This window comes from Planococcus sp. 107-1 (assembly GCF_021513255.1).
Classification (GTDB): domain Bacteria; phylum Bacillota; class Bacilli; order Bacillales_A; family Planococcaceae; genus Planococcus.
Genome location: NZ_CP090977.1, coordinates 1,438,890 through 1,496,560 on the forward strand (window position 1 = coordinate 1,438,890; position 57,671 = coordinate 1,496,560).

The window sequence follows — 57,671 nt, forward strand, 5'->3', positions numbered from 1 at the left end:
TTAAAATAAAGAACAGGATCAGCTTTCATCCGCTCTAAATTAGCATCGGCTAGGTTAATAACAACTAGTTTTTCACTGTTTGTCACGGCAAATTTATTCGTAGTCCCGAATAGAGCCATAAATCCCATTAAGACGATTGAAATTAATACTACTGCTGCTAAAACTTCTACTAATGTTAAACCCTTTTCATTCTTCATAAAACACCTCATTAATCATTAAGCCATCAAAAAATGGAACTAAATACCCAATTCCGTTATTTTTTTTTGCTTCTACAGATATATATAACATTTTTTCATCCGGTAATCTATAACACCTTACTTTATTTTGCAATAAAAATATTTTCGTCTAGGAGGCAAGAACTACTTTCATCTATAACAATTATCTTGTATGATAACAAGTGATAAGTGGTAAACTCAACCTAATCCCTTTACTTCATTTTACATTTTATCGGGTGAATAGCGAGTTTTATTAATATAATCATTGATATATCGATTTTAAAATAATTTCAATTTTTTTCAACTTATACAGGAGGTTCGTTATGGTTCGTATTTTAATTTTAGTTATCTTTGCTGCAATAGTTTTCGCACTTGCTTATACACTTTTTAAAACAATTCCTATGAAAAAGAAAATGACAATTATAGGAGGAGCGGTGACAGCGGCAGCGATCGGATTGATCATGCAAAATTACATGCCGTTTTATATGTCGCTGCTTGCGATAGTGGCAATTTCTTTGATGGCGGCATTGATTTATATGAAGCAGTTAGAGAAAGCGCAAATGGAGAAGGTCAAACAATCTGAAGAACGCCGGGCAGCTCGCCAGAAATTCCTCTCTCGTCAAAGTAAAGTGAATTTGGTTAAGGATGATAATCAAGATCTTGCCAAAGCGTCTGGGATGGACAGCATGAATCAGAAGCGGAGGGAGTCGTAAGATGGACAATAAAGTTTTTGGGACTACATTTTTAGCGATTATCCTTTCAGCCTTTTTATTCTTTGGCGTTGCAAATGCAGGGGCTTTGGCTGTAGATAAATGGTTTTTCCCGGTCGAAAAATTTGGCGATAATACGTATATCGGTGCAACGGATGTTTCAAATATGGAAGTGACTGAAGCCAAACAACTATTTGCAGGCCGAGTGGAATCATGGAAACAGTCTGCGCAGCTCATTGTCACGTACCAAGATGCAACTGCTAATTATCCATTAGACAATGCACAAATCCTTTTGGATGAAACGGTTCAGCAAGCTCAAAATGGTTCGCAGAATAATTTCGTTTTCCAATTATCGGATGCAACGACTCAGACCTTTTTGGCGGAACAGTTTCCAGCAGCGGTATTTTCCACTGAACAAATTCAAAGTGTTACGGCTAAATTAGAAGAAAGCCTTCATAACGGACAAGCAGAAACGCGTGTAACCATTAGTGATGACAATTTAAGTGTCGAACGCGAAGTCGTTTCTTCCGTGTCGTTCAATCATAATCTACAAAGCAAAGGCGCACAGACAGCATTGGCTGCATTGAACGGTTTCCAAATTGCGCCGAATGCCCAGTTCTCGCTTATTGGTTTTTTAGATGAACAAGACCTCCAGCAAGTTTCAGACCAAGAACTTACAGAAATTGCATCCGCTATCTATGGCGTGATCCTGCAGTCCAATTTTATTATCGATGAACGGAGTATCGGCACAAAGATTCCTTCTTCCATACCTTTAGGCCAGGAAGCGGCAATCAATCGTGCTTTAAATGTCGATTTCGTATTTACCAATCCGAATGACAGCAGTTTTATCTTGAATATTGGAACAAACGGAACAGCTATTGAAGCTTCAATGACAGGATTGCCATTTGTCTACACGTATTCAGTTCAGATTGGTGAGCAGGAAGAAGTAAAACCTCGATTGATTAAACAATATAGTGCGTTCGTATCGAATGGTTCTACAGTAAAAGAAACAGGAGCGGATGGTGTCCGCTTAAACGTTGGCCGTTTGATCCTAGCTCAAGGAGAAGAGCTTGAAATTGAACCGATCTCAACTGATTTCTACCCACCGACACACAGGATTGAAGTTTATCCTTTAACTTCTACAGAAGTGGTTCCGGAAGGCGGAGAAATTATAGATTCAGTTACTGGCGAAGTAACTAATCCAGGAGGTACTGAATCGACTACAGGCGATACAGCAGATCCTTCTACAGGAACTGATGGTACGGGTTCATCTTCAGGAGATTCAGGATCTAACGGAAACGGGTCTTCGACAGATGGCAGCCAGCCAAATGGTGGAACTACGAATGGTCCTGAAAACACTAATAGTGGAACAGGGAATGCCGGTAATAACAATAACGCTGGCGGTTCAGGAAAAGATAATTCAACTGGATCAGGAAATAAAGGATCTGATCCAACTTACGATAAAGGTGGAAACATCATTAATCCTTAACAGTTTTTGAGGGGGACTAAACTTGGCGGCAGTACGTAGAAGGTTAGGCGATATTTTAATCGAGCAAGGTTTGCTCACAGATGAAGATTTAAAAGAAACATTAAAAGCGAAACAGGGTGACCAAAAATTAGGGGATGCTCTTTTGCAGCGCGGTCTCGTGACTGAGCAGCAATTGATCGAAACGCTCGAAGTTCAGCTCGGCATTCCGCACGTCACCTTGTTCCGCTATCCGTTTGATCCGAATCTATTCAATGTGGTGCCAAAAGAATTCGCAAAACGCAATCTATTGGTGCCTTTAAAAACCGAAGGCGATAAATTATTTGTCGCGATGACAGATCCGATGGATTTCATTACAATCGACGATCTTCGCTTGACGACTGGCTTCCAAATAGAGCCGGCCATTGCTTCGAAAGATGATATCTTGAAGACAATTGCGAAATACTATGATGAAGAGTCGTACGATGAAATGCTTGGAGAAATGCCTCAAGTTACCCAGCAGCAACAAGAAGAACTAAGCGATCTGGATGCGCCGATTGTCCGCTTAGTAAACCAAATTCTTTCCAGTGCAGTAGCACAAAAAGCCAGTGATATCCATTTCGATCCGCAGGAAAGCCGGATTTTGGTCCGCTACCGCATTGACGGGGCGCTTCGTACGGTCCGGACATTGCCGAAACAGATGCAGGGAATGATTACTGCCCGAATTAAGATCTTGGCCAATCTAGATATTACAGAAAGCCGCATTCCGCAGGATGGACGGATCAAGTCGACTGTCGACTTCCGTCCGATCGATCTACGTGTTTCATCTCTGCCCACAGTTTATGGCGAAAAAGTGGTTATGCGGATTTTGGATTTAAGCAACAACTTAACGGACATTTCGAAACTTGGATTTAACCAGACAAATATGGAACGTTTTATGCAAGCAATCGAAAAACCGAATGGCATCATATTAATCTCTGGTCCGACGGGTTCAGGTAAATCTTCTACATTATATGCAGCGTTGAATAAACTGAATGCTGAAGAAGTAAACATCATCACCGTTGAAGATCCAGTCGAGTATCAACTGGAAGGCATCAACCAAATCCAGGTGAATACGAATGTCGGATTGACATTTGCCGCAGGACTCCGTTCAATCCTTCGACAAGATCCCGATATCGTCATGGTGGGGGAAATCCGAGATAAAGAAACAGCGGATATCTCGATTCGGGCTTCTTTGACAGGTCACTTAGTTTTAAGCACAATCCATACGAATGATTCCATCGCGTCCATTTCCCGTTTAATGGATATGGGAGTTGAGCCATTTCTTGTTACAGCTTCACTAAATGCGGTTGTAGCGCAGCGTTTGATTCGCCGCGTTTGCCGTGACTGCCGAGAAATCCAGCCGGCAACAGTGCGCGAAAAAGAAATTTTTGAAAAACGCGGATTGGATATCGATATTATCGCAAGAGGCCGTGGCTGTTCCCAGTGCAATATGACCGGCTACAGGGGACGTATGGCAATTCACGAAGTACTTGTCGTGGACGAGGCTATCAAGGATGTCATCAACAGAGGCGGTACCGCAGCTGAAATTCGCGAAATTGCCAATAAGAACAAAACGATTTTTCTCATCGATGATGGCCTAATGAAAGTAAAGGAGGGCATGACAACGACAGAGGAAGTAATGCGCGTTGCCATGATTGACTAATTATGCCAAATGATTATATCAACAAAGTATTAACGGCTGCCCAGGAAAAAAATGTATCCGATATTCACATTACAGTTGGAATTCCACCGGTATTTCGAATGCACGGAACACTTCAGCGATTCGGGGACGAAAGCATCACGCCGGAACTTTCAAAAGAAATTGGGAAAGCATTAATCCCAGAGACATTATGGGACGTTTTTCTAGAAAAAGGCGAAATGGACTACTCCTACTCGTTGCCTGGAGTTGCCAGATTCCGAGTCAACTCATTCCAGCAGCGAGGTTCGATTTCGCATGCGTTCCGAATGATTCCGACTAGTATTCCAACAATTGAAGATTTGAACATGCCGCCGACGCTGAAGAACTTGGCTGAGATTAATCAAGGATTAATCTTGGTGACTGGTCCTACAGGCTCTGGTAAATCAACTACGCTTGCTGCGATGATCCGCCACATTAATGAAAAAATGAATAAACATATCATCACCCTTGAAGATCCGATTGAATACTTGCATCAGCACGGAACATCGATTATTGATCAACGGGAAGTCGGTTTTGACACAGATAGCTTCGCAAATGGTTTGCGGGCAGCGTTGCGTCAAGATCCAGACGTGATTTTAGTCGGAGAAATGCGAGACCTTGAAACCATTTCAACCGCTATTACAGCTGCAGAAACTGGCCACTTGGTTATGGCGACGCTCCATACTTCAAGCGCTGCTTCTACTATCGAGCGGATTATCGACGTCTTCCCTCCGGAACAGCAATCCCAAGTGCGTACACAGCTTGGCGGTGTGTTAAAAGCTGTAGTGGCCCAACGTTTGCTGCCGACTGCCGACAATAAAGGACGCGTTGCCGCAACGGAAATCATGATCAATAACACCGCGATCGCCAATTTAATACGTACCGAAAAAGTCCATCAGATTCCGAATGTTATATTAACGAATCGTTCTGCAGGCATGCATATGATGCTGACGACAATTCAAAGCTTGCTTTCCCAAGGGAAAATTTCCAGGCAGACAGCGCAGCCTTTCCTGGAAGGAGAGGAATAGAATATGGCACGTTTTAAATATGAAGGCCGAGATCGCAAAAAGATCCGTACCGGCGTTATTGTTGCAACAAGCAGACGGGATGCGGTTGAACGCTTGCGCGATGAAGGCATCAAAGTCATTGATATCCGGGAAGTCCAAGCGACCGCTCTCCAAAAAGATATCGTTATCGGAAATCCAGTTAAACGAGATCAGTTTATTATGTTTCTTCGTCAATTTTCTACGCTTATGAGAGCCGGCGTTACGATTGTAGACGCCGTAAGAATTCTTTCGAAGCAAGTGGATTCCAAACCACTTCGGAAAACATTGGTGGAAGTTGATGAAGAGCTGCGAAAAGGGAATACCCTCTCAGACTCTTTAGCAAAATATCCTAAGATTTTTGAGCCATTGACGATTAACTTGGTCCGAGCAGGAGAGATGTCAGGGAACATCGATGAATCTCTTGACCGGTTAGCCACACATTACGATAAAGCCTATCAAACTAGGCAAAAGGTAATTTCTGCGATGACTTATCCAGCAGTAGTAGGATTTCTGGCGGTCGGTGTTGTAATTTTCCTCCTGTCTTCGATCGTTCCAATGTTCGTAGATATGTTTGCGAGTTTTGGCGGTGAGTTACCTTGGATAACTCAGTTTGTTATGGTAAGCAGTGATTTTGTTATTGGCAATTGGTATATTCTTGTCCTCGCTGTAGTATTGGTAATCTTAGCTTATTGGCTGATGAGAAGGAGCGAAGCGGGGAATATGCTTTTAGACAAGGCGGTTCTACGTGTACCGATTTTCGGCAACATTATGAAAAAATCTGCATTAGCCAGATTGACGCGAACGTTAAGTTCATTGTTCTCAAGTTCAGTGCCTATACTTCAAGCTATGACTATGACTGAGAAAGTTGTAGGAAATGCAGTCATGTCGAAAGTGCTCCTTGCAGCTAGAGATTCACTTGAACGTGGAGGATCATTGACGGAACCTATGAAAAATCATTGGGCATTTCCACCGTTGATTCCTCATATGATTTCAATCGGTGAACAAACGGGTTCACTTGATCATATGCTAGAAAAAGTAGCTGAGTTTTATGAAAAAGAAGTAGAGCAGGAAACAGATCGCTTAAAAGCATTAATTGAACCCTTAATGATTGTATTTCTAGCATTGCTTGTAGGGACTATAGTCCTTGCCATAATGATGCCGATGTTTGGTATGTTTGAAAACATAGATAATATGTAGGGACAAAAGTTCTTTTTGAATGTAAATTTTTTATAATTTTTTATGATTTTACTATTGTTTATTTTAGTTCTATTGATATAATAAGATTGTGCTTGAGAAAGTGCTAAATTAACCAAATATGGGGGCATACGCCGATGAAAAAATTCATCCAAAACAAATTAAAAGATCAAAAAGGTTTAACATTAATTGAGCTTTTAGCAGTAATTGTAATTATCGCTATTATTGCTGCAATTGCAGTACCGGCAATTGGAAATATTATTGAAAATAGTCGTTACAGTGCAGTCAAATCAGATGCCACAAATGCAATCGCTGCGGCAAATATTTATTTTACTGAGAATCCTGAAGGTCAAAAGAAGACAGGCATGACTGGAGTTCACGTTGAAGTGAAAGAGTTGAAAGATAAAGGGTATTTGGATTCACAAGGTAAACTAAAAGATGCTGATTTCTTAACAAAAACAGGTACTGGAATAAATATTAAGACTACAGCTATTGATTACTCTGGTGGCAAAACTGTTACCTTTAATTCAGCTACTAATCAACAAATCACAGGTGATGCTCAAAAGGGTAGTGAGGCAGGACCAATAACAGTGCCGAAAGCTAGTGCTAATTAATAAATTAATTAATTTTATAAATACCTAGGAGCTGAAAAAATGGCCTTATCGTTTTTATCGAGAAAAGCGCGTGTCGCAACCATTACTATAGAAGAAGACGCAATCCGGCATGTGGATATCAAGTCGGCTTCGCCGCTGGAGTTGAGCTGTGCGGAAGAGATGGATCTTCCGCAAGGCATCATCGAAGACGGCAAAATTGTGGATAGCGATGCGCTCGAATCGATTCTCGATAAGGCTGTTGATCAGTGGGGTCTCTCTAAGAAGTCAGTCCGATTCCTCGCCCCTGACGAATTCGTTATTATCCGCAAAGTGAATTACCCCGAAGATATTGAAGCCGATGAATTGAAAGGCCACTTTTTCATTGAAATCGGCTCTACGCTTTACCTTCCGTTCGAAGATCCTGTATTCGATGTCGTACCTTACGAATCGGATTCGGAAGAACCGGAAGCGATCCTCATTGCCTCAAAAGAATCGGTGATTTCCGATTATGAACGTGTATTTGACCGGGCAAAACTTGATCCGGTCGTTGCGGATATTACGCCGCTTGCGCTATACCGCCTCGGCTTTTTGCAGCATGATTTCCAGAAAGACGAGCACATCATGTTGATTGATATCCAGTCGACAAAAATGACCGTCTCGATTTTTCATGTGCATTATCCGTTATTCATGCGTCCCGTGGAATTTGACGCATTCGGCGGTTTAGTTTTAGACACCGAAACAATCACGTCTACGATTGAAACCGAATCTGAAAAGTTAGCTAATTTTTATCGCTACAACATGAACGGCGGAGAAGCCGGCATTACGCATATCGTCTGCAACGGGGAGTTTGAAGACTGGTTTACGTTCCAGTCTCGCCTCGAAGAGCGGTTTGCGGTACCGGTTACTCCACTTGTTATTGATCCCATCCCGTCCGATCAAGTGAAAAGTGTACCTGTACGCTTCAATCGTGCTATCGGTCTTGCGTTGAAAGAGGTGTAAGTATGCTGGTTGATATTAATTTATTGCCGCAAAAGGAACGGGACCGTCCCGCTTTCCTGATTGCGGCACTTTCGATTTTATTGGCAGCTGTCATTATTTGGGCGGTTCTCTTTTTCATGGCTCGCGCCAATACAGCTGAACAAAATGATTATTTGGCACAGTCCGAACAAATTGCAGCGGAACAAGCGATTTTGCGTGCTGAAATCGAGCAGACTTCCGGGTTGAACGAAGAACAGCAATTGCAGGCGACAGTCGATTGGGCTGTGAATTACCAATACGATACCGTTCCTTTATTGAATGAAATGGTGTCAATCTTGCCTGAACGCGGTTTTTAATAGCTTCTCTTACATAGCGCCTAACCAGGCGACTTTGACTTTGCAATTTGATACGACGCGGGAAGCCGCGTATTATTTGACGCAGTTAAAAGCATCTGACTTGATCGCTTCTGCGACCTTGGATTCTGTAGCAAATCAAGCAGTGGATACAGCGGTTGTCGAAGGGGAAGAAATCCCGGAAGACGCGATGCTTGAAAATCCGCGTTATTTGGCAACTTATTCGATTGTTTTTGTAGATGAACGCATTCCGGCAGAAGGAACTGCAGAAGGCGAAGTGGTGGACGGAGAAGTCGTTGCGCCGCCAGCTGAAGAAGTTCCGGCAGAAACAGCACCCGTAGTAGAAGCTCCTGTAGAAGAGGCGCCAGTAGAAGAAGCACCGGCAACTGACGCAGATGCTGTTCCGGCTGAAACGGAGGGGGATTTGCGATGAGCAGTTTGACTCGGAGACAAAAAGAAATGGGGCTCGTGATCCTGGCTGTTTTATTCCTTTTAGGTTTAGCTGCTTATTCGTATTTTGGCATCTACACTCCTGCCGCGATGCAAAACTTCAGGCAGAGCAGTTATTGTCCTCTGAACGGGAAGTGCTGATGGCGCTTGAGACGCAAGTAAAATCAAAGCCGGTTGGCGAAAAAATCAGCATTTCAGACCTGCAGCAGAAAGTTTCAGTGGAACCGCTGACGGATCTGATCCTTTTGCAAGTGGAACAAGCGGAATTGATTTCCGATACGCTTGCATTATCGATCGCATTTACAGAAGGGCCGCTTGAATTATTGCAGCCGGTTGAAGGCGTCGAGAATATCCAGGAAGTGCTGACGACAGTTGAGATCGAAGCAGCTGATTACGGCAGCATCCTTCGGTTTATCCGTGAAATCGAATCGATGGACCGGATCATGATTATCGATGCAATCGATTTCGGGGCAAATCCGGAAGTGACGCTAGTATCGGAAGAAGATGAAACTTTAACAGCGTCACTCACTTTCTCCGCATTCTACCGCCCGGATTTAATCGCTTTGCAAGATACAATGCCTAAAGTTGCGGTACCGGCACCTGCTGGGAAAAGCAATCCTTTGCCGCAAAACGACGGAACGGACCTAGAATTAGAGACGACAACGCCTGAAGCTGTGGAAGTACCAGCAGCGGATTCGACTCCTCCGGCAGATCCGGATGAGGAAAACGTGGACATTTCGAAAATTGATACACAAGACAGCTTCCAAGTTGCCGGCCTTTCTGAACAAATTCATCAGATCCAAGCCGGCGACACGCTTTCTGCGATTTCACTCGAATATTTCGGTGATGCTGATAAAGTAGCTGAATTGCAAGAAGCGAACGGACTGGATAGTACACTGATTTTTACGGGAGATAGTTTAATTATTCCTGAACTTACATAATAAATGATTATTGGCCTAGCGCTGGGCTGATGTTTTCTAATTAAGACCGTTGTTTCCGAAAAAAGTGGATTCAACTTATTTGCCATGCAAAAAGATGGATGAAAAGGGGCCGCTATGACAATCACCTATACAGTGTTTTCGTTTATTTTCGGACTGGTTTTTGGTTCTTTCTTTAATGTGGTCGGCCTTCGGGTGCCGAAAAAGGAATCGATCGCTTATCCGCCTTCCCATTGCACGAACTGCAACCGCCAATTGACGGTGCTTGATCTCATACCGGTATTTTCTTATCTCTTCCTGCGCGGCAAATGCCGATCATGTGGCGAGAAAATCCACTGGGTTTATCCGCTGATGGAATTCATCACAGCGGTATTATTTGCGTTCTCATTTTGGGTCTTCGGGTTTACGCCAGAACTCCTCATTGCGCTTCTTTTTGTGTCGCTTCTCGTGATTATCACGGTTTCGGATATCGCGTATATGCTGATTCCGGATAAAGTATTACTGCCGTTCGCGCTTCTCTTGCTTCTGCTCCGTTTCTTCATCCCGCTTGACCCGTGGTGGGATTCGATTTTAGGTGCCGTCGTCGGCTTCCTTCTATTGTTCTTGATTGCGGTCGTATCAAAAGGCGGCATGGGCGGCGGCGATATCAAATTGTTTTTTGTCATCGGCCTCGTGCTTGGGACGACGGGTACTTTGCTGACGCTGTTCTTGGCTTCTTTGATCGGTGCGATTGCGGGAATTTTCCAACTGCGGATAAAAAAAGCTGGCAGAAAAACACCGGTTCCATTTGGTCCATCGATTGCGCTAGGCGCGTTGATTGTCTATTTCTGGGGTGAGCCGCTGCTTGATTGGTATTTCGGATTTTTAGGATGAAGCATAGGCTTCGTCCTTTTTTCTTTGGGCCAAAATAAATATTTGAAAGCTGTTGGATAAGCGAATAATCAAAAATAGAGAGGCAAATCCTATTTTTGATTCGGCCAATTGCTTTAAAAATCATTTTTCGCATTCCGGAGAAATTTTTCAAACCGGAAAATTTTCGGTATGATGCTAAAAAGGGAGGAATACGAAATGAAATTCAAAGCAAATCAGCCGGTCGTCTTGGCATCGGCATCTCCGCGGCGAAAAGAATTACTGGAAGGGCTCGGCATTGACTTTAAAATTATCCCGAGTAAGAAAGCGGAACCTGCGCCTGATAATTTCAATACGGCTGTGGAATATGTAGTCGAATGTGCACTTCAAAAAGCGAAGGAAGTTGCCAAACAGGCGCCGGAGTCCGTTGTCATCGGTTCGGATACCGTGGTTGTGCTTGGCGGAGAGATCTTGCTGAAGCCGAAAGATAAAGAGCAGGCACGGAATTTTTTGGAGCGTTTGTCCGGCAACACACATGAAGTGGTTACGGCGCTAGCGATTATAAAAGGACAAAACGAGCAAACATTTTATGAAGAAACTGAAGTGACTTTCTATGAGCTTGACTCAGCGTGGATAGAAGCATATATCAACACGAGCGATCCATATGATAAGGCAGGTGCATACGGGATCCAAACAGAGTCCGGCTTATTCGTTAAAGAAATTAAAGGGGATTACCAAACAGTTGTCGGCTTGCCGGTTGCGAGCCTTGCCCGGAAACTGGAACAATCCGGCTATATTTCATTGGAAGGGAGCCATGTCCATGCTGACTTCTGAACAGCCGTTGATGATCCGGGACGTCCATGCACAGGACCGGCCGCGTGAGCGGCTGGTCAACCAAGGCGCTACGAGTTTATCAAACCAGGAACTCATTGCCATTTTACTCCGCACCGGGACGAAACAGGAATCGGTCCTGCATCTATCCAACCAAGTGCTTCACCACTTCGAGCATCTCCATCATTTAAAAGATGCGACGATCGAAGAAATGACTTCCATTAAAGGCATCGGCCAAGCGAAGGCTGTCCAGCTGCTCGCTGCAATCGAACTTGGCCGCCGTTTATCCTCTAAACAGACTGACACGAAATATACGATCCGTTCCCCAAAAGATGCCGCCTCTTATTTGATGGCGGATATGACGTCCCTCAAACAAGAACATTTCGTGGTTCTTTTTCTCAACATCAAAAATCAAGTCATGCATAAGCAAACCATTTTCGTCGGCAGTTTAAATGCGAGCATCGTCCATCCGCGTGAAATTTTCCGGGAAGCGGTGCGAAGATCGGCTGCATCCATCGTCTGTGCGCATAATCACCCTTCCGGCAACCCGTTAACCATAGTATAATAAATAATAGTAGTTAAAGTAGTTTAGGAGGAGATGTTAAAGGGAGACTTTACTTTAAATAAAAATTAACAAGGTTTATAATTTGTAGTACTTAAAGTGTTTAAAGAGGGGGGAGCGTGTGAGGGTTCAAAGGATAGAAGTGGAGAATAAGCCGTATCCATTGTATTTATTACTAGATAAAGAATACCAGCTAATTGAACCAGTAATGAAATTTATTAAATACTTAGATAACACTGGTAAGTCTCCAAATACCATTAAAGCATACTGCTATCATTTAAAGTTGCTGTATGAGTTCATGGAACAGAGAGGCGTTATTCTTAATGATATTAACTTTGAGTTGTTAGCAGACTTCGTAGGTTGGTTGAGATATCCAACAGCAACAAATGTAATTGATCTTCAGTCAAAAGAAGCCATAAGAGAAGAAACGACAGTGAATACAATTTTAAATGCCGTTATGAGTTTTCTTGATTATTTAAGTAGATTAGGAGAATTTAAATCAATTGATGTATTTAAACAAGCAAAGGGAAGAAATTTCAAAGGATTTTTACATCACGTTAATAAGGGTAGATACCAAAAGAATGTCTTAAAGTTAAGGGTTAAAAAGAAACAGATAAGAACATTGACATCAGAGGAAGTTAAGCAAATTATTGATGCTTGTCATACGAAAAGAGATAAATTAATTTTAATGCTTATGTATGAGGGTGGTTTAAGAATCGGTGAAGTGTTATCGCTTAGGCTTGAAGATATTGCCACTTGGGACAATCAAATCCATTTAACACCTAGAGATGTTAATGTAAATGAAGCTTATATTAAATTAAGGAAGGAAAGAACAATACATGTGAGTAAAGAACTGATGTCACTTTATACAGATTACTTGGTATATGAGTATAGTGAGGAATTGGAGCATGATTATGTTTTTATTTCCTTAAAAGAAGGCTATTTTGGGAAACCACTAAAGTACCAAAGTGTTCTTGATCTAGTTAGAAGAATAGTTAAAAGGACTGGAATAGAATTTACATCGCATATGCTTCGCCACACTCACGCAACGCAGCTAATTAGGGAAGGATGGGATGTTGCGTTCATTCAAAAGAGATTAGGTCACGCACATGTTCAGACAACGTTAAATACCTATGTTCATCTTTCAGATCAGGATATGAAAAATGAGTTTAATAAATACCTTGAGAGAAAGGAGCATAAGAAATGAATGCTTCTAGTAAAAGGAAAATTATCAGTCAGAGTGAGATCAGCAAAAAAATAGCTGTAATGAATGAAGAAATGCAAGGGTTTTGGGCTAATAATAGTTGGGATATAAGAAAATGTCCACATCCTTCTGCCATAGAATTAAGTAAGAATCCTGCTTTAAGAAATCGTTGGGTTCGTTTTGAACGTGTTAAAAATCTGTGGTTAAGAACAGAATTGAAATATTTTTATTTTTACCATTTAAACAATGGAATATGGAATGCAAAAACTGTCTGGATTAGAAAAGGAACAGTAATTAATAAAATGTTAGATTTTTTAGATTTAAAGTATCCCAGCATTACTTCAATTACTGAAGTTCCTATTGAAAAAGCAATGACGGAGTATAGAACATATTTGACAAAACAGGGTGTTAGAATTACTACTACTAATTATAAGATTACTGCTAATCAAGAAAAAACACCTGTAAAAGCTAATTCTTACTATGTTACTAATCTAAAACAATTTATGGAGTTTTATGAGGACTTTTATTTTGATGGAGAGGAGTGGGATAAAGACGTTTGGGATAGACGAAACCTACCTTTGCCAGATGATAAGGTTAACCCAACACAATATGAATATACAATTAACTTTAAAGGGTTTCGGAATACATATTTTAAACAGCTTGTAAAAAGATATTGTAAGTTAAGATTGAACATGGATAGCTTTTCCTATGTAAGTGATATTGCCCAAAAACTTAAAGAGTTCTTTAATTTTCTGGACATGAAGTTTAAACACGTTCAGAGAGTACACCAATTAACGAGAGTGGAAATTGAAGCATATTTAAGTGAACTAAACATGATGGGGATAAAACCTAGTACAATAACTGGGAGGATCTCTATATTGGAAGGACTATTTAGTACCCTTCATAGGCTAGAATGGGATGATGTTCCTTCCAAAATATTAATTTATCCCGAGGACTATCCGAAAATACCAAGAGCAAAACCTCGCTTTATAGACGAATTCGTTCTAGAGCAATTGAACAGTCATCTTGATAAATTACCCGAATATATAGCTACGATGACTATGATTGTTCAAGAATGTGGAATGAGGATAAGTGAATTGTGCACCTTGAAAAAAGGCTGTCTATTAGAGGACAAAGATGGAGATTACTTTTTAAAGTATTATCAATGGAAAATGAAAAAGGAGCATATAGTTCCAATATCTAAAGAGGTAGCTTTACTTATTAAAGTTCGGGAAGATAAAGTTTCAGAGGAATTTCCAGATAGTGAATACCTCTTTCCAAGAAAAGATGGATCGCCATTAAAACAAGAAACATTTAGAGGCGAGTTAAATAAATTAGCTTATGAGCAAAATATAGTGGATAAATCAGGTGAGATTTATAGATTCCATGCCCATGCCTTTCGCCATACAGTAGGAACAAGAATGATTAACAACGGGGTGCCCCAGCATATTGTACAGAAATTTTTGGGGCATGAAAGCCCAGAAATGACAAGTAGATACGCTCATATCTTTGATGAAACTCTAAAAAATGAATTTACTAAATTTCAGGAAAAACTGGTTACCAATAATGGAGATGTGCTCGATCTAGATGATGATAGTGAAGTCGATGATGTAGAGCTTCAATGGTTCAAGAAAAATATAAATGCACAAGTGCTTCCAAATGGTTATTGTAGATTGCCAGTAATAGCAGGTGGTTGTCCACATGCGAATGCATGCTTAGATTGCACTCACTTCTGTACCAGTAAGCAATTCTTACCACAGCACGAAGAACAGTTAGAGCGTACAGAAGAGTTGTTAGCCATAGCTAAGGATAAACAATGGCAAAGGCAAGTAGAAACTAATAGCCGTGTTAAAGAGCGTTTAGAACAAATCATTGGAAGTTTGACGGGGTAATTATCAATGGATAAACAAGTTAGAAATACAACAGAAATTGTACGTTTGGCGAAGCAGAAATCACAAAAGACAAGAGAAAAAGTAGACAAAGCGATTTCTAAATTTTCGATTGAAGGTAAAGCTATTAATTTTAATTCAATAGCAAAGGAAGCTAATGTTTCTAAATCATGGCTTTATAAGGAACACGATATTAGGCAAAGAATCGAATCCCTTCGTGAGCGTCAAATAGCATCAAATGTAGTCTCAAAACCCAAGGAAAGTTCTCGTTCGGATGAAATCCTTATTAAAACCTTAAAAAGAAGAGTTATGGAATTAGAAAAAGAAAATAAAAAATTACAGAACCAAATTCAAAAATTATATGGAGATCTGTATAATAAAGAGTAGTTTTAATTATTAATCTGTAGACAGATTGTGAAAGTATGCACTTAAACGAGGCAGTATAGTTTAAGTGTATTTTTTCACAACAACTTGTACTTTGATTTTTGAAGTGTTAAAATTAATATACTATTAATTGAAAGGAGAGATGGGTGGACAATGAAGAACTAATCTAATTTTTAACAATTGAAATAGTATATTTCATTTTAAAAACTTAGGATTAGTCTGCCCATTTTGCCATATACTAAATAAATGTAAGACTGAATAGCTAAAAAGGCTAAATAGTTTTATTTGAGTATCGTAAAAAGTTACATGACTAATCCTTCCAACATTATTTGGGAGGGTTTTTTTATTCTCCCTGAATCAAAATAAAGAAAGAAGGAATCGAATTGTTAAAACAAAAGGAACTAATGACAAGGGTTAAGGAACTTGTCCAGTCAGATGAACGAATATCTGCTTGTATGATGTATGGCTCTTTTACAAAAGGAGAGGGGGATCAATACTCTGATATAGAATATTATGTTTTTCTAAAAGATGATACAATTTCCACCTTTGATTCAGCAAAATGGCTAAATGAAGTCGCTTCCTACACTTTACTCTATCAAAATGAGTACGGTACGGAAGTAGTAATTTTTGAAAATCTAATACGTGGTGAATTTCATTTCCTTTCCGAAAGCGAAATGAATATTATTCCTTCATTCAAAGAATCAGGCTACATTCCTGACACAAAAGCAATGTTTATTTATGATGAAACAAGACAACTAGAATTGTATTTATCAGAGTTAGAAGGTCCGGGGCCAAATAGACTTACAAAAGAAAACGTAAATTTTTTATTGAATAATTTTTCCAACCTATGGTTAATGGGGATTAATGTTCTTAAAAGAGGGGAAAATGCACGTTCACTGGAACTTTTATCTCAATTACAAAAAAATATACTACAACTCATTCGAATTGCGGAAGAAAATGCCGATAATTGGTTTAATATGACAAAGAATCTTGAAAAAGAAATTAGTCCTGAAAACTATGAAAAGTTTAAAAAGACTACTGCCCGATTAAATAAATTAGAACTATATGAAGCCTATAAGAACTCTTTGCTTCTCGTTATGGAACTTCGAAATCTCGTTGAAAAACAGTATCAGTTAACCGTTAGCGATGATTTCTTAGGCAAACTGTTTAATTATATGAACGAATAAATAAAAAGCCTGTATCTCAAGTGATAACTAAGATACAGGCTTTAATTGTTATTTACTTTAAATACATGTTCTCAAAGTGAAAGTATTGATTATAATGGAGTTTTAATAATTTACTCTTGATAACACTGTGCAACCTTCACCGGAAGATATCGCCGTCACAAAGCGCCTGATGGAGGCTGGCAGCATTGTCGGAATCGAACTATTGGATCATATCATCATCGGTGACCATCAATTCATTTCTTTGAATGAAAAGGGCTATATGTAACACTGTTGTTTTCTTTACTTTTCAGCTATAATGAAAGGTATTGTGTAAACACTATGGCTTTTTGGCATATAAAGAAGGGAAGATTTGACTTGTTTGGAATCGGATCAAAAGATGTAGGAATAGACTTAGGTACTGCTAATACGTTAGTTTTTGTAAAAAATAAAGGGATTGTTCTTCGTGAACCTTCAGTTGTCGCGAAAAACACAAGCACAGGTGAGATCGTCGCTGTCGGAAACGATGCGCGCAATATGATCGGACGGACTCCTGGGTCCATCGTAGCGATCCGTCCGATGAGAGACGGCGTTATCGCTGACTATGATACAACCACCGCAATGATTCAATATTACTTGAAAGAAGCAATGAAAGTGGCAGGCGGGACTTGGAAAAAGTCGAACGTCATGATTTGTGTGCCTTATGGCATCACTTCAGTCGAACGCCGTGCGATTATCGATGCATCCCCCTTAGCCGGAGCTCGGGAAGCTTTCACAATCGAAGAGCCTTTTGCAGCTGCAATCGGTGCAAATCTTCCGGTATGGGAACCTACGGGCAGTATGGTCGTCGATATTGGTGGCGGTACTACTGAAGTTGCAGTCATTTCACTTGGCGGCATTGTAACTAGCGAATCGGTTCGGGTTGCCGGCGATTCAATGGACCAGGCAATTACGCAATACATCCGTAAAACGTATAACTTAACAATCGGTGAACGGACAGCAGAAGCGGTTAAAATGGAAATTGGTTCAGCTCGTGCAGCAACAGAAGCTGAGAAGAATTTGAAAATGGAGATCCGCGGACGCGATCTTTTGACAGGCCTTCCAAAAACAATTGAAATTTCAGCGGATGAAATTGCGGAAGCATTGAAAGAGTCAATTGCCGCAATCATCGACGGCGTGAAGAAAACGCTTGAAACGACACCGCCTGAATTATCAGCGGATGTCATGGAACGCGGAATCGTCTTGACCGGAGGCGGAGCGCTTCTAAAAAACCTGGACAAAGTTATTTCAGATGTTACAATGATGCCTGTTATAATTGCAGATGATCCATTGGATTGTGTCGCAATTGGAACTGGTAAAGCTTTAGATAATATGGATCAGATCCGACGCCAGCAATCGCATAAATAAGGAGGATTGCACTAATGCCACAGTTTTTTTCGAATAAACGGCTTATCTTGCTGCTGTTGGGCGTTATCCTGCTTGTCGCATTGATTTCTTTTTCTTTGCGCGATCGGGATAATGTGTCATTGCCGGAGCAGATCATCAAAGATGCCGTTGGTGCTGGGCAATCGGTCTTTTCAGGGCCCGCACATTTTGTCACAGGAGTTTTCGATAACGTGGATTCGCTTTTGAATACATATGAAGAAAACAAATACCTGAAATCACGTCTGGAAGAATTTGCAACGGTCCAGGCGGAAGTCACGGATCTTCGTTCTGAAAACGCGGAACTGAAAGAACTGGTCGGCAAAGAAGAGGATTTACGGGATTATAATCCAATCCAGGCAACCGTCATTGCACGGAACCCGGATCAATGGGAAGAGAAAATCGTCATCAATAAAGGCGAGACGAGCGGCGTGAAACCGAATATGGCCGTCATGACAGCGCGAGGTTTGATCGGCAAGGTGACGTTAGTGACCAAATTGTCTTCAACGGTTGAATTGATTTCCACTCAAAACCCGAACTACCGCGTATCCGCGATGGTGCTCGGGGGCGATAAAGCGGTATTCGGCTTGATTGAAGGCTATGACGCCGATCGCCGGGAATTGCTTTTGAAGCGGATTGATGCAGAAATCGAACTCAAAGAAGGGCAAAAAGTCGTTTCCAGTGGGCTTGGCGGGATTTTCCCGAAAGGCATCGTAATTGGGGAAATTACGGAAGTGGCCATCGATGAATTCGGTTTGACAAAACTTGCTTACATCAAACCGGCGGCAGACTTCACATTGCTGAACCATGTCGTCATAGCTGATCGGCTGACGCCGGAAGTGGACGGGGAAGATAATGGGGAGACAGGAGACGGTGAATCATGATCCGTTATCTGATCCCGCTTATCGGCCTGGTCCTGTTTTTCCTTGAACCTGTTTTCGGACTTTTCTCACCGCTGCAGATGAATGGCGATTATTATTACATCGTCCGCGCTTTTTGATCATGTTTCTGATATTTGTGTCCGTTTATTACGATACAAAACGGGCAATGTACTACGGATTATTTTTCGGACTCTTGTATGATGTCTTTTTCATTGATATTATTGGTTTATATTCTTTTTTGTATCCGGCCGTTTGTGTAATTGCCGGCTACACCGTAAAATCGATCCACCGGAATTTATTCATCACGACTGTTTTGACTTTGGTCTTGACGGCGCTTTTCGAATTTGTCCTGTTTCAATTCTTTTCGTTGATCGGACTTGCTTCGATGCCGGTTAAAGCCTTTTTGGAGACCCGCTTGCTTCCGACGATGATTGCGAATTCGCTGTTTTTATTCATCTTGGGCTGGGCTTTCAGATCGGTGATCGTGGCCCGTTTTATCGAACGCCAGAACAGTCCGGGATTATCCGGCTACAACGGCCAATAAGGCTTATTTTAATGAAAGCGCAGGTGACACATTTTTGAGGAATCTTGTCTATATCAAAGGGACGAAACAAGGGCTCGTTCTGCAGCTCGACGACCAGTGTTCTTACACCGATCTGCTGACGGAGCTGCAGGCAAAGGTGTCGGATCCTGCGCTTGATGGCAGTGCGGAAGTGCAGATTCATCTGGGGAACCGGTATTGCACGGAAGCGCAGACAAAAGAAGTCATTGCGATCACGCAAAGCAATTCGCATCTTCGGGTGTCGAGCGTGAGAAGCGATGTCATCACTGTCGAAGAAAGCAACCGCCGGATCATGGAACGCCAATCCGAAACTTATGTCGGCATTGTGCGTTCAGGCCAGGTGGTCAAAGCGGAAGGCGATCTAGTCGTGGTCGGGGATGTCAATCCGAACGCGAAAGTGGTCGCTGGAGGCAATATATATGTGCTCGGCCGTCTAAAAGGAATGGCTCATGCCGGAGCAAACGGCAACCGTGAAGCGGTCATTGCGGCTTCATGGCTGGAAGCGACGCATCTGAAAATCGATGACGCGCTGGAAACGATGACCGATGAATTGACGGTGCTTTCCGAGCAGCCGGAAATGGAATGTGCTTATTTACATACGAATGGCCATATCATCATCGACCGCTTGCAGGAATTGCGATTTATACGGCCGCAAATTTCAACGTTTAAAGGAGGAAGCTAATGTGGGAGAAGCAATAGTCATAACGTCAGGTAAGGGAGGCGTCGGTAAAACGACGACGACCGCCAATCTCGGCACTGCATTGGCTCTTCAAGGCAAAAAAGTATGCTTAATCGATACCGATATCGGTTTGCGGAATTTAGACGTTATTTTGGGACTCGAAAACCGGATCATCTACGATTTGGTCGACGTTCTCGATGGCCGCTGCAAAGTCCACCAGGCGCTTGTCAAAGACAAGCGTTTTGATGACATGCTGTATTTATTGCCAGCTGCTCAAACAACGGATAAGAACGCAATCAATCCGGAGCAAATGAAAGAATTGGTAACGAAACTGAAAGAAGACTATGATTTTGTCATTATCGATTGCCCGGCCGGCATCGAGCAAGGCTATAAAAATGCCGTAGCGGGTGCCGATAAAGCAATCGTCGTAACGACCCCTGAAATTTCAGCGGTGCGCGATGCTGACCGGATCATCGGTCTCCTTGAGCTCGAAGAAAACATCGAGCCGCCGAAATTGATCATCAACCGCATCCGCCAGCATTTGATGAAAGCTGGCGAAGCGTTGGATGTCAATGAAATTACGACGCATCTGTCGATCGATTTACTCGGAATCGTCGCTGATGACGAAACGGTTATCTCGAGCTCAAACCGCGGCGAACCTGTCGTAATGGATCCGAACAACCGCGCAGCAATGGGTTACCGCAACATCGCTCGCCGTATTTTAGGCGAATCTGTGCCACTCATGACGATGGACCAGAAGAGCGGCGGCGTGTTCTCAAAAATCAAAGCCATTTTTTCTAAATAATTTACGATGACGATGCCCCCGCATCCGAATTGTTTCTGCTTGTTAACGAGGAGAGACAGTTTGGAAACGGGGGTTTTTATTTGGATTGGGAGGTGTAAAGTGAACGAACGGTTGTTGGCTCAAATGATTTTGGCGGAAAGAGTTTCGAAAAACCATCCTGCCTGGATTTCTATTTTCAGCGAATTAAAAAATTCGCTGGCTGGAGCAGGAGGAGAAAGTCGGACCAACTCCCTTTTGAAAAGGGAGTTGGTTCTTCCGGGGCAGACAATTATTCTGACGGATTTGTCGATTCCGCATAAAGACGGTTATGCTCAAGTAGATCTTCTCGTAGTGAATCGGAAATTTGTCTGCGTTCTTGAAGTTAAAAACATGAAAGGCGATTTTTACTTTGACTCGGAAAATTTCCAATTCCATCGGACAGTGGACGGGCGTACTGAAGGGATGAAAAGCCCAGAGTCTCAACTGCATCGTGCAGTGAAAGCGACTGAAAGGTTTTTGGGAATTCCTGTCACTGGCGTCATTGTACTGGCGAGCCGTTCAGGAAGAGTGGTAGAGGGGCCGAAGAACTATCCGGCCGTGTCTCTGGATTACTTGCCGTTTTACTTGGAAAGTTTGGCTGGTGGAAGAATGCTGCTTGATGAGAATAAGGTGTCGGCGAAAGTAAGGGCTCTGCCTAAGAAAAGTTTCCAGCAGAATTTATTGGAGCGCTATGGCCTTAATGTCGACTCATTGCGTCTGGGTGTGACCTGTGCGAAATGCAGAAATTCTGCTTTGATAAGAAAAAATCGAAAATGGCATTGTGATGGCTGCGGCGGCTATTTCCGTGATGCACATGAAGTTACGCTACAGGAATATGCGGTTTTATTCGGAGCGGAGCTGCCGACGAATTTTGCTTATCGGCTGCTCGGTGTCGAAGACAAGCATTTGCTTTACCGGTTGTTGGAAAATTCTGCGCTGCTGGGAAATGAACGCGGCAAACGATGGATTGTTCCGAGGCGGGAGTTATTGGAGACGTATTTTGGGTCGATATGGAGCTGAACGCACCTCGCTGCGATTGTTTCGCACCTCAGGACGGTTTTTCCGAACCTCAAACGAAGATTTTCACACCTCGCAGCAGAAAGTTCGCACCCCAACGCGCACTATTTAATAAAACAATTGACGTGCCATGCGCTGCCGTGTTATTATTCTAATGTTATGTTTGTAGCGCACCTGTGCTACAACCGCTCGAATCAGGTTATATAAGAATCAGCAGCAATGCCGATCACCTGAATAGGCGAGTCTTAGTCTAAGAGGAGGTGCAAGGATATGTACGCAATTATTGAAACTGGTGGTAAACAAATCAAAGTTGAAGCGGGCCAAGAAATCTACGTTGAGAAATTGAACGGTGAAGCTGGTGACGTGATCACATTTGATAAAGTTCTATTTGTAGGTGGAGACGATTCTAAAGTGGGTGTTCCTTTTGTTGAAGGAGCTACTGTATCGGCAACTGTTGTTAAAAACGGCCGCGCTAAAAAGATTACTGTTTTCAAATACAAAGCGAAAAAGAACTACCGTAAAAAACAAGGTCATCGTCAGCCATACACGAAATTGACTGTCGACGCGATCAACCTGTAAGACATGATTAACGTAAAAATTAAAGAAGCGTCAGGCCGCATTTCTTCTTTCGAAATGTCAGGTCATGCGGACTTTGCAGGACACGGGCAAGATTTGGTATGTGCCGGAGCATCAGCTGTTTCTTTTGGAGCGGTGAACGCCATCATGGAACTTACCGGAATCGAACCGGCTATTACGCAATCTGAAAGCGGCTATTTAAAAGTCGGTTTCCCGGATGGCCTCGACGAGAAAACAGATGGACAGGTTCAATTGCTTGTTCGCAGCATGATTGTTTCATTAAAAACGATTGAACAAGACTATGAAGAATATATTAAAATAACCTTCACAGCTTAGGAGGTGGGACAGAATGTTAAGATTAGATCTTCAGTTTTTCGCATCTAAAAAAGGTGTAGGTTCAACGAGAAACGGACGTGACTCAGAATCTAAACGCCTTGGCGCTAAACGTGCAGACGGCCAAGAAGTAACTGGTGGTTCAATTTTATACCGTCAACGCGGTACTAAAATTTATCCAGGTGAAAACGTTGGACGCGGTGGAGACGATACTCTTTTTGCTAAAATCGACGGAGTCGTACGTTTCGAACGTTACGGACGCGATAAGAAAAAAGTGAGCGTGTACCCAGTAGCACAAGAAGCTTAATACAAAACGAAAAGGGCTGCGCATGCAGCCCTTTTTATTTTGAAAAACTATGGCGGCGTTTTGTAAATTGGTTTCGCCGCTTCTTTTTCCGGGAAATCCATCGAAAAAATTGGTATACTGAAAAAAGAAGACGAACGGGACGTGACTTATGAAAACACCAATGACAGTGGCACAATCGCTTCGGCATGCGCGCCATGATTTCTTGAATGAATTGCAGTTGATCAAAATGAATTTGGATCTTGGGCGCCTTGATGAGGTCCAGGCGATTATTCGCTCGCATGGCGAAGCGGCTGTGCAGATGAGCCGGCTCTCGGGATTGAAAATGGAAAAGACGGAAGAGTGGCTCTTGCTAGCGCAGTGGCGCTTTCCGGAAATCCGTTTTCATCTGAACTGCCTGGCGGCAAAGGCACCAGTCCATTTGGATGAAACCTATTCGAAAACGATTGAAGCGCTTATCCGAGCGGCGCTGGAACAGACGGATCCTTACGAGGAGTACGAATGCTTCATCACGTTTTCGAACGAAGATTCTTTTTTTATTGCAGAGATTCGGTTGACTGGTGAATGGACAGAAATAGCGGTTCCGGAAACGGAGCTTGAGATAGTGAAAGCGTGCGGACCGGATGGCTTGAAAATCGCCATACGCGCACAGATGGAGGGATAATATGTTTGTCGATCACGTAAAAGTTTATGTTAGAGGTGGGGACGGCGGAGATGGAATGGTCGCATTCCGCCGCGAAAAATATGTACCGAACGGGGGACCTGCAGGCGGCGACGGCGGTAAAGGCGCGGATGTTGTCTTTATCGTTGAAGAAGGCCTGCGCACATTGATGGATTTCCGCTACAAACGGATTTTCAAGGCAGACCGCGGTACACACGGCATGAGTGCCAATAAACACGGTGCGAAAGCTTCGGATTTGATCATCAAAGTTCCGCCTGGCACGGTTGTAAAAGATGCCGATACAGGCGAAACAATCGCCGATTTAGTGGAACATGGGCAGACAGCTGTAATTGCTCGCGGTGGACGCGGCGGACGCGGAAATTCCCGTTTTGCGACGCCGCAGAACCCGGCTCCGGAATTATCGGAAAAAGGCGAACCTGGATTTGAGCGCAATGTTGTATTGGAATTGAAAGTATTGGCGGATGCCGGTTTAGTCGGATTCCCGAGTGTCGGGAAATCTACTTTATTGTCAGTCGTTTCGGCTGCAAAACCGAAAATCGCTGAATACCACTTTACAACGATCGTACCGAATCTTGGAATGGTGGAAACAGATGACCACCGCAGTTTCGTTATGGCCGATTTGCCAGGATTGATTGAAGGCGCGCATGAAGGTGTTGGCCTTGGGCATCAATTCCTACGCCATATCGAACGTACGCGTTATCATCCACGTAATCGATATGTCCGGGATGGAAGGCCGTGATCCGTATGAAGATTACGTGACCATCAATGAAGAGTTGAAGCAGTACAATATGCGTCTGACAGAACGCCCGCAAGTCATTGTGGCGAACAAGATGGATATGCCGGATTCGGAAGAGAATTTGAAGAAATTCCGCGAGAAAATGCCGGAAGATGCACAAATCTTCCCGATTTCAGCACTATCGCGCCAAGGCTTGTCGAATCTTTTATTCGCCGTGACGGATCTTGTAGAAGTCACTCCGGAATTCCCGTTGATCGACGAAGCGGCAGACGAGTCTGAAAGCTCTGTATTGTACAAGCACGAATCGCAAGGCGATGGCTTTGAAATTACGCGCGATCCGGATGGTTCGTTTGTTCTTTCAGGCTATGCAATTGAGCGTTTGTTCAAGATGACCGACTTCTCGCGTGAAGATTCAATCCGCCGATTTGCCCGCCAAATGCGCGGCATGGGGATCGATGATGCACTGCGCGAACGCGGCGCTGAAAACGGCGACACGGTTCGCTTGATGGAATTTGAATTTGAATTTATGGATTGATCGAAGGATCAGTCCGGATAGAGCTCAGCTGGCCATTTGTGCCGGCTGGGTTTAGTTTCTCTTTAGATGGAGGGTTAATGGATGAAGGATATATCAGAACAACGGTATTATTTGGTGCGCGAAGACGTTTTGACGGAAGCGATGCAAAAAACGCTTGAAGTGAAAAGACTGCTGCAGCGCGAACACATGTCCATATTAGACGCAGTCAATAAAACAGGCCTTTCGCGTTCCGCGTTCTATAAATACCGGGACGCTGTATTCCCGTTCCACTCAATTGTCAAAGAGCGGATTTTGACAGTGTTCTTGCAGCTTGAGGACCGGTCGGGAACGCTTGCGACATTATTGCAGTCGGTTGCGGAAGCCCGGTGCAATATTTTGACCATTCATCAAACCATTCCGATCCAAGGCCGTGCCAATGTCACGCTTTCCTTGGATGTAACGGCGATGGAGTTGGAGTTGGAAACTTTCCTGCAGCAGCTGAAAAAACTTGATTTTGTCGAGTCGGCTGATGTGGTTTCAAGTGGATTATCTTAATAGAGGAGTGGTTGGATGGCTGAAAAAAGTTTGAAAAACCGAATTTCTTTTTTAGGGCCGGAAGCGTCTTTTACGCATTTGGCAGCTTCACGTGTCTTTCCGAGCAGCACATTGGTTCCATTCACTTCCATTCCTGAATGCATAGAAGCAGTGGCAGAAGGCAGCGTCGAGTATGCTGTCGTGCCGCTGGAAAATGCATTGGAAGGATCTGTTCCGCTGACAGTGGATTATTTATTCCACGAAGCGCAATTATACGTGGTGGCAGAAGTGCTTTCTCCGATCAGCCAGCATTTATTGGTGCATCCGGAAAATGCAGGGGCAGAATCATTGGAAGCAATCTATTCACACCCACACGCATTGGCGCAATGCCATAAATTTCTTTACTATACATATAAAAACACACCGCTTGAGCAATACAGCTCAACAGCAGCAGCTGCGAAAATGGTCAGTGAGATACCGGAACGGAATATTGCGGCGATTGGCAATGAATTTTCAGCCGAGAAATACGGCTTGACGATTCTGCAGCGCGATATCCATGATTTCCATTTCAACCATACCCGGTTTTTCGTGTTGTCGAAAACCAATCACCGCCTGGAAGATTCGAGCCACGAAGGCCAAGTGAAAACGACCTTGATGATTTCGCCGCCAAAAGACGACCGTTCCGGCGTGCTTCACCAGGTACTTTCTGTCTTTGCATGGCGCCAGCTTAACTTGAGCAAAATCGAGTCGCGTCCGCTAAAAACCGGCCTCGGCAATTATTTCTTCATCACGGACGTCTTAGAAGACGAACAGGCACCGATGATGCGAGGGGCGTTCGAGGAACTCACGGCACTTGGCTGCGAAGTGAAAAGTCTGGGGTCGTATTATACGTATAAGAGCGAGTGATAAAATCCGCGGCGATGGCGCCGTGGGATTTTTTCTGCCTAGCAGCGGTTTCTGCAAATAAAGTAAGGGATTGCGCAAATAAACTCGCTTATCCCGCAAACAACAATGCAGATTCCGCAAATAAACTAAGTTATTCCGCAAACAACAACACCATTTCCGCAAATAAAAGAAAAAATCCCGAAACCGGCGAACGGTTTCAGGATTTCCAGCATGAATTTATTCATTTTCCTCCAGTAAAAAGCCGTTTTCGCGCATCGCCGCAATCGCTTGTTCAAGCATCGCAACATTCGGTGCAGTAATCGTATGAAGGTGGGTGCCGCCGGTCAGCTCCAACAAATAACTTGCGCCGGTCTCACGGACGCGCTGCATGAAGGCGTCGACTTCTTGATGGTTCGAAACATGGATGCCGGCAGTGAGTTCACCGTAGACCGGATGTTCGACGGATACGTCTTTAACCGTTACGCCGGTCGAAACGAGAACTTTCAATTCGCGTTCCGTGTCATCCGGCTGGTGGTGGCAGGCGATGGTCCGGCTGATTTCTTGGTTCGCCTGATTGTTCATATAGAGGTAGCCTTGACTCGTCGCGATGATCGGTTCATTCTTTGCTTTTAACAGCGTCATGTCTCCGACAATCACTTGCCGCGAAACATTCGCAAAAGCTGCGAGTTCGCCGCCGGTCAACGGTTCTTCGGCTATTTTTAATTTTTCCAGCAGGATTTGGCGCCGCTGTTCGCCGTAAAGTTTTTTCATGGGAATCCTCCAGCTTTTTTAAATGATTTCTTCTATTTTACCACGGACGTTTTCGGAACGGGTTTGTTTCGTAAAAAGGGAACAAATATGCTATAATCAATAGGTTAAATTGAAGGGGCGAATAGAATGTACGATTACATAAAAGGGACGGTTACGCGAGTGACGCCCGAATATTTGGTAGTGGAACAGCAAGGCATCGGCTGGCAGATTTTTGCGCCGAATCCGTATTCGTTCGGATCGGATGAGCTGCAGGTTTTCCTGCATCACCATGTCCGTGAAGATGCGCAATTATTATTCGGCTTCCCGACCTTGGAGCAGCGCGAATTATTCCGTAAACTGATTTCTGTCTCCGGCATCGGTCCTAAAGGTGCTCTTGCGATCCTAGCAAGCGGTCAGCCGCAGCACGTCATTGAAGCGATCGAACGGGAAGATGAATCGTATTTGGTGAAATTCCCGGGCGTCGGAAAGAAAACGGCCCGCCAGATGATCCTCGATTTAAAAGGGAAGCTCGCGGAATTCTTCGGCGAGCCGCTTGAATCGGATAACTTCCAAGGCTTATTGTCAAATGACGATATGGAACTTGAAGAAGCGATGCTTGCACTCGGTGCTCTCGGCTATTCTGAGCGCGAAATTGCGAAAGTGAAGCCGAAACTGAAAGACTTGGATCTGGATACGGAAGGCTATATGAAGAAAGCTTTGCAATTATTATTGAAACAAAACTGATGAAAAGGAGGCGAACGGCATGGAAGAACGCGTAATTGGCGGTGAAATTTCCGAATTTGACGAACGCTTTGAACAGTCGCTGCGGCCGCAGTTTTTATCCCAGTATATCGGCCAGCAAAAAGTAAAGCACAGCCTGGAGATATTTATCGAAGCGGCGAAAATGCGCGAAGAAAGTCTGGACCATGTGTTGTTGTACGGGCCTCCCGGACTCGGTAAAACAACGCTTGCTGCGGTTATCGCCAATGAAATGGCGGTCAACGTCAAAATGACGAGCGGCCGCGATTGAACGTCCCGGGGATTTGGCGGCGATTGTGTCGTCTTTAGAACCGGGCGACGTCTTATTCATTGATGAGATCCACCGCTTGAACCGGTCGATCGAAGAAGTGCTGTATCCGGCAATGGAGGATTTCTGCCTCGATATCGTCGTCGGAAAAGGGCCGACTGCACGGTCTGTGCGCCTTGATTTGCCGCCGTTCACTTTGATCGGTGCGACAACTCGGGCAGGTGCTTTATCTGCGCCGCTTCGAGATCGTTTCGGGGTGCATGCGCGCCTTGACTATTACGATACCGAATCACTCACGGATATTGTGATCCGGAGTTCGCAGCTATTCGAAGCGGAGATCGATCCGCATGCGGCTGTTGAAATTGCCCGGCGCTCCCGCGGACGCCGCGTATTGCAAACCGTTTATTAAAACGCGTCCGTGATTTTGCGCAAGTGCGCGGCAACGGGACGATTACAGAAGAAATGGCATCGCAAGCACTTGAGATGCTGCAGGTCGATCCGCTTGGCCTCGACCATATTGACCATAAATTAATGATGGGCATGATCACACGCTTCCGGGGAGGCCCGGTTGGACTGGATACGATTGCCGCAAGCATCGGGGAAGAATCGACGACGATCGAAGATGTCTATGAACCTTACTTGCTGCAAATCGGTTTTATCCAACGGACGCCAAGAGGCCGCGTCGTCACCCATACAGCATATGAGCATTTCAATATGGAAATGCCTGAATGACTCCAAATGAAGGAAGTTTTTTGACATGAATGTTAATGATTTTGATTTCCACTTGCCAGAAGAATTGATTGCCCAAACACCTTTGCTTGACCGGACTTCGAGCCGGCTCTTAGTAATGGATAAAGAAACTGGCGCCATCACGCACCGCCATTTCCGGGATATTACCGAGCATTTAGAAGCTGGCGACACCTTAGTTTTGAATGACACACGCGTGCTTCCGGCCCGTTTAATGGGCGTTAAAGAAGAGACGGGTGCCCATATCGAATTATTGCTGCTGAAGCAAATTGAAGACGATGTATGGGAAACGCTTGTGAAGCCTGCGAAAAAAGTGAAAATCGGAACGGTGATTTCGTTCGGAGACGGACTTTTAAAAGCGGAATGCACCGGCATCCTTGATCACGGCGGACGCCATTTTAAAATGGTCTATGACGGCATTTTCTACGAGATTTTGGAGCAATTGGGCGAAATGCCTTTGCCCCCATATATTCGTGAAAAGCTTGAAGACCAGGAACGCTACCAAACCGTTTTTGCAAAAGAGCGGGGAAGCGCTGCGGCTCCGACAGCAGGCCTACACTTCACAGATGAGCTTCTTGATGAGATCCGTGCGAAAGGCGTCAATATCGCTTTTATTACACTGCATGTCGGCCTCGGCACGTTCCGTCCGGTGTCGGTCGATTCGATCGAAGAGCATACGATGCATGCGGAGTTTTACCGCATCAATCAGGAAACAGCTGAACTGATCAATGAAACGAAAAAACGCGGCAACCGCGTGGTTTCAGTCGGAACGACGTCAACGCGGACCCTTGAAACCGTCGCGAGTAAATTTGGCGGTGAATTGAAAGAAGACAGCGGCTGGACCGATATCTTCATTTTCCCAGGCTTTGAGTTTAAAGCAATCGACGGTTTGATCACGAATTTCCATTTGCCGAAATCGACCTTGGTCATGCTCGTCAGCGCCTTGTCGAACCGTGAAAATATTTTAAATGCTTATAATGAAGCTGTTAATGAACGCTACCGCTTTTTCAGTTTCGGAGACGCGATGTTCATTGAACCACAGAAAAAGGAGACTCATCAATGACGCAAGCAGTATGGTATGAACATATAAAAACATGCAAACAGACAGGTGCCCGCTTAGGGATCGTCCACACACCGCACGGTTCTTTTGAAACGCCTGCCTTTATGCCAGTCGGAACGCAAGCGACAGTGAAAACGATGTCGCCGGAAGAATTGAAAGCGATGAACGCTGGAATCATTTTGAGCAATACGTATCATCTTTGGCTGCGCCCAGGGAATGACGTGATCAAAGAAGCTGGCGGCCTTCATAAATTCATGAACTGGGATCGCCCGATTTTAACGGATTCAGGCGGTTTCCAAGTATTCTCATTAAGTGAATTCCGCAATATCAAAGAAGAAGGCGTTCACTTCCGCAATCACATGAACGGCGATAAATTGTTCTTGAGCCCGGAAAAAGCGATGGAGATCCAAAATGATCTGGGATCCGATATCATGATGGCTTTCGACGAATGCCCGCCGTATCCGGCATCTCATGAATACATGAAGTCGAGTGTGGAACGGACGTCCCGTTGGGCAGAACGCTGCTTAGAAGCGCATGCCCGCAAAAACGACCAAGGTTTGTTCGGAATCGTGCAAGGCGGCGAATACGAAGACTTGCGCCAGCAAAGCGCACGCGATTTGGTTTCGCTTGATTTCCCGGGTTACGCAATCGGCGGGTTGTCTGTAGGCGAACCGAAAGATGTCATGAACCGTGCCCTTGAATTCACAACGCCATTGCTTCCGGAAAACAAGCCGCGCTATTTGATGGGCGTGGGCTCACCGGATTCATTGATTGACGGGGCCATCCGCGGCATTGATATGTTCGACTGCGTGTTGCCGACCCGCATCGCAAGAAACGGGACATTGATGACGAGCACCGGCCGCTTGAATGTGAAAAACGCGGCGTTTAAACGTGATTTCGGTCCGATTGATGAAAAATGCGACTGCTACACATGCACAAATTACACACGTGCTTACGTCCATCATTTGATCCGCACAGATGAAACCTTCGGAATCCGACTTACTAGTTATCATAACCTTCATTTTCTGTTAAACTTAATGGAACAGGTGCGCCAAGCGATTCGTGAGGACCGCCTGGGAGATTTCCGCGAAGAATTTTTTGAAGCTTACGGTTTCAATAAGCCAAACGCTAAAAATTTCTAAACACAGATAGAAAGTGAAAGGGGGAAATTGAAAAATGGATACTTTAATAGCCTTATCACCATTACTATTGATGTTCTTGTTAATGTGGTTTTTCATCATCCGTCCTGCTCAAAAACGCCAGAAAGCAACAGCGAATATGCAGTCGGAATTGCGCCGTGGAGACCGCATTGTCACGATCGGCGGCCTTCATGGCCTAGTCGACGCTGTTGACGATGCAACTGTCTACATCACAGTTGCTGACGGAACGCGTATGCAATTCGAACGCCAAGCAATCGCTCGCGTTGTTGAATCTGCTAAATCGACGATCTAATAAAAATTTCGCCTTCGACTAGAAGGCGATTTTTTTTGAATAATTTAAGCTGAAGATGTTCCAAATACAGAAAAAAGATTGTTCTAAACTTTCCTTCATTCGTATACAATGGAAAAGAACGGCTGAAAGGAGATCTGATATGTTAAAATTTACCGAACAATACGAAATGGTTTTGCCTGCGCTCGAAAGCAAATGTTCGGAATTTCATTATTTCCAATACGATACTTTCACGCCTGAAGATTTGTGGCAATATTGTGTAAAGAAAAAATGGCGGAAAAAAGAAGTTGAAACGATGCGCCTGCACGAAATGGTCAATGACATTATGGAGATGACCGCCTCCGAATTCGTTGCCTATCATCAAGTTGAAGGTTTGAAGGGCGGAAATTGGTTTACGGAAAGCGGACAAGAGGACTTAGAACAGCTGCTTCGTCCATCGAACAAAAAACCAACTTCGATTTGACACGGTTCAGCACCTGTTTCATAATGATAGTGCTGTGTTTTTCACACTGAGGAGGAAAGTTACATATGAAAGCAAGAGGTCGTATTATAGCCTTTTTCTTACTGGTCATCGTACTGATAGGAATGATTGGCACCACGAGTTTACCCATCGCAAAAGACATTAAATTAGGTCTGGATCTTCAAGGGGGATTTGAAGTTCTTTATGAAGTGACTGACCTTGAAGACGGACAGGAAATCACTCAAGATGTTTTAGCAGACACGACGGATGCTTTGCTTAGCCGGATCAACGTACTCGGCGTCAGCGAGCCGGTCATCCAAATTGAAGGGGATGACCGTATCCGTGTCCAGCTTGCTGGGGTGGAAGACCAGGCGACTGCCCGGGAGCTTTTATCCACAGAAGCAAACTTGACTTTCCGCAACGCGGAAGATGAAGTCATGCTTGCCGGCAATGATTTGAAGCAAGGCGGAGCAGCCGCTAACTTCGATGAAAACGGCCAGCCCGTCGTAACACTTGAATTGAATGATCCTGGCAAATTCGCTGAAATCACGAGCGAAATTTCTCAAATGCCGCCGCCAAGCAACGTCTTGGTTATCTGGTTGGATTTTGAAGAAGGCGTGGATTCCTACGCAGCTGAAATGGCGAAGCCTGATCCGAAATTCGTTTCAGCACCACGCGTTTCACAGCGCATCAATTCACCTTCAGTCGAAATTTCCGGTGCTTTTACTGTTGAGGAAACTCAAAACTTAGCCGGTATTTTAAATGCCGGAGCGCTTCCTGTAGCCCTTGAGGAAATCTACTCGACTTCCGTAGGTGCACAATTCGGCGCTCAAGCATTGGATCAAACGGTATTTGCAGCAGCAGTCGGTATTGCGCTTGTCTTGCTGTTCATGTTGGTATATTACCGTTTGCCTGGCCTTATTGCAGTCATCACCTTATCGGTCTACGTTTACCTGATCCTTTTGGTATTCGAAATGATCGGCGGCGTTTTGACGCTTCCAGGGATTGCGGCAATCATGCTCGGTGTCGGGATGGCAGTCGATGCCAATATCATCACTTACGAGCGGATTCGCGAAGAAATGCGTACTGGCCGTTCGATCAAAGATTCGTTTAAAGCGGGGAGCTGCTAGTTCGTTCTCGGCAATTCTGGATGCAAACGTCACGACTTTGATTGCGGCGATCGTGCTCTTCATTTTCGGTACGAGCTCAGTTAAAGGATTCGCGACTCTATTGATCATCTCAATTTTGGTCAGCTTCTTGACCGCTGTTTGGGGTTCTCGTTTGCTTCTTGGCTTATGGGTTCACAGCGGCGTGCTGGATGGCAAATACGGATTATTCGGTTTGCGTAAATCGCTTGTCCATAAACCGGAAGAAAATCTTGAAATTCTGGATTTGTCGACTCGTTTTGACCGTTTCGACTTTGCCCGCAACCGCAATAAATTCTTTATCGCCTCTATTGCATTGATTGTAGCCGGAATGGTTGTACTCGGTGTATTCAGACTAAATCTGGGAATTGATTTCTCAAGCGGTACGCGTGTTGAAATCACTGCGGATTCAGCGCTGACGAAAGAGCAAGTTGAAAGCTTCTTGGATGAAGCTGGATACGAAACAGAAGGCGTTGTTATTTCCGGTGATGATAACAATATCGGAGTTGCCCGTTATACAGATGACTTTAGCCAAGAACAGATCAATGATTTGAAAGCTGTAGCGATGGAAGAATATGGCGATGATCCGAACGTTTCCACCGTTTCTCCTACTGTCGGAATCGAATTGGCTAAAAACGCTATTCAAGCATTGGCTTATGCCGCAATCGGGATCATTATTTATGTCGCATTCCGATTTGAATGGCGCATGGGTGTCGCTTCTATCGTCGCATTGCTGCACGATGCATTCTTCATCATTGCCGTGTTCAGTTTGCTTCGACTGGAAGTAGACATTACTTTCATCGCTGCCGTATTGACCATCGTCGGTTATTCGATCAACGATACGATCGTTACATTCGACCGTATCCGCGAGAATATGAAACGTATGAAGAAAATTGAATCGCTCCATGCTCTAGAAGAAGTTGTCAACAAATCGCTTCGCCAGACGCTTGGGCGTTCAGTGAACACGGTGTTGACCGTTGTATTGGTTGTAATCGCGCTATTGATTTTCGGGGCACCATCAATTACAAACTTCTCGATCGCTTTATTGATCGGTTTAATTGCCGGTACGTATTCTTCTATTTTCATCGCAGCTCAATTATGGCTTGTGTTGAAGAAACGTGAACTGAATAAAAAAGGGCCAATCGACATCGAGAAATTGGAAGAGAAAAGCAAATGGGGTTCTGACGAGCCTGTCGTATAAGCAGGATAAGTTTATAAAGGAAATGGAACAGGGTATAGAGAATATGACCTTGTTCCATTTTTTTATTTATCCGAAAGGGGATAACCCATATGAAATATCAATGGCTCGTATTGTTAGGACTCTTATTTGCTGTAATTATTGCCATCTTTGCGACGGTAAACGTAGACCCTGTACCCGTCAATTACGTATTTGGAGAAGCGGAATGGCCGTTGATACTCGTCATTTTAGCTTCTGCGCTGCTCGGTTTCCTGTTAAGCGGAGTGGTCGGCATTATCCGGACATTCACTTTGCAGCGGAAAGTGAAGGCGCTGCAAAAAGAAATGGCTGTGAAGGAATCCTTGATCGCCACTCAGCAAAATGAAATCGCGGAATACCAGAAAGCCGGCGTGGAGCCGGAAGCGATGATCATCACAGACGAAAAAGCACAGCTTTAATCCAAAACCTTTCGGCGAAACTGCCGAAAGGTTTTTGTCTTGGGAAAATTTCTGTATAATGAACGGGTAAGGAAGTGAATGAGGATGATTGAGTCGAAAAAAAGATGGCGCTTAACGACGCCTGATCAAAATTTAGTAGAAGAAATTCAAAAGGAATTATCAATTTCGTCCGTCTTGGCAAAAATTCTGGTGACGCGCGGCATTACAAGCGCAGACACAGCTAAAAAGTTTATGGCCTTGGACCCAAGCGGCATACATAATCCTTATTTGATGAAAGATATGGATATAGCTGTCGAGCGGATACGCCAGGCCATTGAATCCCAGGAAAAAATTATGGTTTACGGCGATTACGACGCCGATGGAGTAACAAGCACTACAGTCATGATGACGGTTTTAGAAGATTTAGGAGCAGATGCCATATTCAAGATTCCGAACCGGTTCAAGCATGGCTATGGCCCGAATAAGGAATTGTTCCAGCAAGCATTTGACGAAGGCGTTAAATTGATCGTTACAGTCGATAATGGCATATCGGGCATTGACGAAGTGGCATTTGCCAATGATTTAGGCATGGAAGTCATTATCAGTGACCACCATGACATCGGCGACACGATGCCGGACGCACTCGCTATCGTCCATCCGCGGCATCCGGAGGGGCATTATCCTTTTGGTGAACTGGCAGGAGTCGGTGTGGCTTTTAAGATGGCCCAAGCCTTGTACGAAGATGTGCCGGATCATTTGCTTGAACTCGTTGCGATCGGTACCATTGCGGATCTTGTGCCGCTGCATGATGAGAACCGTTTGTTCGTCAAAGAAGGACTTTCGGCGCTTCAAAATTCACCGCGTCCTGCTATCGAAGCTTTGGCAGAAGTGTCAGGCGTCAAGCAGCGTGAAATCACAGAAGAAACGATAGGCTTTATGTTCGGTCCTCGTATTAACGCAATTGGACGGCTGCAAGATGCAGATCCTGCCGTGAAATTGTTCATGACAGAAGATCCAGGAGAAGCGCGGAACTTGGCAGGCGGCCTTGATGTCTTGAATAAAGAACGCCAGGCGATCGTAAAGAAAATAACAGATGAAGCCATAGCTCAAGTGGACCAGCGTTATCCGGACGAGCCGCCCTATGTCATTGTGGTGGCACAGGAAGGATGGAATCCGGGAGTGGTCGGGATCGTTGCATCCAAACTGACGGAAAAATATTACCGTCCGTCCATTGTCTTGTCGCTGAATCCGGAAACCGGAAAAGCGAAAGGTTCTGCACGAAGCATCGACGGCTTCCATCTCTATAACGAGCTTGCGGTTAACCGGGATATTTTGCCGCATTTCGGGGGACACCCGATGGCAGCCGGCATGACGCTCCAAATGGCGCATGTCGATGAACTGCGGGAACGATTGAATCAGCAAGCAAAAGACAGCTTGACGGAGGAAGATTTGATTCCGGTCGTGGAAATTGACATTCCGGTCAGACTGGATGAAATCGATATTGACACGATCGAATCAATGCGCTACCTTGCTCCATTTGGGATGGGCTTTGCGAAGCCGAAGTTTTTCTTGGAAGGTGTGACGGTTTCGTCTATCCGGAAGATCGGTGCCGCACAGAATCATTTGAAGATGGAGCTTGCACAAAATTCAGGAACACTGGATGCGGTAGGTTTTGGCATCGGGCCGATTGGCGATGAATTGACGCCGGATGTGAAAATTGATGTAATTGGCGACTTGCAGATCAATGAATGGAACGGCCGCAAGAAACCGCAATTAATGGTAGAAGATGTGCGGACCGACCAGTGGCAATTATTCGATATCCGCGGCATCCGCCAAGTATCACGCTGGTCGAAGCTGATTCCTGAAAAAGGGCAGGTTTTCCTTGCCTTTAAGCCGGATACAGCAGCCGTTTTCCGAACGCTGATCGATGAGCCCATCTATAGCCCGGAAGCTTTGAGTGGATTGGATGAGCCGAAACACCATTTGGTGCTGCTCGATATGCCGGACACGGAAGAGCAATTAGCCACAATATTGTCGATTTTAAAACCGCAGCGGATCTATGCTCATTTCTATGCAAAGGAATCGCAGTATTTCGAGCAGATCCCTACGCGTGAGCAATTTAAATGGCTGTTTGCGTTTCTTAAAAAGCGGGGGACGTTCGATTTCAAAAAGCATGGCGATGAACTGGCAAAGCATAAAGGCTGGAGCCGGGAGTCAATATTTTTCATGCTGCAGGTGTTTTTTGAACTCGGTTTTGTTACACTTAACAATGGACTTACAGAGCTTGCTGAATCTCCAGGGAAACGTGATTTGTCGGAAGCGCCGATCTACAAGAAGCGGGAACAGCAGATTGCATTGGAACAAAAGCTTTTGTATGCATCTTATAAAGACTTAAAAGAGTGGTTTGATGCGAAAGTATCAGCCAAGGAGGAAGAACAGATATGGATTTAAAGCAGTACGTAACAATTGTTGAAGATTGGCCGAAACCTGGCATCAGCTTCAAAGACATCACGACAATCATGGATAACGGCGAAGCGTATAAATACGCGACAGACCAAATGGTGGAATACGCTAAAACTGTAGACGCAGACATCATCGTCGGCCCTGAAGCCCGTGGATTCATCATTGGCTGCCCGGTAGCCTATGCGCTTGGAATCGGCTTTGCGCCGGTCCGCAAAGAAGGAAAATTGCCGCGTGAAGTGATTCGCGCTGAATACGGCCTTGAATACGGAAAAGATATTTTGACGATGCACAAAGATGCCATTAGACCTGGCCAAAAAGTATTGATCACCGATGATCTTTTAGCGACTGGCGGTACGATCGGCGCTACGATCAACTTGGTTGAACAGCTTGGCGGCGTTGTTGTCGGCTGTGCATTCTTGATCGAATTGACGTATCTGGATGGACGCAAAAACTTAGACGGCTACGACGTCATGACTTTGCTTCAATATTAATCGATTTCTCTCTGCCTTTTGGCAGAGGGATTTTTTTATAGATGCCGGGGTATGGAAAGGAGAGGTGATGGAAATGGAATTAAGCAAATACCACGATCCTGGAAAAAATAAAGAATTGATAGCGGCTATTTTAGACAGTCCACAGCCTTTAGAGGAGACCACAAAAGAAACGATCGAATATTTTAGGTCCTTAAAAAATTCAAAGCCGCTTCCCCTCAACAGCCAGTACCGGAAATCATGGATGGAGCGTTTATGGGCAATGACTGGCAAAAAACATTCAACGCTGGATCCACGCAATTATTCCGTTAAAGTGGTTGCTGATGAAGCTGTACCCGAATGGAAAGGCGGATTAGACAGGGAATATGCGAATCTCGAACGTTCTTTTCAACGAATCGTTAATGTGGAATCTTTCGGCGCAGTTGGAGACGGAATGACCGACTCTACAGAGGCCTTCCGTAAAGCGATCGGCAGCGGCTATGTAGATGTTTTAGTCCCTGCTGGCATATTCATCGTACGGAAAATCGAACTGCCTTCTTGGACGAGGCTCCGCGGAGCAGGAAAAGGGGCGACGGTGATCCGGCTCCACAATGAAGCGCTGAAAAAACAGCGGCTCGTAACCAATAGCAATTATGTGAAGGGCAACCACCATATTTCTGTTGAAAATTTAAGTTTGGATTGGAATGTGGAACGCCTCGGCAATGTTGAAAACACAAGCGCGGCCTCAATCATTCCAGCTGTCTGACTTACGCCCATCTGACATATGGCTGGGTGAAAAACGTCGCTGCATATAACCCGGGGCTGCACTGTTTCGATATTTCGTCTCCTACCTATAACTACGGCGGCGACGGCATCCGGGCGAGAGGCGGCAGCAAGTTTATTTGGCTCGACCGGGCAAGCGGCTATGGATTTGGAGATGACGGCATCACAACCCACCACAGCGATTATATTTTCATATCCAATTCACATTTCTGCGACCCAAGCGGCCGCTCCCATAAAAAAGGCTTTTCCAATTCAAACGGCATCGAAATTGATGATGGCTCCCGTTTTGTCTGGCTGTCGAACAATTCGACAGCGCGCTGCTTCGGCGGACTGGAAATCAAAGCCCACGCCACTTCATCAGCTGCAACCGGTGTTTTTATTTCCGGGCATCTATCGGTTCACGACAACCGGTCGTTCAATTTCCGCCATATCGGGCATCATAAAGCGGAAGATCCGGATTCTCTCAGTGCCTATAATATTGCTGCGCAAAACCTCGTCTCCGTAGCGCCGGTTTTCGCGGATATGTATGCGGGATCGTCTCCGCGCGCATTAGTCGTATCGGGTTTCCGCAACGTCGCCATCAACCGTTTCCGCTTTATCGGGGATCCGAGCTATGATTACGCAAATAATCCAGTTGCGGCCATCCAATATAAAGCGGCAAATGTCTCTCTTGCAAACGGGAAAGTTTCCGGTTTCTGCACCGCTTCGGCAGACATTTCGATTGCAGGCGGAAAGCAGCCGGCAGTAAATGTAAAAGTGGAAAATATCCAATGCATTGCTTCAGCTAAAAAGTCTGTTTCTATCGGAAAAGGAAACAAGAAGGCCATAGTTGACAAAATTAAGGCGGATTTGTGAAACAATTAAAGGATAATTGCAACAAAGCTTTACTTTTACACCTGTTGGTTTTTATAATAGAAAGATATACTTTTCGAAAAATTAAAAGCAAGGTGGGCAATTATGGCGAAAGATTTAGTAAGGACACCTGAAGACGTATTCGAGATGGTTGCGTCTTATATGAATGCCGATCATGTAAAAACAATTAAACGAGCTTATGAAGTAGCGCTTAAAGCCCATGAAGGACAGCTCCGTAAATCCGGTGAACCGTATATCGTCCACCCGGTGCAAGTGGCTGGCATACTCGCAGAACTTCAAATGGACCCAGCAACTGTCGCTGCCGGTTTTTTGCATGATGTTGTCGAAGACACAACAGTCAGCCGTGAAGACATTGTCCATGATTTCGATGAAGAAGTCGCAATGCTTGTAGATGGCGTGACAAAATTAAGCAAGATTAAATACATGTCCAAAGAAGAGCAGCAAGCAGAAAATCACCGCAAAATGTTCGTCGCAATGGCGCAGGATATCCGAGTCATCTTAATCAAACTAGCGGACCGTCTGCATAATCTGCGGACTTTGAAATACCAGTCTGTCGAAAAACAGCGCATGAAAGCGAACGAGACATTAGAGATTTTCGCGCCGATTGCACATCGTCTCGGAATCAATACCATAAAATGGGAATTAGAAGACACAGCCCTTCGTTATTTAAATCCGCAGCAATATTACCGCATCGTCAACCTGATGAAAAAGAAACGCACCGAACGCGAAGAATACTTGAATAATGTCATGGATGAAATCCGCAAGCAGCTCAATGAAGTTGAGATAAAGGCGGATCTTTTTGGACGTCCAAAACATATTTACAGCATCTACCGCAAAATGGCGATCCAAAACAAGCAGTTTAACGAAATCTATGATCTACTTGCTGTCCGGGTGACCGTTGAAAGCATCAAGGACTGCTACGCGGTGCTTGGCATCATCCATTCCACATGGAAACCGATGCCTGGCCGGTTCAAAGATTATATTGCGATGCCGAAACAGAACCTTTACCAATCGCTTCATACAACGGTAATCGGGCCACAGGGCGATCCGTTGGAAGTGCAGATCCGTACAGAAGAGATGCACCGCATCGCGGAATACGGGGTCGCTGCCCACTGGGCTTATAAAGAAGGCAAAAAAGTCGATATGCCAAAGAATACCGTCGATTCACGTTTGACGTGGTTCCGTGAAATCCTGGATTTCCAGAACGAAGCGGATAATGCGGAAGAATTCATGGAATCCTTGAAGTTCGACTTGTTCTCGGATATGGTCTATGTTTTCTCGCCAAAAGGCGATGTGATCGAAATGCCGGCTGGCTCAGTGCCAATTGATTTCGCGTATCGTGTCCACTCGGAAATCGGCAATAAAACCATCGGTGCCAAAGTGAATGGTAAAATGGTCCCGCTTGATACCGAATTAAAGACGGGCGACATTGTGGAAATTCTCACTTCGAAGCAATCGTTCGGCCCTAGCCGTGACTGGCTGAAAATCGCCAAGTCAACGCAGACGAAAAATAAGATCAAGCAATTCTTCAAAAAGCAATTGCGTGTTGACAATGTCCAAAAAGGAAAAGAACTCGTCGAGAAAGAAATCAAAGCGCAGGATTTTATTCCAAAAGATGTGTTGACGAACGAAAACATCAAACGGGTTTGCGAGAAATTTAATTTCGCCGGTGAAGAGGATATGTTTGCGGCGGTCGGCTTTAATGGCATGACTGCACAGCAAGTCGTCAACCGACTAGCTGAGCGCCAGCGCAAAAAACGCGAGCAGGAAGAAGCGATCGAGAAATTGACCGTGGAAATGAAATCCCATACGCCGCGGAAACAAACGGAATCCGGTGTCATCGTACGTGGCATCGACAATATGATGATCCGCTTGTCCAAATGCTGCAACCCGGTTCCAGGCGACAGCATTATCGGGTTTATCACGAAAGGGCGGCGGTTTCTGTGCACCGTGCCGATTGCCCGAATATCCATGCCGATCAGATGGACCGCTTGATCCCGGTTGAATGGGACAATTCCGGCCTTCCGGAAAAGAAAGACTATCAAATTGATATCGAAGTGGAAGCTTATGACCGCACAGGCTTGATCAACGAAGTGATGCAGATGGTTAGTGAAGCGAAAACGACCATCGTTGCGGTCAGCGGCCGCGCCGATTCAAATAAAATCGCGACGATCAACATGACGATCCTGATTCCGCACATTACGCATCTGAACCGGGTAGTGGAACGCATCAAACAAATACCTGATGTCTATTCCGTCCGTCGTGTAACGAATTAAGGAGGAACTATGAGAGTTGTTTTGCAGCGTTCAAAAGAGGCATCCGTGACCGTAGACGGGGAAGTGACGGGTTCGATCCAATCGGGCTACGTCCTGCTCGTTGGCGTTACGCATGAAGATACACAAAAAGATGTCGACTACGTAGCAGGTAAAATTGCCCAATTGCGTTTGTTTGAAGACGAAGACGGCAAGATGAACCGTTCGATTTTGGAAAATGGCGGAGACATCTTATCGATTTCACAGTTCACGCTTTATGGTGATGTGAAAAAGGGGCGGCGTCCAAGTTTTATCCAAGCGGCACGCCCGGAAACGGCTGAACCGATCTGGGAAGCGTTCAACGATGCATTGCGGAACAACGGTTTGAAAGTCGAAACCGGCGTTTTCGGTGCGATGATGGATGTGGAACTCGTCAATGACGGCCCTGTAACGATCGTAGTGGAATCGAAATGACAAAATCGGCTCGAAGGGAAGATCCTTCAAGCCGGTTTTTTGTTATATTTGCGGGAAAAGCCGCGTTGTTTGCGGAATAAAAGAGTTTATTTGCGGAATATCGGACTTTCTTTGCGGAATCATCCAGTTTGTTTGCAGAATACCCAAAATGCACAAAAAAACAATGCGGAAGAAAAGCTCCGCATTGTTTTTCTATTCTTCTAATTGTGCATCGAAATATTGGATAATGCCGTTGTACAAGCCAAGTGCAGCTTGGTCGCGGAATTTGCCGGTCGAAACGATGCGTTCGTCGTTGTAATTGCTGAGGAAGCCCAGTTCAACGAGAACAGCGGGCTGGCGGTTTTCGCGCAGCACTAAATAATTTCCGGGCTGGACGCCGCGGTCGCGCAGATCAATTTTCTTGCCGAGCCCTGCGTTGATGTATTCAGCAAGCGGTTCTTGGTAATCATGCAAATAATACGTGGTGAATCCAGAGACGCTGCTGTCATTTGTCGCATCGTAGTGAAGCGAGATAAAGGCGTCCGCCGCCACCTGGTGCCCTGTGGAAACGCGTTTTCTCAAATCGACGTAGACATCGGACTGCCGGGTCAGCACCACTTCCGCTCCAGCAGAACGGAGATGGTGCGTCAAAGTTTCAGCCGTTTTCAAGGTCAAGTCTTTTTCTTCGGTATACCGTGCACCGACTGTACCGCCATCATTTCCGCCATGCCCGGGATCGATGACAATTGTCAAGCCGTCTAATGTGCCAGCTTTTCGGTCAGGTTTTTCTTTCTTTTCTTGCTGGACAGTTTCCGTTTCGCCGCTCGTCACGACCCAAGTCGCGATATAGGCATCTTGTCCGCCAGGCAAGGAAACTTTATACCAGTCGCCGTCTTGGCCGATGACCGACAAACGTTCTCCGGCATTTGTGCGGCTGACGACTTCAGAAGAAGTTGAAGGCTTCGAGCGGAGATTGGTGCCATCTGTCAAGACAGTCACCACTTCCGTATCGGTGCCGGAAACAGCGTTTGCGCTTTGATCGGATAAATGGCCATGAAACGCATATACCCATCCGCTGTCATTCGCGCTCAGTTCAATTTCGACCCAATTGCCTTCCATCGACTTGATCGGGAAGACTTTGCCTTTGCGCACTAAATCTTTCACGTCGGAATTCAGATCCGGTTTCGTGCGGACATTCAATGCATCTACAGCAATCTCAAAAGAAGATACTGCCGCCGCTTCAGGCGAAGGGCTGCTGACCGAGCTTTCGGAAACGCTTATGTATTGTTTAGAAACAAAGCCGCGTGTATTATGGAAGTCGATTTCAACCCAATCACTGGTTTGTTGGACGATTGTCGCTTGTTCCCCTGCATTCATTTGCGTCAAGACGGATGACGATAAATCCGGTTGTGCGCGGACATTCAGCCGGTCTACAGTCGAAACGGCGGTCTCGCCCGACGCGCCACTTTCGGAAGCATTGCCAGCAGAAGTCGTCAGCCAAGAGGCGATCCAGCCGGTTTCGCCGTCGATATTTACTTCATACCATTCATCCGACTGCGAAACGACGTTAACGGTTTCACCTTTAGACAAGGAACCGGTGACGCTATACGATAAGCCCGGACCGCTTCGGATATTGACGGTGGAAGCGGATATTTTCATATCCGTGCCAGCGGCATAGGCAGCTGGAACTTTTGCGGCAGGCAGGCTGCCGGCGGCCAATAAAATAAATAAAATAAGAACGATTGGCCATTTGCGGTTCATGTAGCACCTCCTTGGAACTTATTAATTGGATTCGTGAGGAAAAGAAAAGCGGCATGGAAATTCTTTTCACCTACTTTGTATTATTGTAAAAAAAACGGCGTTTGTCAAAAAAGGTTGACAAGAATTCAGGGAGTCCTTAAGATTAATCATTATACTCATATATTTAGATTTGCTGATGACGAAGAAAGTAATTGCATGATTGGCTGAAAAGAGAGGGAAAGTCCTGGGCTGTAAACTTTCCTGCAGGGATCTGTGATGAAAAACACTTCAGAGGCTTTTTTCTGAAAGGCTGAAATTCGGGCTTATTAGGAAAGAACGGAACCGGCCGTTACCCGGAATGAGAGGATGTGCAGCGTTTTGTGCATCAACTAGGGTGGAACCGCGGAAGCTTAAAAACAAAGCTCTCGTCCCTTGCGTAAGCAAGGGGCGAGGGCTTTTTTGTTTGGAAAAAATAAGGGAGTGAAGAAAATGAGCATTCAAGCACCACGTGGCACATACGATATTCTGCCTGGCCAATCGGAGAAATGGCAGGAAATCGAACAAAAAATCAACGAACTATGCCGGCTTTATCAATACAAGGAAATTCGGACACCTGTATTTGAGCACACCGAATTATTCCAGCGCGGCGTAGGCGACACAACTGATATTGTTCAAAAAGAAATGTACACATTCCAAGACCGCGGAAATCGCAGTTTGACGCTTCGTCCGGAAGGGACAGCTTCTGTTGTCCGTTCGTTTGTGGAAAATAAATTATTCGGCTTGCCGGACCAGCCGGTCAAATTATTCTATACAGGCCCGATGTTCCGCTACGAGCGACCGCAAGCTGGCCGCATGCGCCAATTTGTGCAATTCGGGGTGGAAGCGATCGGGTCGAAAGATCCTGCGATTGATGCAGAAGTGATTTCACTGGCGATGGAACTTTACCGTTCGGTCGGATTGAAAAAGCTGCGCTTAGTCATCAACTCGCTTGGCGATACCGAAAGCCGGCTTTCGCACAAAGAAGCGCTTGTGGCACATTTCGCACCGCGCATCGATGAATTTTGCAGCGACTGCCAAACGCGCTTGAAAAAAATCCGCTTCGCATCCTTGATTGCAAAGTTGACCGCGATCACCCATTGATGGGTACAGCACCGTCACTTGCCGATTATTTAAATGAAGATTCGCAGGCGTATTTTGATGATGTGAAAATGTATCTGGAAGAGCTTGGGATCGATTATGTCGTCGATCCGAACCTGGTTCGCGGCCTTGATTATTACAACCACACCGCATTTGAAATCATGAGCGACGCTGAAGGATTCGGCGCGATCACGACACTTTGCGGAGGCGGACGCTATAACGGCCTTGTTGAAGACCTTGGCGGACCGGAATCGCCGGGCATCGGCTTTGCGATGAGCATTGAGCGTTTATTATTGGCATTGGAAATGGAAAAAGTGGAAATCGGCCAATCACAGAATCTGGAAGTCTACGTGATTGCGATGGACGAATCAGCGAAGAAACAAGCGTTCAGCTTGCTCAAAGATTTCCGTTCAAATGGCATTTCGGCAGATATGGATTATACAGGACGCAAATTGAAAGCCCAGATGAAGTCAGCTGACCGCAAAGGCGCAAACTACGTCATCGTCATCGGAGAAACGGAAATGGAAAGCGGCAAAGCCGGGCTGAAAGAAATGGCTACCGGCGAACAGCAAGAGCTTTTATTCTCCGAAATGGCTGAAACGATCAACAATAAGAAATCATTGGAGGAATAAAACATGTCGAGATCGCATTATTGTGGTGAAGTAAATGAAACTGTTATCGGACAACGTGTAACATTAAAAGGATGGGTACAAAAACGCCGGGATTTAGGCGGTTTGATCTTCGTGGATGTGCGCGACCGCAGCGGCATCGTCCAAGTCGTTTTCAATCCTGAAATCTCAGAAGCAGCGGCAGCGATCGGTGAATCCTTGCGCAACGAATTCGTCGTACACATCGACGGATTGGTTGTTGCGAGAGCGGATGGCCAAATCAATACAGCGATGAAAACAGGAAAAGTGGAAGTGCAAGTGGACCACGCTTCGATCATCAACGCCGCGAAAAACCCGCCTTTTGCGATTGAGGACAATACAGACGTCAGCGAAGACTTGCGTTTGAAATACCGCTACCTCGACTTGAGACGTCCAGCTATGTTCGAAACCTTCAAAATGCGTTCGGATATCACAAAATCGATCCGCAGATTCTTGGACACAGAAGGATTCCTGGAAGTGGAAACACCGATTTTAACGAAATCTACACCGGAAGGCGCCCGCGATTATTTGGTGCCAAGCCGTGTGCATGACGGCGAATTCTACGCGCTTCCGCAATCACCGCAGCTCTTTAAGCAGATGCTGATGGTTTCCGGATTCGATAAATATTACCAGATTGCCCGCTGCTTCCGCGATGAAGATTTGCGTGCTGACCGCCAGCCGGAATTCACGCAAATCGATATGGAAATGAGCTTCCAGTCAATGGAAGACATTATCGGCATGAATGAGCGCTTGATGGTCCAGATGATGAAAGAAGTGAAAAACGTCGACATCGAGCCGACATTTGAGCGCATGAGCTATACAGAAGCGATGGACCGTTTCGGATCGGATAAACCGGACGTTCGCTTTGGCCTTGAACTTGTCAATGTTTCAGACCTTGTGAAAGATTCTTCTTTCAAAGTGTTTACAGGCGCGATTGAAACTGGCGGCCAAGTGAAATTGATCAACGTCAAAGGGCAAGCGGCGAATTATTCACGCAAAGATATCGACGCATTGGGTTCATTTGCGGCTGTCTACGGAGCGAAAGGCCTTGCTTGGCTGAAAGTGGAAGCAGATGGCATTAAAGGGCCAATCGCGAAGTTCTTTGAAGGCGAAGCGGCAGAGGCTTTGACAGAACGTGCAGAAGCGGAAGCAGGAGACCTTCTTTTATTCGTTGCAGATTCCGCATCTGTTGTGGCAGATACACTAGGCGCGTTGCGTTCGAAATTCGGCAAAGAGCTTGGCTTGATCGACAGCTCGGTTTACAAATTCCTATGGATCACAGACTGGCCGCTATTCGAATACGATGAAAAAGAAGGCCGCTATTTTGCAGCTCACCATCCGTTCACGATGCCTTTTGAAGAAGACGTCGATAAATTGGAGACAGAGCCGCAAAACGTCCGTGCACAAGCGTATGACTTAGTATTGAACGGCTATGAGCTTGGCGGAGGATCCCTTCGAATTTACCGCCGGGATATCCAGGAGAAAATGTTCAGTGTCCTTGGCTTTACGGAAGAAGAAGCACGCGCACAGTTCGGCTTTTTGATGGATGCGTTTGAATACGGCACGCCGCCGCATGGTGGAATCGCGTTCGGCTTAGACCGTTTGGTGATGCTGCTTTCAGGCCGCACAAACTTGCGCGACACGATTGCCTTCCCGAAAACAGCAAGTGCGAGCGACTTGTTGACGGATGCGCCGAGTCCAGTTTCCCAGGCACAGCTTGATGACTTAAGCCTATTGCTGAATGTTCAGAATACTGAAAAAGAACCAGAGTAAATTTCTTGTGCAATTAAAAAGAGTGTGCTAACATACAATTAGTAGAGAATCCTGATGTGTTCGTTACGAGCAATTCAGTTTTGACCCAACATTTTGTCGTCGGGAGACCAAATTTCATCATGGCTAACATGCCTTAACGGGAAGTTATAAGTGGTGGAGAGGTCACCCACCTGCTAGAAGCGGGTTCAAAAACGATGCGCAACACCAAGGACGGCACGATTGGGATTCTCCTATTATTTTAAACTTTCGCCCTCCGGCAATTTGTCGGGGGGTTTTTATTTGTGTATAATTCCTAGTAGAATGATCAACTTTGAAGGGCAGGGAACTTATGTTACATCAATTTTCAAGAAATGAATTAGCAATAGGCAAAGAAGGCATGGATCTTGTTAAAAATTCAACTGTGGCCATTTTAGGGGTAGGCGGTGTTGGATCGTTTGCTGCAGAAGCATGCGCGCGCAGCGGTGTCGGTCGCATCATTTTAGTGGATAAAGACAATGTCGACATCACCAACGTCAACCGCCAATTGGTGGCGAATCTTTCGACGGTCGGCCAGTCCAAAGCGGAAGTCATGAAAAAGCGCATTGCAGACATCAATACAGAGTGTGAAGTGATTTCTTTACATATGTTCTATACGGAAGAAACGTATGAAGAGTTTTTCAGCTACGAACCCGACTATGTCATTGACGCATCAGATACGATGATCTATAAAGTGCATTTGATGATGGAATGCTACAAGCGCGGCGTAAAAATCATTTCAAGCATGGGTGCTGCCAATAAAACAGACCCGACTCGCTTCCAAATCGCCGATATTTCAAAAACGCATACCGATCCACTAGCGAAAGTGATCCGCCGGAAATTGCGAGCAGCCGGCATCAAAAAAGGAATCCCCGTCGTCTTTTCCGATGAAAGTCCGATTATTGTCCGTGAAGACGTCGTTGAAACGGTAGGAAAGCCGAATGCGCCGATCCGCAAAGCGCAGATGCCGCCTTCCTCGAATGCTTTTACGCCGTCGACGGTCGGCTTGATCTGTGCGAGCTGGGTCATCAACGATATGACGAAATCGATCCATATCAACCGCGTACGCAATAATTAAAAACGATCCGGCTCGAGGTTTGAGCCGGATTTTTTTTATGCGGAATTTTGCTGAACGCAAATAAACCGGGAGTGAACGCAAATAAATTCCGCTAACCACAAATAAAACGTTCTAAGCGCAAATAAAAATTTTGAACGCAAATAAAAGCCATTTCCGCATTTGGAAATAGCTTTCGATAACTTATTTTTTATTTTTCCGGAATGATTTCAGTTTTTCATAGATGCCGGCGTACTTTTTCTCAGCTCCGGCAATCACCGGCTTGTAGTATTCGGCTTTTTGCACTTCTTTCGGCAAATAATCCTGATCGACCCAGCCGCCGAATGAGCCGAGCGGTGTGTCATGCGGATATCGATAGCCGCCGTGGCCAAGTTCGGCACTGCCGGCATAATGCGTGTCGCGAAGATGCATCGGGATGTCGCCCGTCTCGCCTTTATTGATGGCTGAGATGGCAGCGTCGATCGCCCGGTAAGCGGAGTTCGATTTTTCGGACAAGCACATCTCGGCGACCGCTTGTGCGAGCGGGATGCGCGCTTCCGGCAAACCAAGGCGGTCAGCCGCCTGGCAGGCAGCGAGCACGTGGCCGCCGACTTCCGGATTCGCAAGGCCGATGTCCTCATATGCCATAACGAGCAGGCGGCGGGTGACGGCGGTCAAATCGCCGTTTTCCAATAAATGCGCCAAATAATACATCGCTGCATTGATGTCGCTGCCGCGCACGGATTTTTGGAGCGCTGACAGCAAATTAAAGAAATGGGAACCTTTTTTATCGCCGAACACGCCGACTCGCTTGATCATCTGTTCCACCATTTGGTCTTCGACAATAAATTTATCGTCGATTTCGTCAGATGCGATGATGATGGACTCAAGCATCGTCAATGCCTTTCGGGCATCGCCGTTTGTGCCGTCTGCGATGCGCTCCACTTGCGCTGGTGAAATCTCGATTTTTAAATTGCCGAGTCCGCGTTTTGGATCACTCAAAGCGGTATTCAGCAAGTTCACGATATCGTCATGCGTCAACCGTTTAAGCTGTTTGATTTCACCGCAGCGGGAACGGATCGCGGGGTTCACGTCATGGAACGGATTTTCCGTCGTGGCACCAATCAAAACGATCGCGCCACTTTCTACATGCGGCAACAATGCATCTTGCTGGAGTTTATTGAAGCGATGGATTTCGTCCAGGAATAATAAGACTTTCCCAGTCATGCGCGATTCTTTGACCACCTCTTCAACATCTTTTTTGCCGGAAGTCGTCGCATTCAGCGCGATGAACGGCAATTTCGATGTGCCGGCGATGGCGTGGGCGATCGAGGTTTTTCCGATGCCCGGTTCGCCGTACAACAGCATCGACGGAATATGGCCGTTCTGGATCATTTTATATAACGCCGTATGCGGGCCGATGACATCCTGCTGGCCGACCACTTCGTCAATGGTGCGCGGACGCATACGGAATGCTAAAGGTTCGTTCTGCAATCAAAAAACTCCTTCCGTACATTCGTTCTATTAGTATATCGTTTTGCCAAATAAAAGTCATTGCAAGTCCATTCCCGACAAATATGCTATACTATTTTGAAGAATAATTGGAATCTGACTCAGAGGTGTAAGCATGAAAATTTCAACAAAAGGCCGCTACGGCTTGACGATTATGATCTCACTCGCCAAACATTACGGAGAAGGGCCGATTCCGCTCCGGAAAATTGCGGCAGAATATGATTTATCTGAAGCGTATCTGGAACAATTAGTAGGTCCGCTTCGCAATTCAGGATTAGTTAAAAGTGTACGAGGCGCATACGGCGGCTATATGCTGACGCGCGGCCCGAAAGAAATTTCCGCTGGAGACGTTATCAAAGTGCTTGAAGGCCCGATCCAGCCGGTTGAAGGCATCGAAGACGAAGCTCAGCCGCAGCGCGAATTGTGGATTCGCATCCGCGACGCAGTCAAAAACGTGCTTGAGACGACGAGCATAGACGATTTAGCCAATCAAAAAGACGATAATAACGAAAATTATATGTTTTATATATAAGGAGACAGTTAAAATGAATCGAATTTATTTAGACCATGCAGCCACTTCTCCGATGCATCCGGAAGTGGCTGAAACCTTTTCCGAAGCGCTTCTCACTGTATTCGGCAATCCATCAAGCATCCACGGCACCGGACGTACTGCGCGCAAGACATTGGACGACGCACGCCGTGTATTCGCTGCGAGCATCCATGCAGACGACCCGGAAATCATTTTCACAAGCGGCGGCACCGAAGCGGACAATATGGCGATCTTCGGCACAACAGCCAAAAAAGACGGCAAACATATCATCACGTCGCAGATTGAACACCACGCCGTTTTGCACGCTTGCGAGAAATTGGAACGGGAAGGCTACGAGGTCACTTACTTGCCGGTTGACGAAAAAGGTCTGGTCCGAGCAGAAGACGTGAAAAAAGCGCTGCGAGGACGATACAATTCTAGTGACCATCATGCTAGGCAATAATGAAGTCGGAACGGTTCAGCCGATTGCTGAAATCGGTGAGCTGTTAAAAGATACGGACGTCACATTCCACACAGATGCCGTCCAAGCATACGGCGTTTTGCCGATTGACGTGGAAGCGCTAAATGTCGACCTTTTGTCGGTATCCGCGCATAAACTCAACGGGCCAAAAGGCATCGGTTTCCTTTACCAGCGAAAAGGCACACCGCTGTCGCCGATTTTATTTGGCGGCGAACAGGAACGGAAGCGCCGTGCCGGAACGGAAAATGTACCGGCGATTGCAGCGTTCGCAAAAGCGGTTGAAATTTCACTTGCGACGATGGACGAGCGGGCAGCAGCCTATTCAAACTACAAACAGATTTTCAAAAGCGTTTTGACGAATGAAGGCATCGAGTTCTCGGAAAACGGCGGCAATCAGATGCCGCATGTTCTGAACCTAAGCTTGCCAGGAATCGATATCGAATCATTCCTCGTTAATTTGGATATCGCCGGAGTCTCCGCTTCAAGCGGATCGGCTTGCACAGCCGGTTCCATCGATCCATCGCATGTGCTCGTTGCAATGTTCGGGGAGAAAGCGGAGCAATTGCGCAATTCCATCCGTTTCAGTTTCGGCATCGGCCTGACGGAACAACAAATAACTGAAGCTGCCCAAAAGACAGCACAAATCAGCAAGCGTTTAGCGCTGCTATGAAAAGGTGATAAAAAATGACGGTAAAAGCTCCACAAGATACACGCGTTGTCGTCGGCATGTCCGGAGGAGTTGATTCTTCGGTCGCCGCGTATTTATTGAAAGAACAAGGGTATGACGTGATCGGAATTTTCATGAAAAACTGGGATGACACCGATGAGAACGGCGTCTGCACAGCGACGGAAGATTACGAAGACGTTATCCGTGTCTGCAACCAGATCGGTATTCCGTATTATGCTGTGAATTTCGAACAGCAATATTGGGACAAGGTTTTCACGTATTTCCTTGAAGAATACAAAGCCGGCAGAACGCCGAACCCGGACGTCATGTGCAATAAAGAAATTAAATTCAAAGCATTCCTGGAGCATGCACTTAGCCTCGGTGCGGATTATTTAGCGACAGGCCATTACGCTCAAGTAGAACATGCAGAAAACGGCGAAACGAAAATGCTTCGCGGCAAAGACAATAACAAAGACCAAACCTATTTCTTGAACCAATTGAATCAAGAGCAATTGTCTAAAGTGATGTTCCCGATCGGCCATATGGAAAAGAAAAAAGTGCGTGAAATTGCACTTGAAGCAGGACTTGCGACGGCAACGAAAAAAGATTCGACAGGCATCTGCTTTATCGGAGAACGCAATTTCAAGGAATTCCTTGGCCAATACTTGCCAGCGCAGCCAGGATCGATGGAAACGCTTGAAGGCGTTAAAAAAGGCTCACATGACGGTTTGATGTATTACACAATCGGCCAGCGCCAAGGACTGGGAATCGGCGGCGCCGGAGACCCGTGGTTCGTCATCGGCAAAGATCTGGAAAAGAACATTCTTTATGTCGGCCAAAATATCAATCATGAAGCCCTTTTCTCAGACAGCTTGTCTGCGGTAAACTTAAGCTTCACTTCAGATACAGCACCGATGGGCATTTTGAAATGCACGGCGAAATTCCGTTACCGCCAGGCTGATGTCGGCGTAACAGTGGAATTCAAAGGTGAAGAAGCGATTGTGACATTCGACGAGCCGGTACGTGCCATCACACCAGGGCAAGCGGTCGTTTTCTATGATGGCGAAGAATGCCTTGGCGGGGGAACAATCGACCGTGTGTTCAAAAACGGCGCACGTTTGGAATATGTAGGTTAATGGGAGAGACGAACATGAATTACAATGAAATCGGAATTCAAGCCTTGCAAGAAGGCAATACAGAAGAAGCGATCAAAGCTTTCACGAAAGCGATCGAAGAAGAACCGGACAACGCCCTTGGCTACATCAATTTCGGCCACGTGCTGACTTCGATGGATGACGTCGAGCGCGCTGAACGCTTTTTCCAGAAAGCGATCACGCTCGATGAAACATCAGCGACCGCTTATTACGGGTTAGCGAACCTTTATTTCAATGTGGAGCGTTTTGCAGAAGCCTTGAAATTATACGAAAAAGCAGTTCAATACGGTCTTGAAGGGGCAGATGCCCACTTCATGATCGGCAAATGCTTTGAAAAGCTGGAACAGCCGAAATTGGCGCTTCCGTATCTTCAGCGTGCCATTGAACTGGACCCGGAAGACGTCCAGGCGCGCTTAAGCTACGGCATCACACTTGCTTCGATGGAATTGTTTGACCTTGCAGAACCGCAATTTCTGCAGGTGTTAGAACATGAGCCGGACCATGCAGATGCCCATTACAATCTTGGCGTCCTGTATGCCGTATCGACTGACCGTACAGCTGATGCCATGCATCATTTGAAGGAAGCTTACACATTGGATGAACGAAACGAAATGGCGCGTTACGCCTATGATATGATCGCAACGAAACTGCAGTAACCACGGAAGAAAGGAGACGACAGACATGACCGGACAAATCGATTTATTCCAGGAAGAAGTGCAATTTGTACTGGGCAGGCCCGTCGTCTCGATTTTTCACAATCCCCAGAATCTGTTTTCCATCGCGAAAGTGAAAATCCAAGAGACGAACACCTCCTATACCGAAAAAGAAATTATTGTCTCGGGCTATTTCCCGAAATTGTCACTGGAAGAGCAGTACCGATTTACAGGCTCGGTAAAAAACCATCCGAAATACGGCGTGCAATTCCAAGTGGAGACCTTCACAAAAGAAGTGCCTGAAACAGAACAAGGCATCGTCCACTATTTATCGAGCGATATGTTCAATGGCATCGGCCGTAAAACGGCGGAAACGATTGTCAAAAAGCTCGGGAAAGATGCCATTAAAAAGATTTTGGAAGATCCGGAAGCGCTTGATGCCGTACCGCGCCTTTCAGATGACAAGAAAGACACCATCCGCTCCACGCTGCAGATGAATCTCGGACTAGAGCGCGTGATGATCCAATTAAACGATTGGGGTTTCGGTCCGCAAGTCGGCATGCGGATTTATCAGGCGTACCGTGAAGAAACGATTGACGTACTTACGAAAAACCCGTTCCGATTGATTGAAGAAATTGAAGGCATCGGTTTTCAGCGGGCAGATGAATTGGGAGCAAAACTCGGCATCACTGGCGCACATCCCGACCGCATCAAAGCGTCTGTTCTGCATTTATTGAACCAGGCGTCGCTGTCTGAAGGCCACGTTTATATGGATGCAATAACCTTGATCCCGCTCGTGAAAGGGATGCTTGAATCGAGCCAGCGCGACGAGATATCCATCGAAGCAATTTCGAAAGCGATGATTGAGCTGAATGAAGAAAGCAAAGTGGCGGGCGAAGAAACCCGCCTCTATTTGCCGTCCTTGTATTACTCGGAAGTCGGCATTGCGACAAAACTCGAAACTTTGCTTGGCTCGCAGGCAAACCGGGACCGTTTTCCGGCGTCAGAAGTGCGGCGGGCACTCGGTGAAGCGGAGGAGCGGCTCGGGGTGAATTATGCTGAAACACAGATTGAAGCAATAGACGGCAGCATCAATTCTTCTGTCATGATATTGACAGGGGGACCGGGCACTGGGAAAACGACGGTTGTCCGCGGCCTTGTCGAAGTGTATGCGGAACTGCACGGCTTATCGCTCGACCCGAAAGACTACGCGAAGAAAAAAGAGCCGTTTCCCATCATTCTCGCTGCTCCGACCGGGCGCGCTGCAAAGCGTCTGAGTGAATCGACGGAACTTCCGGCCATGACGATCCACCGCTTGCTCGGCTTTAACGGCCAGGAAAAAGAAGAAGAAACGGAAAAGGAAATCGAAGGGCGTTTGATCATCATCGATGAAATGTCGATGGTCGATACGTGGCTAGCGCATCAATTGCTGAAAGCTGTCCCGGACGATGCCCAGATCATTTTTGTCGGAGACCAGGACCAACTGCCGCCAGTCGGACCTGGCCAAGTGCTGCGCGATCTGCTCGAATCAAAACGCATTCCGACGGTCGAGTTGAAGGACATCTACCGCCAGACTTCCGGATCGTCGATCATTGAACTGGCCCACCAAATGAAAAAAGGCCAATTGCCGGCGGATATTACCGCAAAAACATCAGACCGATCGTTTATCAAAGCGGGGGCGGACCAAATAGCCTTTGTCGTCGAGAAAGTGGTCAAGAGCGCCTTGTCAAAAGGGCATTCGATCAAAGACATCCAGGTGCTTGCGCCGATGTACCGGGGTCCGGCTGGAATCGATGCCTTGAACCGCATGATCCAGGAAATGGTCAACCCGAATCCGGATGGTTCACGAAAAGAACTGGTCTTCGGCGACATCACGTACCGGATCGGCGACAAAATCCTGCAGCTTGTAAACCAACCGGAAAGCAATGTGTTCAACGGGGATATGGGTGAAGTGATCGCGATTTTAAAAGCGAAAGAAACGGTGGAGAAGCAAGACATACTCGTCGCGTCGTTTGACGGCATTGAAGTGACCTACCAGCGCAGCGACTTGAACCAGTTGACGCTCGCGTATTGCTGTTCGATCCATAAAGCACAAGGATCGGAATTCCCGACAGTCATTATGCCGGTCGTCCGCGGCTATATGAAAATGCTGCGGCGCAACCTTCTTTATACGGGCATCACCCGCAGCAAAGACTTTTTGATTCTTTGCGGCGATCCGCAAGTGTTCCGCTACGGAGTCGAACGGACGGATGATGTGCAGCGCATGACGACGCTGAAAAAACGGCTGCAATTGTCTGCGGAAGAACCGGTGCAGGAAACAGCTGTTGCTGAAAAGGCGGCGATGGTTGAATCAGTGCCTGTCGCTAAAACAGAACCTGCGATTGCCGAAGCTAAAACGGCTGCGGCAAATACAAAAGGGCCGGTTAGCCTTACCAATGAAAACGTCCATTTCATCCATCCGCTTGTCGGCATGGAAGGCATCACGCCGAAAGATTTTATGGAAGTGTAAGGAGCGTTCGCTTATAGCGAGCGCTTTTTTACTTCAGGATTTCCGTGCAGAAGCGTATTTCTTGAGCTGCTGGGCGTATTTTATGAATAACTGAGCGTATTTTGTCCATAACCGGGCGTATTTCGAAATTTTCCGGATGATCGCTGCTATTGACACAACTAAACCTTTTTCTATATAATTCAATTTATAGTAAACAACACATTGATGGAGACAGTATAATTTTGCAGTTGACCAGAAAAAGGTTCCATAGGCTGGAAGAACCTTCTGCTTGCGATTTTAGAAAGCTACTCCGGAGTGCAGCTAATCCCTGCCGTCACGCCGCGTTAAGGCATAATGAGAGACACGGATGCTTTCCGTGTAATTAGGGTGGTACCGCGAATTAAAGCCTTCGTCCCTTGCGCAAGCGCAAGAGATGGAGGCTTTTTATTGTGCCCTCGCCTAGCGCTTGCAGCCTACCTAGCTTTAGCCAAAAGAATCGAGGAGGAATTAAGATGAAAAACATGAAAGCTGCAGACATCAGAAGATTGTATATCGAATTCTTTAAAGAAAAAGGCCACGATCAAGAACCGAGTGCACCTTTAGTCCCGTTCGAAGATCCTTCCTTATTGTGGATCAACAGCGGTGTAGCAACTTTGAAAAAATATTTTGACGGACGCGTGATTCCGGAAAACCCGAGAATCGTCAATGCACAAAAATCGATCCGGACAAATGATATCGAAAATGTCGGAAAAACGGCGCGCCACCATACTTTCTTTGAAATGCTCGGAAATTTCTCGATCGGTGATTACTTCAAGAAAGAAGCGATCCACTGGGCATGGGAATTTCTGACGGACGAAAGATGGATGGGCTTTGACGCTGAAAAGCTTTCTGTAACGATCCACCCGGAAGATGAAGAAGCTTACAGCATTTGGTTGAATGAAGTCGGTGTGCCGGCTGAGCGCATCATTCGGTTAGAAGGGAATTTCTGGGATATCGGAGAAGGCCCAAGCGGCCCGAACTCGGAAATCTTTTATGACCGCGGCGAGAAATACGGCAGCGACATGAATGACCCGGAATTGTATCCAGGCGGGGAAAACGACCGTTACCTGGAAGTATGGAACTTGGTATTCTCTCAGTTCAACCATAATCCGGACCATACGTATACTCCGCTTCCGAAACAGAACATCGATACCGGAATGGGCCTTGAGCGCATGGCTTCTGTTGTTCAAGATGTTCCAACTAACTACGATACGGATCTATTCACACCCATCATCGCAAAAACGGAAGAAATTTCAGGCAAGAAGTACGGCGAAGACGGGGATGCTGATATGGCATTCAAAGTTATTGCTGACCATGTCCGTACAGTCGCATTCGCAATCGGAGACGGAGCGCTTCCGTCCAATGAAGGACGTGGATACGTTCTGCGCCGCCTGCTGCGCCGGGCTGTCCGCTATGCGAAAAAATTGGGCATCGAAAAGCCGTTCATGTTCGAACTTGTGCCGGTTGTCGGTGAAATCATGAACGATTTCTATCCGGAAGTGACGGATAAACAGGATTTCATTATCCGCGTCATGAAATTGGAAGAAGAGCGTTTCCACGAAACTTTGCATGATGGCTTAGCGATTCTTTCGACAGTCGTCGAGCAGCAAAAAGCAGGGCCATTCTGAAATTCCTGGCGAAGATGCATTCCGTTTGTATGATACGTACGGATTCCCGGTTGAATTGACAGAAGAATATGCGGAAGAAGAAGGCATGTCCATTGACCACGATGGATTTGAAGCAGCGA

General features: G+C 45.6%; 48 protein-coding genes, 1 other RNA gene, 10 pseudogenes and 2 other annotated features (2 of these 61 cut by a window edge). Of the genes and pseudogenes, 55 read left to right on the forward strand and 4 right to left on the reverse strand.

Going from position 1 to position 57,671, the window contains the following annotated elements:
* On the reverse strand, nt 1-197 hold the beginning of the coding sequence (locus L0M13_RS07600; RefSeq protein WP_235198978.1) for a prepilin-type N-terminal cleavage/methylation domain-containing protein. 220 nt of this gene lie to the left of the window's left edge; 197 of the gene's 417 nt are visible here — the first part of the coding sequence; it begins with the start codon at nt 195-197; its stop codon lies beyond the left edge, outside the window.
* 341 nt (nt 198-538) lie between these two features.
* On the opposite strand from L0M13_RS07600, the gene L0M13_RS07605 reads away from it, so the two are divergent.
* The 31 genes and pseudogenes from L0M13_RS07605 (at nt 539) to pheA (ending at nt 26,513) form a co-directional block, all read left to right on the forward strand.
* Entirely contained in the window at nt 539-928 is a 390-nt protein-coding gene (locus tag L0M13_RS07605) for a hypothetical protein (protein ID WP_235198979.1), read from the forward strand.
* A gap of 1 nt (nt 929) precedes the next feature.
* Nucleotides 930-2,414, forward strand: a complete 1,485-nt coding sequence (locus L0M13_RS07610) for a VanW family protein (protein WP_235198980.1) — start codon at nt 930-932, stop codon at nt 2,412-2,414.
* 22 nt (nt 2,415-2,436) lie between these two features.
* Nucleotides 2,437-4,095 carry a GspE/PulE family protein gene (locus L0M13_RS07615; protein ID WP_235198981.1) on the forward strand — a complete coding sequence of 553 codons (1,659 nt, stop codon included), beginning with the start codon at nt 2,437-2,439 and terminating at the stop codon, nt 4,093-4,095.
* 2 nt (nt 4,096-4,097) lie between these two features.
* The gene (locus L0M13_RS07620; protein ID WP_235198982.1) at nt 4,098-5,138 is read left to right on the forward strand and encodes a type IV pilus twitching motility protein PilT; all 1,041 of its coding nucleotides are present in this window, start codon (nt 4,098-4,100) and stop codon (nt 5,136-5,138) included.
* Between the two features lie 3 nt (nt 5,139-5,141).
* Nucleotides 5,142-6,353, forward strand: a complete 1,212-nt coding sequence (locus tag L0M13_RS07625) for a type II secretion system F family protein (protein ID WP_235198983.1) — start codon at nt 5,142-5,144, stop codon at nt 6,351-6,353.
* 134 nt (nt 6,354-6,487) lie between these two features.
* Nucleotides 6,488-6,964, forward strand: coding sequence for a prepilin-type N-terminal cleavage/methylation domain-containing protein (locus L0M13_RS07630; protein WP_235198984.1), 477 nt, complete (start codon nt 6,488-6,490; stop codon nt 6,962-6,964).
* A 39-nt stretch (nt 6,965-7,003) separates the two neighbouring features.
* Nucleotides 7,004-7,942 (forward strand): type IV pilus biogenesis protein PilM, encoded by a 939-nt coding sequence (gene pilM, locus L0M13_RS07635; protein WP_235198985.1) that lies wholly within the window; start codon nt 7,004-7,006, stop codon nt 7,940-7,942.
* 2 nt (nt 7,943-7,944) lie between these two features.
* Nucleotides 7,945-8,277: a hypothetical protein gene (locus tag L0M13_RS07640; protein WP_235198986.1), complete on the forward strand. Its 333-nt coding sequence runs from the start codon at nt 7,945-7,947 to the stop codon at nt 8,275-8,277.
* A gap of 40 nt (nt 8,278-8,317) precedes the next feature.
* Complete coding sequence (locus tag L0M13_RS07645) at nt 8,318-8,707, forward strand: hypothetical protein (RefSeq protein WP_235198987.1); 390 nt, start codon at nt 8,318-8,320, stop codon at nt 8,705-8,707.
* A 133-nt stretch (nt 8,708-8,840) separates the two neighbouring features.
* A complete protein-coding gene (locus tag L0M13_RS07650; RefSeq protein ID WP_235198988.1) occupies nt 8,841-9,665 on the forward strand; it encodes a LysM peptidoglycan-binding domain-containing protein in 825 nt (274 codons plus the stop codon).
* A 114-nt stretch (nt 9,666-9,779) separates the two neighbouring features.
* The gene (locus L0M13_RS07655) at nt 9,780-10,535 is read left to right on the forward strand and encodes a prepilin peptidase (protein WP_235198989.1); all 756 of its coding nucleotides are present in this window, start codon (nt 9,780-9,782) and stop codon (nt 10,533-10,535) included.
* A gap of 195 nt (nt 10,536-10,730) precedes the next feature.
* Complete coding sequence (locus L0M13_RS07660) at nt 10,731-11,345, forward strand: Maf family protein (protein WP_235198990.1); 615 nt, start codon at nt 10,731-10,733, stop codon at nt 11,343-11,345.
* A gap of 10 nt (nt 11,346-11,355) precedes the next feature.
* Nucleotides 11,356-11,892 (forward strand): annotated as a pseudogene (gene radC / locus L0M13_RS07665) (DNA repair protein RadC); the annotation flags it as partial.
* A 133-nt stretch (nt 11,893-12,025) separates the two neighbouring features.
* Nucleotides 12,026-13,111, forward strand: a complete 1,086-nt coding sequence (locus L0M13_RS07670) for a phage lytic cycle repressor MrpR family protein (protein WP_002333499.1) — start codon at nt 12,026-12,028, stop codon at nt 13,109-13,111.
* Nucleotides 13,108-15,000, forward strand: a complete 1,893-nt coding sequence (locus L0M13_RS07675; RefSeq protein ID WP_016631285.1) for a site-specific integrase — start codon at nt 13,108-13,110, stop codon at nt 14,998-15,000. Before L0M13_RS07670 ends, L0M13_RS07675 begins: the two co-directional genes overlap by 4 nt.
* 6 nt (nt 15,001-15,006) lie before the next feature.
* Nucleotides 15,007-15,384, forward strand: a complete 378-nt coding sequence (locus L0M13_RS07680; protein ID WP_016631286.1) for a DUF6262 family protein — start codon at nt 15,007-15,009, stop codon at nt 15,382-15,384.
* A 380-nt stretch (nt 15,385-15,764) separates the two neighbouring features.
* Nucleotides 15,765-16,568 (forward strand): lincosamide nucleotidyltransferase Lnu(G), encoded by an 804-nt coding sequence (gene lnu(G) / locus L0M13_RS07685; protein ID WP_025481929.1) that lies wholly within the window; start codon nt 15,765-15,767, stop codon nt 16,566-16,568.
* 133 nt (nt 16,569-16,701) lie between these two features.
* Nucleotides 16,702-16,833: pseudogene (locus L0M13_RS07690) on the forward strand (JAB domain-containing protein); the annotation flags it as partial.
* Nucleotides 16,834-16,922: 89 nt separating this feature from the next.
* A complete protein-coding gene (locus L0M13_RS07695; protein ID WP_311195639.1) occupies nt 16,923-17,951 on the forward strand; it encodes a rod shape-determining protein in 1,029 nt (342 codons plus the stop codon).
* 14 nt (nt 17,952-17,965) lie between these two features.
* Nucleotides 17,966-18,850, forward strand: coding sequence for a rod shape-determining protein MreC (mreC, locus tag L0M13_RS07700; RefSeq protein ID WP_235198992.1), 885 nt, complete (start codon nt 17,966-17,968; stop codon nt 18,848-18,850).
* Nucleotides 18,847-19,391: pseudogene (gene mreD, locus L0M13_RS07705) on the forward strand (rod shape-determining protein MreD). The gene mreC and the pseudogene mreD overlap by 4 nt, the downstream one beginning before the upstream one ends.
* A gap of 34 nt (nt 19,392-19,425) precedes the next feature.
* A complete protein-coding gene (minC, locus tag L0M13_RS07710) occupies nt 19,426-20,091 on the forward strand; it encodes a septum site-determining protein MinC (RefSeq protein ID WP_235198993.1) in 666 nt (221 codons plus the stop codon).
* Nucleotide 20,092: 1 nt separating this feature from the next.
* Nucleotides 20,093-20,893, forward strand: coding sequence for a septum site-determining protein MinD (gene minD, locus L0M13_RS07715; RefSeq protein ID WP_235198994.1), 801 nt, complete (start codon nt 20,093-20,095; stop codon nt 20,891-20,893).
* A gap of 99 nt (nt 20,894-20,992) precedes the next feature.
* Nucleotides 20,993-21,931, forward strand: coding sequence for a nuclease-related domain-containing protein (locus L0M13_RS07720; RefSeq protein ID WP_235198995.1), 939 nt, complete (start codon nt 20,993-20,995; stop codon nt 21,929-21,931).
* A gap of 170 nt (nt 21,932-22,101) precedes the next feature.
* Nucleotides 22,102-22,184 (forward strand) — a sequence feature (ribosomal protein L21 leader region).
* Nucleotides 22,185-22,198: 14 nt separating this feature from the next.
* Nucleotides 22,199-22,507 carry a 50S ribosomal protein L21 gene (gene rplU / locus L0M13_RS07725; protein WP_235198996.1) on the forward strand — a complete coding sequence of 103 codons (309 nt, stop codon included), beginning with the start codon at nt 22,199-22,201 and terminating at the stop codon, nt 22,505-22,507.
* Nucleotides 22,508-22,510: 3 nt separating this feature from the next.
* Entirely contained in the window at nt 22,511-22,840 is a 330-nt protein-coding gene (locus L0M13_RS07730; RefSeq protein ID WP_235198997.1) for a ribosomal-processing cysteine protease Prp, read from the forward strand.
* A gap of 13 nt (nt 22,841-22,853) precedes the next feature.
* The gene (rpmA, locus tag L0M13_RS07735) at nt 22,854-23,144 is read left to right on the forward strand and encodes a 50S ribosomal protein L27 (RefSeq protein WP_008431505.1); all 291 of its coding nucleotides are present in this window, start codon (nt 22,854-22,856) and stop codon (nt 23,142-23,144) included.
* A 148-nt stretch (nt 23,145-23,292) separates the two neighbouring features.
* Entirely contained in the window at nt 23,293-23,805 is a 513-nt protein-coding gene (locus L0M13_RS07740) for a Spo0B domain-containing protein (protein ID WP_235198998.1), read from the forward strand.
* Nucleotide 23,806: 1 nt separating this feature from the next.
* Nucleotides 23,807-25,094: pseudogene (gene obgE / locus L0M13_RS07745) on the forward strand (GTPase ObgE).
* Between the two features lie 81 nt (nt 25,095-25,175).
* On the forward strand, nt 25,176-25,628 hold the full coding sequence (locus L0M13_RS07750; protein WP_285835964.1) for an ACT domain-containing protein: 453 nt from the start codon (nt 25,176-25,178) through the stop codon (nt 25,626-25,628).
* Between the two features lie 15 nt (nt 25,629-25,643).
* Nucleotides 25,644-26,513: a prephenate dehydratase gene (gene pheA / locus L0M13_RS07755; RefSeq protein WP_235198999.1), complete on the forward strand. Its 870-nt coding sequence runs from the start codon at nt 25,644-25,646 to the stop codon at nt 26,511-26,513.
* 216 nt (nt 26,514-26,729) lie between these two features.
* Here pheA and L0M13_RS07760 read toward each other — a convergent pair whose 3' ends face one another.
* Entirely contained in the window at nt 26,730-27,263 is a 534-nt protein-coding gene (locus L0M13_RS07760; protein ID WP_235199000.1) for a transcription repressor NadR, read from the reverse strand.
* 126 nt (nt 27,264-27,389) lie between these two features.
* Between L0M13_RS07760 and ruvA the strand changes: the two genes are divergently transcribed.
* The 14 genes and pseudogenes from ruvA to dtd all read left to right on the forward strand — a co-directional run bounded on the left by ruvA (nt 27,390) and on the right by dtd (nt 42,056).
* The gene (gene ruvA / locus L0M13_RS07765; protein ID WP_235199001.1) at nt 27,390-27,986 is read left to right on the forward strand and encodes a Holliday junction branch migration protein RuvA; all 597 of its coding nucleotides are present in this window, start codon (nt 27,390-27,392) and stop codon (nt 27,984-27,986) included.
* 19 nt (nt 27,987-28,005) lie between these two features.
* A pseudogene (gene ruvB, locus L0M13_RS07770) lies at nt 28,006-29,001 on the forward strand (Holliday junction branch migration DNA helicase RuvB).
* Nucleotides 29,002-29,026: 25 nt separating this feature from the next.
* Nucleotides 29,027-30,079, forward strand: a complete 1,053-nt coding sequence (gene queA / locus L0M13_RS07775) for a tRNA preQ1(34) S-adenosylmethionine ribosyltransferase-isomerase QueA (RefSeq protein WP_235199002.1) — start codon at nt 29,027-29,029, stop codon at nt 30,077-30,079.
* Nucleotides 30,076-31,218, forward strand: coding sequence for a tRNA guanosine(34) transglycosylase Tgt (gene tgt / locus L0M13_RS07780; protein WP_235199003.1), 1,143 nt, complete (start codon nt 30,076-30,078; stop codon nt 31,216-31,218). The genes queA and tgt overlap by 4 nt, the downstream gene beginning before the upstream one ends.
* Nucleotides 31,219-31,252: 34 nt before the next feature.
* Nucleotides 31,253-31,528: a preprotein translocase subunit YajC gene (gene yajC / locus L0M13_RS07785; protein ID WP_235199004.1), complete on the forward strand. Its 276-nt coding sequence runs from the start codon at nt 31,253-31,255 to the stop codon at nt 31,526-31,528.
* A 139-nt stretch (nt 31,529-31,667) separates the two neighbouring features.
* Nucleotides 31,668-31,988, forward strand: a complete 321-nt coding sequence (locus L0M13_RS07790; RefSeq protein ID WP_235199005.1) for a post-transcriptional regulator — start codon at nt 31,668-31,670, stop codon at nt 31,986-31,988.
* Between the two features lie 65 nt (nt 31,989-32,053).
* Nucleotides 32,054-34,331 (forward strand): annotated as a pseudogene (gene secDF, locus L0M13_RS07795) (protein translocase subunit SecDF).
* Nucleotides 34,332-34,420: 89 nt separating this feature from the next.
* Nucleotides 34,421-34,765, forward strand: a complete 345-nt coding sequence (locus L0M13_RS07800) for a LapA family protein (protein WP_235199006.1) — start codon at nt 34,421-34,423, stop codon at nt 34,763-34,765.
* 84 nt (nt 34,766-34,849) lie between these two features.
* Nucleotides 34,850-37,195 carry a single-stranded-DNA-specific exonuclease RecJ gene (gene recJ / locus L0M13_RS07805; RefSeq protein ID WP_235199007.1) on the forward strand — a complete coding sequence of 782 codons (2,346 nt, stop codon included), beginning with the start codon at nt 34,850-34,852 and terminating at the stop codon, nt 37,193-37,195.
* Complete coding sequence (locus L0M13_RS07810) at nt 37,186-37,698, forward strand: adenine phosphoribosyltransferase (RefSeq protein ID WP_235199008.1); 513 nt, start codon at nt 37,186-37,188, stop codon at nt 37,696-37,698. The genes recJ and L0M13_RS07810 overlap by 10 nt, the downstream gene beginning before the upstream one ends.
* Nucleotides 37,699-37,771: 73 nt before the next feature.
* A complete protein-coding gene (locus L0M13_RS18500) occupies nt 37,772-38,440 on the forward strand; it encodes a glycosyl hydrolase family 28-related protein (RefSeq protein ID WP_311195640.1) in 669 nt (222 codons plus the stop codon).
* A 26-nt stretch (nt 38,441-38,466) separates the two neighbouring features.
* Nucleotides 38,467-39,312, forward strand: a complete 846-nt coding sequence (locus L0M13_RS18505) for a hypothetical protein (RefSeq protein ID WP_311195641.1) — start codon at nt 38,467-38,469, stop codon at nt 39,310-39,312.
* Nucleotides 39,313-39,414: 102 nt separating this feature from the next.
* Nucleotides 39,415-41,606, forward strand: a pseudogene (locus L0M13_RS07820) (RelA/SpoT family protein).
* Nucleotides 41,607-41,615: 9 nt separating this feature from the next.
* Nucleotides 41,616-42,056, forward strand: a complete 441-nt coding sequence (gene dtd, locus L0M13_RS07825) for a D-aminoacyl-tRNA deacylase (RefSeq protein ID WP_235199009.1) — start codon at nt 41,616-41,618, stop codon at nt 42,054-42,056.
* 192 nt (nt 42,057-42,248) lie between these two features.
* Here dtd and L0M13_RS07830 read toward each other — a convergent pair whose 3' ends face one another.
* The gene (locus tag L0M13_RS07830; RefSeq protein ID WP_235199010.1) at nt 42,249-43,796 is read right to left on the reverse strand and encodes an N-acetylmuramoyl-L-alanine amidase family protein; all 1,548 of its coding nucleotides are present in this window, start codon (nt 43,794-43,796) and stop codon (nt 42,249-42,251) included.
* Nucleotides 43,797-43,962: 166 nt separating this feature from the next.
* Nucleotides 43,963-44,211: a binding site (T-box leader), on the forward strand.
* A gap of 53 nt (nt 44,212-44,264) precedes the next feature.
* Here L0M13_RS07830 and hisS point away from each other — a divergent pair.
* The 4 genes and pseudogenes from hisS to L0M13_RS07850 all read left to right on the forward strand — a co-directional run bounded on the left by hisS (nt 44,265) and on the right by L0M13_RS07850 (nt 48,425).
* Nucleotides 44,265-45,544, forward strand: a pseudogene (gene hisS / locus L0M13_RS07835) (histidine--tRNA ligase).
* A 3-nt stretch (nt 45,545-45,547) separates the two neighbouring features.
* On the forward strand, nt 45,548-47,332 hold the full coding sequence (gene aspS / locus L0M13_RS07840; RefSeq protein ID WP_235199011.1) for an aspartate--tRNA ligase: 1,785 nt from the start codon (nt 45,548-45,550) through the stop codon (nt 47,330-47,332).
* Between the two features lie 45 nt (nt 47,333-47,377).
* Nucleotides 47,378-47,562, forward strand: a non-coding RNA gene (gene ssrS / locus L0M13_RS07845) — 6S RNA.
* Between the two features lie 98 nt (nt 47,563-47,660).
* Nucleotides 47,661-48,425, forward strand: a complete 765-nt coding sequence (locus L0M13_RS07850) for a tRNA threonylcarbamoyladenosine dehydratase (RefSeq protein ID WP_235199012.1) — start codon at nt 47,661-47,663, stop codon at nt 48,423-48,425.
* A 180-nt stretch (nt 48,426-48,605) separates the two neighbouring features.
* On the opposite strand, the gene L0M13_RS07855 is transcribed toward L0M13_RS07850, so the two are convergent.
* Nucleotides 48,606-49,895: a replication-associated recombination protein A gene (locus L0M13_RS07855; RefSeq protein ID WP_235199013.1), complete on the reverse strand. Its 1,290-nt coding sequence runs from the start codon at nt 49,893-49,895 to the stop codon at nt 48,606-48,608.
* Between the two features lie 133 nt (nt 49,896-50,028).
* Here L0M13_RS07855 and cymR point away from each other — a divergent pair, with 133 nt between their 5' ends.
* The 6 genes and pseudogenes from cymR to alaS form a co-directional block, all read left to right on the forward strand.
* Nucleotides 50,029-50,445, forward strand: coding sequence for a cysteine metabolism transcriptional regulator CymR (gene cymR / locus L0M13_RS07860; RefSeq protein WP_235199014.1), 417 nt, complete (start codon nt 50,029-50,031; stop codon nt 50,443-50,445).
* 13 nt (nt 50,446-50,458) lie between these two features.
* Nucleotides 50,459-51,593: pseudogene (locus tag L0M13_RS07865) on the forward strand (cysteine desulfurase family protein).
* Between the two features lie 14 nt (nt 51,594-51,607).
* A complete protein-coding gene (gene mnmA / locus L0M13_RS07870; protein ID WP_235199015.1) occupies nt 51,608-52,726 on the forward strand; it encodes a tRNA 2-thiouridine(34) synthase MnmA in 1,119 nt (372 codons plus the stop codon).
* A gap of 14 nt (nt 52,727-52,740) precedes the next feature.
* Complete coding sequence (locus tag L0M13_RS07875; protein WP_235199016.1) at nt 52,741-53,400, forward strand: tetratricopeptide repeat protein; 660 nt, start codon at nt 52,741-52,743, stop codon at nt 53,398-53,400.
* 25 nt (nt 53,401-53,425) lie between these two features.
* On the forward strand, nt 53,426-55,906 hold the full coding sequence (locus L0M13_RS07880; protein WP_235199017.1) for an SF1B family DNA helicase RecD2: 2,481 nt from the start codon (nt 53,426-53,428) through the stop codon (nt 55,904-55,906).
* Between the two features lie 491 nt (nt 55,907-56,397).
* A pseudogene (gene alaS / locus L0M13_RS07885) lies at nt 56,398-57,671 on the forward strand (alanine--tRNA ligase); it runs 1,349 nt beyond the window's last position.

Coding starts and splice junctions, on each gene's coding strand:
- L0M13_RS07790 (WP_235199005.1), top strand. CDS start 31,668: ATGTTAAAATTTACCGAACAATACGAAATGGTTTTGCCTGCGCTCGAA.
- rpmA (WP_008431505.1), top strand. CDS start 22,854: ATGTTAAGATTAGATCTTCAGTTTTTCGCATCTAAAAAAGGTGTAGGT.
- queA (WP_235199002.1), top strand. CDS start 29,027: ATGAATGTTAATGATTTTGATTTCCACTTGCCAGAAGAATTGATTGCC.
- tgt (WP_235199003.1), top strand. CDS start 30,076: ATGACGCAAGCAGTATGGTATGAACATATAAAAACATGCAAACAGACA.
- recJ (WP_235199007.1), top strand. CDS start 34,850: ATGATTGAGTCGAAAAAAAGATGGCGCTTAACGACGCCTGATCAAAAT.
- L0M13_RS07850 (WP_235199012.1), top strand. CDS start 47,661: ATGTTACATCAATTTTCAAGAAATGAATTAGCAATAGGCAAAGAAGGC.
- L0M13_RS07630 (WP_235198984.1), top strand. CDS start 6,488: ATGAAAAAATTCATCCAAAACAAATTAAAAGATCAAAAAGGTTTAACA.
- mreC (WP_235198992.1), top strand. CDS start 17,966: ATGCCACAGTTTTTTTCGAATAAACGGCTTATCTTGCTGCTGTTGGGC.
- L0M13_RS07750 (WP_285835964.1), top strand. CDS start 25,176: ATGAAGGATATATCAGAACAACGGTATTATTTGGTGCGCGAAGACGTT.
- ruvA (WP_235199001.1), top strand. CDS start 27,390: ATGTACGATTACATAAAAGGGACGGTTACGCGAGTGACGCCCGAATAT.
- pilM (WP_235198985.1), top strand. CDS start 7,004: ATGGCCTTATCGTTTTTATCGAGAAAAGCGCGTGTCGCAACCATTACT.
- L0M13_RS07880 (WP_235199017.1), top strand. CDS start 53,426: ATGACCGGACAAATCGATTTATTCCAGGAAGAAGTGCAATTTGTACTG.
- mnmA (WP_235199015.1), top strand. CDS start 51,608: ATGACGGTAAAAGCTCCACAAGATACACGCGTTGTCGTCGGCATGTCC.
- L0M13_RS18500 (WP_311195640.1), top strand. CDS start 37,772: ATGGAATTAAGCAAATACCACGATCCTGGAAAAAATAAAGAATTGATA.
- cymR (WP_235199014.1), top strand. CDS start 50,029: ATGAAAATTTCAACAAAAGGCCGCTACGGCTTGACGATTATGATCTCA.
- yajC (WP_235199004.1), top strand. CDS start 31,253: ATGGATACTTTAATAGCCTTATCACCATTACTATTGATGTTCTTGTTA.
- L0M13_RS07830 (WP_235199010.1), bottom strand. CDS start 43,796: ATGAACCGCAAATGGCCAATCGTTCTTATTTTATTTATTTTATTGGCC.
- L0M13_RS07875 (WP_235199016.1), top strand. CDS start 52,741: ATGAATTACAATGAAATCGGAATTCAAGCCTTGCAAGAAGGCAATACA.
- L0M13_RS07655 (WP_235198989.1), top strand. CDS start 9,780: ATGACAATCACCTATACAGTGTTTTCGTTTATTTTCGGACTGGTTTTT.
- L0M13_RS07730 (WP_235198997.1), top strand. CDS start 22,511: ATGATTAACGTAAAAATTAAAGAAGCGTCAGGCCGCATTTCTTCTTTC.
- L0M13_RS07620 (WP_235198982.1), top strand. CDS start 4,098: ATGCCAAATGATTATATCAACAAAGTATTAACGGCTGCCCAGGAAAAA.
- L0M13_RS07625 (WP_235198983.1), top strand. CDS start 5,142: ATGGCACGTTTTAAATATGAAGGCCGAGATCGCAAAAAGATCCGTACC.
- L0M13_RS07760 (WP_235199000.1), bottom strand. CDS start 27,263: ATGAAAAAACTTTACGGCGAACAGCGGCGCCAAATCCTGCTGGAAAAA.
- L0M13_RS07810 (WP_235199008.1), top strand. CDS start 37,186: ATGGATTTAAAGCAGTACGTAACAATTGTTGAAGATTGGCCGAAACCT.
- L0M13_RS07740 (WP_235198998.1), top strand. CDS start 23,293: ATGAAAACACCAATGACAGTGGCACAATCGCTTCGGCATGCGCGCCAT.
- L0M13_RS07675 (WP_016631285.1), top strand. CDS start 13,108: ATGAATGCTTCTAGTAAAAGGAAAATTATCAGTCAGAGTGAGATCAGC.
- L0M13_RS07605 (WP_235198979.1), top strand. CDS start 539: ATGGTTCGTATTTTAATTTTAGTTATCTTTGCTGCAATAGTTTTCGCA.
- L0M13_RS07660 (WP_235198990.1), top strand. CDS start 10,731: ATGAAATTCAAAGCAAATCAGCCGGTCGTCTTGGCATCGGCATCTCCG.
- L0M13_RS07640 (WP_235198986.1), top strand. CDS start 7,945: ATGCTGGTTGATATTAATTTATTGCCGCAAAAGGAACGGGACCGTCCC.
- aspS (WP_235199011.1), top strand. CDS start 45,548: ATGTCGAGATCGCATTATTGTGGTGAAGTAAATGAAACTGTTATCGGA.
- pheA (WP_235198999.1), top strand. CDS start 25,644: ATGGCTGAAAAAAGTTTGAAAAACCGAATTTCTTTTTTAGGGCCGGAA.
- L0M13_RS07610 (WP_235198980.1), top strand. CDS start 930: ATGGACAATAAAGTTTTTGGGACTACATTTTTAGCGATTATCCTTTCA.
- L0M13_RS07800 (WP_235199006.1), top strand. CDS start 34,421: ATGAAATATCAATGGCTCGTATTGTTAGGACTCTTATTTGCTGTAATT.
- L0M13_RS07680 (WP_016631286.1), top strand. CDS start 15,007: ATGGATAAACAAGTTAGAAATACAACAGAAATTGTACGTTTGGCGAAG.
- rplU (WP_235198996.1), top strand. CDS start 22,199: ATGTACGCAATTATTGAAACTGGTGGTAAACAAATCAAAGTTGAAGCG.
- dtd (WP_235199009.1), top strand. CDS start 41,616: ATGAGAGTTGTTTTGCAGCGTTCAAAAGAGGCATCCGTGACCGTAGAC.